At 72.9% G+C, this 55,008-nt stretch carries 52 protein-coding genes and 1 pseudogene (1 of these 53 only partly in view); 27 read left to right on the top strand and 26 right to left on the bottom strand.

The genetic code is table 11. The annotated features are described in order from the left end of the window. On the top strand, window positions 1–347 hold the 3' portion of the coding sequence (locus ACIQGQ_RS34770) for a histidine phosphatase family protein (RefSeq protein ID WP_402403904.1). 223 nt of this gene lie to the left of the window's left edge; 347 of the gene's 570 nt are visible here — the last part of the coding sequence; the start codon falls outside the window, past its left edge; the stop codon is at window positions 345–347. 86 nt (window positions 348–433) lie between these two features. Here ACIQGQ_RS34770 and tnpA read toward each other — a convergent pair whose 3' ends face one another. Next, window positions 434–862, bottom strand: a complete 429-nt coding sequence (tnpA, locus tag ACIQGQ_RS34765; RefSeq protein WP_402403901.1) for an IS200/IS605 family transposase — start codon at window positions 860–862, stop codon at window positions 434–436. A gap of 51 nt (window positions 863–913) precedes the next feature. Here tnpA and ACIQGQ_RS34760 point away from each other — a divergent pair, with 51 nt between their 5' ends. After that, window positions 914–2,128: an RNA-guided endonuclease InsQ/TnpB family protein gene (locus tag ACIQGQ_RS34760; RefSeq protein WP_402403898.1), complete on the top strand. Its 1,215-nt coding sequence runs from the start codon at window positions 914–916 to the stop codon at window positions 2,126–2,128. A gap of 303 nt (window positions 2,129–2,431) precedes the next feature. Here ACIQGQ_RS34760 and ACIQGQ_RS34755 read toward each other — a convergent pair whose 3' ends face one another. Continuing rightward, complete coding sequence (locus ACIQGQ_RS34755; RefSeq protein ID WP_402403895.1) at window positions 2,432–2,989, bottom strand: PadR family transcriptional regulator; 558 nt, start codon at window positions 2,987–2,989, stop codon at window positions 2,432–2,434. An 86-nt stretch (window positions 2,990–3,075) separates the two neighbouring features. Further along, window positions 3,076–5,091: an FAD-dependent oxidoreductase gene (locus ACIQGQ_RS34750; protein ID WP_402403892.1), complete on the bottom strand. Its 2,016-nt coding sequence runs from the start codon at window positions 5,089–5,091 to the stop codon at window positions 3,076–3,078. A 232-nt stretch (window positions 5,092–5,323) separates the two neighbouring features. Between ACIQGQ_RS34750 and ACIQGQ_RS34745 the strand changes: the two genes are divergently transcribed. Then, window positions 5,324–5,851, top strand: coding sequence for a DoxX family membrane protein (locus ACIQGQ_RS34745; protein ID WP_352274498.1), 528 nt, complete (start codon window positions 5,324–5,326; stop codon window positions 5,849–5,851). Between the two features lie 49 nt (window positions 5,852–5,900). Here ACIQGQ_RS34745 and ACIQGQ_RS34740 read toward each other — a convergent pair whose 3' ends face one another. The 3 genes from ACIQGQ_RS34740 to ACIQGQ_RS34730 form a co-directional block, all read right to left on the bottom strand. Continuing rightward, window positions 5,901–7,517, bottom strand: a complete 1,617-nt coding sequence (locus ACIQGQ_RS34740) for a chitobiase/beta-hexosaminidase C-terminal domain-containing protein (RefSeq protein ID WP_402403889.1) — start codon at window positions 7,515–7,517, stop codon at window positions 5,901–5,903. Between the two features lie 203 nt (window positions 7,518–7,720). After that, window positions 7,721–9,370 (bottom strand): FAD-dependent oxidoreductase, encoded by a 1,650-nt coding sequence (locus tag ACIQGQ_RS34735; RefSeq protein ID WP_402403886.1) that lies wholly within the window; start codon window positions 9,368–9,370, stop codon window positions 7,721–7,723. Window positions 9,371–9,422: 52 nt separating this feature from the next. Further along, window positions 9,423–10,337 carry a diiron oxygenase gene (locus tag ACIQGQ_RS34730; RefSeq protein ID WP_402403883.1) on the bottom strand — a complete coding sequence of 305 codons (915 nt, stop codon included), beginning with the start codon at window positions 10,335–10,337 and terminating at the stop codon, window positions 9,423–9,425. Between the two features lie 329 nt (window positions 10,338–10,666). Between ACIQGQ_RS34730 and ACIQGQ_RS34725 the strand changes: the two genes are divergently transcribed. The 3 genes from ACIQGQ_RS34725 (at window position 10,667) to ACIQGQ_RS34715 (ending at window position 13,909) form a co-directional block, all read left to right on the top strand. Further along, window positions 10,667–11,137, top strand: a complete 471-nt coding sequence (locus tag ACIQGQ_RS34725; protein ID WP_402403881.1) for a hypothetical protein — start codon at window positions 10,667–10,669, stop codon at window positions 11,135–11,137. 128 nt (window positions 11,138–11,265) lie between these two features. After that, window positions 11,266–13,077 (top strand): choice-of-anchor A family protein, encoded by a 1,812-nt coding sequence (locus tag ACIQGQ_RS34720; protein WP_402403879.1) that lies wholly within the window; start codon window positions 11,266–11,268, stop codon window positions 13,075–13,077. Window positions 13,078–13,210: 133 nt separating this feature from the next. Continuing rightward, window positions 13,211–13,909, top strand: coding sequence for a L,D-transpeptidase family protein (locus ACIQGQ_RS34715; RefSeq protein WP_402403876.1), 699 nt, complete (start codon window positions 13,211–13,213; stop codon window positions 13,907–13,909). Between the two features lie 60 nt (window positions 13,910–13,969). Here ACIQGQ_RS34715 and ACIQGQ_RS34710 read toward each other — a convergent pair whose 3' ends face one another. Beyond that, window positions 13,970–14,836: a methylenetetrahydrofolate reductase gene (locus ACIQGQ_RS34710; RefSeq protein WP_402403873.1), complete on the bottom strand. Its 867-nt coding sequence runs from the start codon at window positions 14,834–14,836 to the stop codon at window positions 13,970–13,972. Between the two features lie 504 nt (window positions 14,837–15,340). On the opposite strand from ACIQGQ_RS34710, the gene ACIQGQ_RS34705 reads away from it, so the two are divergent. From ACIQGQ_RS34705 to ACIQGQ_RS34685, 5 genes are all read left to right on the top strand, one after another. Continuing rightward, on the top strand, window positions 15,341–16,225 hold the full coding sequence (locus tag ACIQGQ_RS34705; protein WP_402403870.1) for a GH25 family lysozyme: 885 nt from the start codon (window positions 15,341–15,343) through the stop codon (window positions 16,223–16,225). A gap of 189 nt (window positions 16,226–16,414) precedes the next feature. Then, window positions 16,415–17,557, top strand: a complete 1,143-nt coding sequence (locus tag ACIQGQ_RS34700) for a glycoside hydrolase family 3 N-terminal domain-containing protein (protein ID WP_402403867.1) — start codon at window positions 16,415–16,417, stop codon at window positions 17,555–17,557. A gap of 274 nt (window positions 17,558–17,831) precedes the next feature. Beyond that, complete coding sequence (locus ACIQGQ_RS34695; RefSeq protein ID WP_402403919.1) at window positions 17,832–18,794, top strand: alpha/beta hydrolase; 963 nt, start codon at window positions 17,832–17,834, stop codon at window positions 18,792–18,794. Between the two features lie 40 nt (window positions 18,795–18,834). Then, the gene (locus ACIQGQ_RS34690; RefSeq protein ID WP_402403864.1) at window positions 18,835–19,476 is read left to right on the top strand and encodes an aspartate/glutamate racemase family protein; all 642 of its coding nucleotides are present in this window, start codon (window positions 18,835–18,837) and stop codon (window positions 19,474–19,476) included. Between the two features lie 101 nt (window positions 19,477–19,577). Then, window positions 19,578–19,754 (top strand): hypothetical protein, encoded by a 177-nt coding sequence (locus ACIQGQ_RS34685; RefSeq protein ID WP_402403862.1) that lies wholly within the window; start codon window positions 19,578–19,580, stop codon window positions 19,752–19,754. Between the two features lie 15 nt (window positions 19,755–19,769). Here ACIQGQ_RS34685 and ACIQGQ_RS34680 read toward each other — a convergent pair whose 3' ends face one another. After that, window positions 19,770–21,143, bottom strand: coding sequence for a tetratricopeptide repeat protein (locus ACIQGQ_RS34680; protein WP_402403859.1), 1,374 nt, complete (start codon window positions 21,141–21,143; stop codon window positions 19,770–19,772). 206 nt (window positions 21,144–21,349) lie between these two features. On the opposite strand from ACIQGQ_RS34680, the gene ACIQGQ_RS34675 reads away from it, so the two are divergent. Then, complete coding sequence (locus tag ACIQGQ_RS34675) at window positions 21,350–22,744, top strand: M64 family metallopeptidase (RefSeq protein WP_402403856.1); 1,395 nt, start codon at window positions 21,350–21,352, stop codon at window positions 22,742–22,744. Window positions 22,745–22,751: 7 nt separating this feature from the next. Here ACIQGQ_RS34675 and ACIQGQ_RS34670 read toward each other — a convergent pair whose 3' ends face one another. The 3 genes from ACIQGQ_RS34670 to gndA all read right to left on the bottom strand — a co-directional run bounded on the left by ACIQGQ_RS34670 (window position 22,752) and on the right by gndA (window position 26,194). Then, window positions 22,752–23,549: a family 1 encapsulin nanocompartment shell protein gene (locus tag ACIQGQ_RS34670; RefSeq protein WP_402403854.1), complete on the bottom strand. Its 798-nt coding sequence runs from the start codon at window positions 23,547–23,549 to the stop codon at window positions 22,752–22,754. Next, a complete protein-coding gene (locus ACIQGQ_RS34665) occupies window positions 23,549–24,613 on the bottom strand; it encodes a Dyp-type peroxidase (protein ID WP_402403852.1) in 1,065 nt (354 codons plus the stop codon). Before ACIQGQ_RS34665 ends, ACIQGQ_RS34670 begins: the two co-directional genes overlap by 1 nt. A 138-nt stretch (window positions 24,614–24,751) precedes the next feature. Then, the gene (gndA, locus tag ACIQGQ_RS34660; RefSeq protein ID WP_402403849.1) at window positions 24,752–26,194 is read right to left on the bottom strand and encodes an NADP-dependent phosphogluconate dehydrogenase; all 1,443 of its coding nucleotides are present in this window, start codon (window positions 26,192–26,194) and stop codon (window positions 24,752–24,754) included. 174 nt (window positions 26,195–26,368) lie between these two features. Between gndA and ACIQGQ_RS34655 the strand changes: the two genes are divergently transcribed. The 3 genes from ACIQGQ_RS34655 to ACIQGQ_RS34645 all read left to right on the top strand — a co-directional run bounded on the left by ACIQGQ_RS34655 (window position 26,369) and on the right by ACIQGQ_RS34645 (window position 29,883). Beyond that, window positions 26,369–26,965, top strand: a complete 597-nt coding sequence (locus ACIQGQ_RS34655; RefSeq protein ID WP_402403846.1) for a TetR/AcrR family transcriptional regulator — start codon at window positions 26,369–26,371, stop codon at window positions 26,963–26,965. 217 nt (window positions 26,966–27,182) lie between these two features. Continuing rightward, window positions 27,183–28,688 (top strand): FUSC family protein, encoded by a 1,506-nt coding sequence (locus ACIQGQ_RS34650; RefSeq protein ID WP_402403843.1) that lies wholly within the window; start codon window positions 27,183–27,185, stop codon window positions 28,686–28,688. A gap of 112 nt (window positions 28,689–28,800) precedes the next feature. Next, on the top strand, window positions 28,801–29,883 hold the full coding sequence (locus ACIQGQ_RS34645) for a lactonase family protein (protein WP_402403841.1): 1,083 nt from the start codon (window positions 28,801–28,803) through the stop codon (window positions 29,881–29,883). A gap of 95 nt (window positions 29,884–29,978) precedes the next feature. On the opposite strand, the gene ACIQGQ_RS34640 is transcribed toward ACIQGQ_RS34645, so the two are convergent. Then, window positions 29,979–30,902 carry a sirohydrochlorin chelatase gene (locus tag ACIQGQ_RS34640; protein WP_402403838.1) on the bottom strand — a complete coding sequence of 308 codons (924 nt, stop codon included), beginning with the start codon at window positions 30,900–30,902 and terminating at the stop codon, window positions 29,979–29,981. A 119-nt stretch (window positions 30,903–31,021) separates the two neighbouring features. Next, window positions 31,022–32,068 (bottom strand): N-acetylglucosamine kinase, encoded by a 1,047-nt coding sequence (locus ACIQGQ_RS34635; protein ID WP_402403835.1) that lies wholly within the window; start codon window positions 32,066–32,068, stop codon window positions 31,022–31,024. A 125-nt stretch (window positions 32,069–32,193) separates the two neighbouring features. Between ACIQGQ_RS34635 and ACIQGQ_RS34630 the strand changes: the two genes are divergently transcribed. Further along, entirely contained in the window at window positions 32,194–32,871 is a 678-nt protein-coding gene (locus tag ACIQGQ_RS34630; protein ID WP_366299491.1) for a uracil-DNA glycosylase, read from the top strand. Window positions 32,872–32,947: 76 nt separating this feature from the next. On the opposite strand, the gene ACIQGQ_RS34625 is transcribed toward ACIQGQ_RS34630, so the two are convergent. Together ACIQGQ_RS34625 and ACIQGQ_RS34620 are read right to left on the bottom strand one after the other, a co-directional pair. Beyond that, entirely contained in the window at window positions 32,948–34,036 is a 1,089-nt protein-coding gene (locus tag ACIQGQ_RS34625) for a WD40/YVTN/BNR-like repeat-containing protein (protein ID WP_402403832.1), read from the bottom strand. Window positions 34,037–34,139: 103 nt separating this feature from the next. Beyond that, the gene (locus ACIQGQ_RS34620) at window positions 34,140–34,661 is read right to left on the bottom strand and encodes a GNAT family N-acetyltransferase (protein WP_402403829.1); all 522 of its coding nucleotides are present in this window, start codon (window positions 34,659–34,661) and stop codon (window positions 34,140–34,142) included. Between the two features lie 147 nt (window positions 34,662–34,808). Between ACIQGQ_RS34620 and ACIQGQ_RS34615 the strand changes: the two genes are divergently transcribed. Beyond that, window positions 34,809–35,204 carry a hypothetical protein gene (locus tag ACIQGQ_RS34615; protein ID WP_402403826.1) on the top strand — a complete coding sequence of 132 codons (396 nt, stop codon included), beginning with the start codon at window positions 34,809–34,811 and terminating at the stop codon, window positions 35,202–35,204. A gap of 88 nt (window positions 35,205–35,292) precedes the next feature. Further along, entirely contained in the window at window positions 35,293–36,390 is a 1,098-nt protein-coding gene (locus ACIQGQ_RS34610; RefSeq protein WP_402403823.1) for an NADH:flavin oxidoreductase/NADH oxidase, read from the top strand. A 61-nt stretch (window positions 36,391–36,451) separates the two neighbouring features. On the opposite strand, the gene ACIQGQ_RS34605 is transcribed toward ACIQGQ_RS34610, so the two are convergent. Next, window positions 36,452–39,475, bottom strand: a complete 3,024-nt coding sequence (locus ACIQGQ_RS34605) for a carbohydrate binding domain-containing protein (protein WP_402403820.1) — start codon at window positions 39,473–39,475, stop codon at window positions 36,452–36,454. A 330-nt stretch (window positions 39,476–39,805) separates the two neighbouring features. Between ACIQGQ_RS34605 and ACIQGQ_RS34600 the strand changes: the two genes are divergently transcribed. Then, window positions 39,806–40,177, top strand: a complete 372-nt coding sequence (locus ACIQGQ_RS34600; RefSeq protein WP_402403818.1) for an ArsR/SmtB family transcription factor — start codon at window positions 39,806–39,808, stop codon at window positions 40,175–40,177. 13 nt (window positions 40,178–40,190) lie between these two features. Here ACIQGQ_RS34600 and ACIQGQ_RS34595 read toward each other — a convergent pair whose 3' ends face one another. The 7 genes from ACIQGQ_RS34595 to ACIQGQ_RS34565 form a co-directional block, all read right to left on the bottom strand. Next, the gene (locus ACIQGQ_RS34595) at window positions 40,191–40,370 is read right to left on the bottom strand and encodes a hypothetical protein (RefSeq protein ID WP_402403815.1); all 180 of its coding nucleotides are present in this window, start codon (window positions 40,368–40,370) and stop codon (window positions 40,191–40,193) included. Window positions 40,371–40,436: 66 nt separating this feature from the next. Further along, window positions 40,437–41,141: an HAD family hydrolase gene (locus tag ACIQGQ_RS34590; protein ID WP_402403813.1), complete on the bottom strand. Its 705-nt coding sequence runs from the start codon at window positions 41,139–41,141 to the stop codon at window positions 40,437–40,439. A gap of 66 nt (window positions 41,142–41,207) precedes the next feature. Then, the gene (locus ACIQGQ_RS34585) at window positions 41,208–41,897 is read right to left on the bottom strand and encodes a phosphatase PAP2 family protein (RefSeq protein ID WP_402403810.1); all 690 of its coding nucleotides are present in this window, start codon (window positions 41,895–41,897) and stop codon (window positions 41,208–41,210) included. An 89-nt stretch (window positions 41,898–41,986) separates the two neighbouring features. After that, window positions 41,987–42,922 (bottom strand): M56 family metallopeptidase, encoded by a 936-nt coding sequence (locus ACIQGQ_RS34580; RefSeq protein ID WP_402403807.1) that lies wholly within the window; start codon window positions 42,920–42,922, stop codon window positions 41,987–41,989. Between the two features lie 85 nt (window positions 42,923–43,007). Continuing rightward, window positions 43,008–43,580 (bottom strand): DUF5134 domain-containing protein, encoded by a 573-nt coding sequence (locus tag ACIQGQ_RS34575; protein ID WP_402403805.1) that lies wholly within the window; start codon window positions 43,578–43,580, stop codon window positions 43,008–43,010. 140 nt (window positions 43,581–43,720) lie between these two features. Then, a complete protein-coding gene (locus ACIQGQ_RS34570) occupies window positions 43,721–44,545 on the bottom strand; it encodes a phosphoenolpyruvate hydrolase family protein (protein WP_402403803.1) in 825 nt (274 codons plus the stop codon). Window positions 44,546–44,606: 61 nt separating this feature from the next. Further along, window positions 44,607–45,860: a Tm-1-like ATP-binding domain-containing protein gene (locus ACIQGQ_RS34565; protein ID WP_402403800.1), complete on the bottom strand. Its 1,254-nt coding sequence runs from the start codon at window positions 45,858–45,860 to the stop codon at window positions 44,607–44,609. A gap of 104 nt (window positions 45,861–45,964) precedes the next feature. Between ACIQGQ_RS34565 and ACIQGQ_RS34560 the strand changes: the two genes are divergently transcribed. Then, window positions 45,965–47,377 (top strand): PLP-dependent aminotransferase family protein, encoded by a 1,413-nt coding sequence (locus tag ACIQGQ_RS34560; protein WP_402403797.1) that lies wholly within the window; start codon window positions 45,965–45,967, stop codon window positions 47,375–47,377. 8 nt (window positions 47,378–47,385) lie between these two features. On the opposite strand, the gene ACIQGQ_RS34555 is transcribed toward ACIQGQ_RS34560, so the two are convergent. Continuing rightward, on the bottom strand, window positions 47,386–47,772 hold the full coding sequence (locus ACIQGQ_RS34555; RefSeq protein ID WP_402403795.1) for a VOC family protein: 387 nt from the start codon (window positions 47,770–47,772) through the stop codon (window positions 47,386–47,388). 80 nt (window positions 47,773–47,852) lie between these two features. Between ACIQGQ_RS34555 and ACIQGQ_RS34550 the strand changes: the two genes are divergently transcribed. Further along, on the top strand, window positions 47,853–48,416 hold the full coding sequence (locus ACIQGQ_RS34550) for a GNAT family N-acetyltransferase (protein WP_402403792.1): 564 nt from the start codon (window positions 47,853–47,855) through the stop codon (window positions 48,414–48,416). Between the two features lie 53 nt (window positions 48,417–48,469). On the opposite strand, the gene ACIQGQ_RS34545 is transcribed toward ACIQGQ_RS34550, so the two are convergent. Then, a complete protein-coding gene (locus tag ACIQGQ_RS34545; RefSeq protein ID WP_402403790.1) occupies window positions 48,470–49,153 on the bottom strand; it encodes a glycerophosphodiester phosphodiesterase in 684 nt (227 codons plus the stop codon). Between the two features lie 276 nt (window positions 49,154–49,429). Here ACIQGQ_RS34545 and ACIQGQ_RS34540 point away from each other — a divergent pair, with 276 nt between their 5' ends. From ACIQGQ_RS34540 to ACIQGQ_RS34530, 3 genes are read left to right on the top strand one after another with little or no spacing between them, the layout of a single operon-like run. Continuing rightward, window positions 49,430–50,827, top strand: a complete 1,398-nt coding sequence (locus tag ACIQGQ_RS34540; RefSeq protein WP_402403787.1) for a DUF6421 family protein — start codon at window positions 49,430–49,432, stop codon at window positions 50,825–50,827. Between the two features lie 26 nt (window positions 50,828–50,853). Continuing rightward, window positions 50,854–51,615: an SDR family NAD(P)-dependent oxidoreductase gene (locus ACIQGQ_RS34535; RefSeq protein WP_402403784.1), complete on the top strand. Its 762-nt coding sequence runs from the start codon at window positions 50,854–50,856 to the stop codon at window positions 51,613–51,615. Beyond that, on the top strand, window positions 51,594–52,676 hold the full coding sequence (locus ACIQGQ_RS34530; protein ID WP_402403781.1) for a threonine aldolase family protein: 1,083 nt from the start codon (window positions 51,594–51,596) through the stop codon (window positions 52,674–52,676). The genes ACIQGQ_RS34535 and ACIQGQ_RS34530 overlap by 22 nt, the downstream gene beginning before the upstream one ends. A gap of 75 nt (window positions 52,677–52,751) precedes the next feature. Here the strand turns inward: ACIQGQ_RS34530 and ACIQGQ_RS34525 are convergent, their stop codons facing one another. Next, on the bottom strand, window positions 52,752–53,474 hold the full coding sequence (locus tag ACIQGQ_RS34525) for a lysophospholipid acyltransferase family protein (protein WP_402403778.1): 723 nt from the start codon (window positions 53,472–53,474) through the stop codon (window positions 52,752–52,754). 218 nt (window positions 53,475–53,692) lie between these two features. On the opposite strand from ACIQGQ_RS34525, the gene ACIQGQ_RS34520 reads away from it, so the two are divergent. The 3 genes and pseudogenes from ACIQGQ_RS34520 to ACIQGQ_RS34510 all read left to right on the top strand — a co-directional run. After that, entirely contained in the window at window positions 53,693–54,019 is a 327-nt protein-coding gene (locus ACIQGQ_RS34520) for a TlpA family protein disulfide reductase (RefSeq protein ID WP_402403775.1), read from the top strand. A 196-nt stretch (window positions 54,020–54,215) separates the two neighbouring features. Next, window positions 54,216–54,722 carry a flavin reductase family protein gene (locus ACIQGQ_RS34515; RefSeq protein ID WP_402403773.1) on the top strand — a complete coding sequence of 169 codons (507 nt, stop codon included), beginning with the start codon at window positions 54,216–54,218 and terminating at the stop codon, window positions 54,720–54,722. Between the two features lie 205 nt (window positions 54,723–54,927). Next, window positions 54,928–55,008 (top strand): annotated as a pseudogene (locus ACIQGQ_RS34510) (electron transfer flavoprotein subunit beta); the annotation flags it as partial.

Here is a 55,008-nt window from a genome sequence, read left to right as displayed (position 1 = left end):
CGGACCTGGTCGAGTGGGACTACGGTCGCTACGAAGGGCTGACCGCCGAGCAGATCCAGGAACTCAAGCCCGGCTGGGAGCTGTGGCGTGACGGCGTCGACGCCGGCGAGGACCTCGCGCACGTGACGGTGCGGGCCGACGCGTTCCTCGGGCGGGTCCGACCGCTGCTGTACAAGGGCGACGTGGCCGTCGTTGCGCACGGCCATCTGTCACGCGTACTCACCGCGCGCTGGCTCGGGCTCGACGCGTCGGCCGCGCGGCAGTTCGGGCACCCGCGTCCGGGGACGATCAACACGTTGGGGTTCGAGCACCGGCTGCCAGTCGTGCTGGGGTGGAACGCGCTGTAATTGCGGCTTTCCATCCATGATCTTGCAGGGTATCCCCGCCTTCAGGCGGGGAGGGAATGCATCTCTGGACTGCTCTGACCCGCAGGTCACAGCGGACGCTTCTGCTCCTCGACGTACTGACGGATCGCGGTGAGCGGTGCGCCGCCGCACGACCCGGCGAAGTAGGAGCGGGACCAGAAGACGGAGCCCATGCCGATGCGGTTGATGCGGCCGGTGTACTCGGCCCGCAGGTATCGGGAGCTGACGCCCTTGAGGCTGTTGATCAGCTTGGACAGGGCGACCTTCGGCGGGTAGTGCACGAGCAGGTGGACGTGGTCGGCTTTGCCGTTGAACTCCCGCAGCTCCACCTCGAACTTGCCGCACACCTCCCGCATGATCTCTTCGCACCGCTTGAGCATGGCGTCATCGAAGACGCCGCGCCGGTACTTGGTGACGAACACCAAGTGTGCGTGCAGGTCGTAGGAGACATGGTGACCGGTGCGGATATTAAGGTCTGGTTCCCAGCGCGGTGACATACGCCAAGGGCAATATCGTCTTCGGAGCTGGCCAGGAAGGGGGTGGGTCGGATGATCCGTGCATACAAGTTCCTCATCAGGCCCACCTCGGGCCAGGCCGCCGCACTGACGGCGATGCTCGCCGACCACTGCAGCCTCTGCAACGGAGCGTTGCAGGAACGCCGTGACGCCTACCGGCACGTCTCCAAGACCTCGGTCACGTACGGGCAGCAGTCAGCTCAGCTCAAGGAAATCCGGGCGTTCGACCCGGAGCGTCAGGGCCGGTGGTCGTTCTCGTCGCAGCAGGCGACCTTGCGGCGGCTGGACAAGGCGTTCCAGGCGTTCTTCCACCGCATCAAGTCCGGGGACGCGCCGGGTTACCCGCGCTTCCGGGGCGTCAGTTGGTTCGGCACGGTGGAGTTCCCCAGGGACGGCGACGGCTGCCGCTGGGACTCCACCCCGCACGACCCTGTCACCCGCGTCCGTTTCCGGAGCGTTGGGCACATCAAGGTCAACCAGCATCGGCCCGTGGTCGGCAAAGTCAAGACCGTGTCCGTCAAGCGTGAGGGCAAACGCTGGTACGTCATCCTGACCACAGAGCAGCCCCAGCCTGAGCCGCTTCCGGAGACCGGCAGCGTGGTCGGTATCGATATGGGCATCGCTTCCTTCCTCACCACTTCCCATGGCGGGCATGTCGAGAATCCCCGACATGCCCGGAAGGTCGCCGCGAAGCTCGAAGCCGCACAGCGAAAGGTCAGCCGGTTTGGGCGCGTGCGCCGTGACAAGCGGTCGGCCAATCATCAGCGGGCTGTTCAGCGGGTTGCGGGCCTGTATCGGAAGGTGCGTCGTCAGCGCCTGGACCACGCGCACAAGACCGCACTCGACCTCGTACGCCGGCATGACTTCATCGCGCATGAAGACCTGAAGATCCGCAACATGATCAAGACCCCGGCCCCGAAGCCGGACCCCGAACAACCGGGCGGATTTCTGCCCAACGGGGCCGGTGCGAAGGCCGGACTCAACCGCTCGATCACTGACGCCGGTTGGGGGGTGTTCCTGACGATCCTCACCGCCAAGGCTGCAAGTGCCGGACGGGAAGTGATCGCCGTGGACCCCCGCAACACTTCCCTGCAGTGCCCCGAATGCGGGCACACCGCGAAGGGGAACCGGCCCACGCAGGAGAAGTTCCACTGCGTCAGCTGTGGCCACCAGGCGCACGCTGACCGTGTTGGGGCGCTCAATGTTCTACGGGCCGGGCTGGTCCGTCGCGACGCCAACCCGGCATAGCGAGAAGCCCGCTCATCCATGAGGGGGAGGAGTCACATCCCGTCCACGGCGCAGTTGCTGTCGTGCGGTCAGGCGATGCCGGCCCTGTCGACGACGGAGCGTGGGCGCCGGTCGTCGGCGTGGCGGTTTCGCCGGATGGCGCAGCGGCGGACCACTCTGCCCCGCTCCTTGCGGCCGTCTGCCTTCGCCATTGCCGGTCTCGCGTACACGTACTCGTTCTGCCACCCGGACTGGGCGACCGCCACGCGCCGTCCTGCACAGCGCCAGGACGGCGCGTCAGATCACAACAGGGCTGATGCGGAACTAGGAGATGTCCGGTCGACCGGGGCCTGGTACGTCGGATTCGTCCAGTGCCCGGGTCAGCCAGCCGATCCAGAAGTTCTCCAGGTCGATGCCGCCGCGCAGGACGAGATGGCGCAGCCGGTCCTCCTCGGAGTCCCGCTCGGGCGGGAAGTCCCGCTCCTCGATCTCCAGGTACTCCGCCAGTTGACGGCGGTGCAGCCCGAGATGGCGGCGGAGCTCCGCGTCCAGGCCGGGCGCGCCGACGACCGCCGCCGCCCGCATGCGCAGCAGCAGCGGGTCACGGACCGGCTTCGGGTCCTCCTGGCGCGCCACCCAGGCGGTGAGCGCAGCGCGGCCCGCCGGCAGCACCTCGTACTCCTTCTTCCGGCCCCGGGCGGGGCGCTGCGTTGGCAGTTCCCGGATCTGTCCGGCCTGCTCCAGCTTCCCCAGCTCCCGGTAGATCTGCTGATGCGTGGCGGACCAGAAGTAGCCGATCGAGCGGTCGAACCTGCGGGTCAGCTCCAGCCCCGACGACGGTTTCTCCAGGAGGGCGGTGAGAATCGCGTGGGGGAGTGACATGGGCGCATCCTAGGCACGGACCGGGGGCAGTGGTACGGGGAGGGCCGGTGGCGCGGGGGCCACTTCCGTACCACCGGCCCAGCGGCTCACAGGGCGGCCGCGAGTTCCGTGCCCTGGTGGATCGCCCGCTTGGCGTCCAGCTCGGCCGCCACGTCGGCGCCGCCGACGAGATGGGCGGTGCGGCCCGCGGCACGCAGCTCCTCGTACAGGTCGCGGCGCGGTTCCTGGCCCGTGCAGAGCACGATCGTGTCGACGGGCAGGACGTGCCGCTCGCCGTCGACGGTGAGGTGCAGGCCCTCGTCGTCGATCCGGTCGTAGACGGCCCCGGCGATCGTCGTGACGCCGCGGTGGCGCAGCTCGGTGCGGTGGATCCAGCCGGTCGTCTTCCCCAGGTCCGCCCCGACCTTGCCGGTCCGGCGCTGGATCAGATGGACGGTGCGCGGGCTCCTCGGGTGCTCGGGGGTGCCGAGTCCGCCCCGCTCGCGGTAGTCGGTGTCGACGCCCCACTGCCGGAAGAACGCCTCCGCGTCGCGGCTCGTCGCACCGTCCGGGCCGGTCAGGAACTCGGCGACGTCGAAGCCGATCCCGCCCGCCCCGATGATCGCCACCCGGTCGCCGACCGGTGCCCCGTCGCGCAGCACGTCGAGGTAGCCGACCACGCTGGGGTGGTCCTGGCCGGGGATGCCGGGGGAGCGCGGGGTGACTCCGGTGGCCAGGACCACCTCGTCGAAGCCGTCCAGCTCCCCGGCGGTGACCGGTGCGCCGAGGCGGAGCTCCACCTTCTCCTCGCGGAGCCGGGTGGTGAAGTAGCGCAGCGTCTCGTCGAACTCCTCCTTGCCGGGGACCCGGCGTGCCACGTTCAGCTGGCCGCCGATCTCCCCGGCCGCGTCGAACAGCGTCACCGTGTGCCCGCGTTCGGCCGCCGAGACCGCGCAGGCGAGGCCGGCGGGCCCGGCGCCCACGACAGCCACCCGCTTCACCGTGCGGGTCGGTGCGAGGACGAGCTCGGTCTCGTGGCAGGCGCGCGGATTGACCAGGCAGGAGGTGACCTTGCCGCTGAAGACGTGGTCCAGGCAGGCCTGGTTGCAGCCGATGCAGGTGTTGATCGCGTCGGCGCGGCCGGCGGCCGCCTTGGCGACGAAGTCGGGATCGGCCAGGAACGGCCGCGCCATCGACACCAGGTCCGCCCGGCCCGAGGCGAGGACCTCCTCGGCGACCTCCGGCGTGTTGATGCGGTTGCTGGTCACCACCGGCACCGAGACCGCGCCGCGCACCTTCTCGGTGACCCAGGTGTAGGCGCCGCGCGGCACCGAGGTGGCGATGGTGGGGATCCGGGCCTCGTGCCAGCCGATCCCGGTGTTGATGATCGTGGCGCCGGCCGCCTCGATCTCCCGGGCGAGGCGCACGACCTCCTCCAGGGAGGAGCCGCCCGGCACCAGGTCCAGCATCGACAGCCGGTAGATCAGGATGAAGTCCGCGCCGACCCGCTCCCGGACCCGCCGCACGATCTCGACCGGGAAGCGGATGCGGTTCTCGTACGAGCCGCCCCAGCGGTCGGTGCGGTGGTTGGTGGCGGCCGCGATGAACTCGTTGATCAGATAGCCCTCGGAGCCCATGATCTCGACCCCGTCGTACCCGGCCCGGCGGGCGAGCACGGCGGCCCTGACGAAGTCCTCGACGGTCTCCTCGACCTCGTCGTCGGTCAGGGCGTGCGGGGTGAAGGCGCTGATCGGGGCCTGGATCGCGCTGGGTGCCACCAGGCCGGGGTGGTGCGCGTACCGGCCGAAGTGCAGGATCTGCATCGCGATCCGGCCGCCCGCCGCGTGGACCGCCGAGGTCACCAGGGCGTGCCGCTCGGCCTCGGCCCCGGTGGTCATCATGGCCCCGCCGGGGAAGGAGCAGCCCCGCTCGTTGGGGGCGATGCCGCCGGTGACCATCAGGCCGACACCGCCCCGGGCGCGCTCCGCGTAGAAGGCGGCCATCCGCTCGAAGCCGTTCTCCGCCTCTTCGAGGCCGATGTGCATCGAGCCCATCAGGACCCGGTTGGGGAGTGTGGTGAACCCCAGGTCGAGCGGGCTCAGCAGATTCGGGTACGGGCTCATGCGGCGGCTCCTCGCGCGGTCGGTTCCGCCAGTTGTAATCCACCGGAACGCCGCTATGCAACAAGTTGCACAATGGCGTGGGTCTCACCGCCGGACACCCGTCCGTCGCCCGGACGGCCCAGCAGCACGGCCCGCCGGGGCCCCGCGCCACGGAGAGTGGAACCACGACCGTCCCGGCCGGTCGGCGCGCGGCCCGCCCGCGTCCTTCGGCCCGAAACCCCGTGGAGACCTCATGCCCTGCTTCGACCGACGTGACCTCGGCCTGCTCGTCCTGCGGGTGGGGACCGGCGCGGTGCTGGCCGCGCACGGCACCCAGAAGCTGGCCGGCTGGTTCGGCGGCGGGGGCATCGAGGGGACCACCGCCGCGATGGAGGCGATGGGATTCCACCCGCCGAAGCACAGCGCGGTCGCCGCGGGGCTCGGCGAGGCGGGCGGCGGCGCGCTGCTGGCCCTCGGCCTCGCCACCCCGGCCGCCGGGGCGGCGGCGGCCGGGGCGATGGCGGGCGCGGTGGCCGTCCACGCGCCCGCCGGGTTCTTCGCGCAGGGCGGCGGTTACGAGTACCCGGCGTTCCTCGGCTTCACCGCCGCCGCGATCGGCCTCATCGGGCCGGGCCGCTGCTCCCTCGACCACGTCACCGGGCATGTCCTCAACCGGCCGTGGACCGTCGCCCTGGCCTTCGCGGGCAGCGCGGTCGCCGCCGCGGCCGTGGTCGGCAGGCGTGCCAGGGGCCGGGCCGCGGTGGATCCCGACGCCACCTGACGGCCCGGCCCGCCCGCTCCCGGCTACTTCCGGAAGGCCGTCGCCCCGGTCATCCCCGGAAGGCCAGCGACGCGGCCGGGGAGGCGTTCCCGTACGCGTCGACGGCGACCACCCGGGCCACGTACCGGCCACCGGGCACGGCACCCGGCACCGGGATGTCGAGGGTGTTCGGGCGGGGCATGAAGGTGTAGTCCGAGAGGACCTTGGACGAGACGACCGGGGCGCCGGTCCTGGCGTCCGTGATGTCGACGGTGTAGTGGTGCACCATCTGGTCGTCCCGGGCCTGCGCGATCCGCAGGGCCGTGCCCCCCTTGGCGCCGTCCACCCGGGACAGCGGACGGCTCGTGGTGAACGCGGGCGCGACGGTGTTGCGCGTGGTGTCCGTGTAGCGGAAGTTCTTCTTGATCTCCTTGTTCGTCGAGCCCTTCAGCCGCACCGTCCAGGTGGATCCGGCGAGGGTGCCCGCGCTGGCGTAGGGCGGCTGCCAGTTGGCCGACCACTTTCCGCCGGTGTAGATGTCGTGCTTGTCCGCGGCCATGTTCACCCGCGCGATCTCCGTGCGGTCCCGGTAGACCTCGACGAAGAGCGCCTGCGCGGTGGGCGTCTCGAAGCGGTCGGCCAGACCGTTCTCGGTGACCGCCTGGTAGCCGTGGTCGACCTCGACGTACGACATCGAACCGTCGTTGACCGAGGTGAAGTCGCGCTGGTGGATCGAACGGTCGTCGTTGACGTTCAGATGCGAGTGGCCCGAGAAGAGGACGGTCTGCGGGAAGGCGCTCAGGTCCTCGGCGAGCCGCGGGTTGGCCGCCTGCTGGCCGTCCATCGTCGTACCCGTGGTGGGCCGGTGGCCCTGGACCAGGACCGGCTTGCCGGTGTAGGCCGGGTCCGAGGTGATCGCGGCGAGCCGCTTCCTGAGCCAGCCGCGCTGGGCGGTGTCGGAGTCGTACGTCTCGGTGTTGACGGTGAGGACGTGCAGGCCCTTCACCTCGGACTCGTAGTAGCCGCCGCCCGAGTCGGGGAACCAGTCGGCCGGGTAGCCGGCCCGGATCGCCGCGAGGCTCGCGTCGTGGTTGCCGTTGGAGATCAGCAGCCGGGTGCCGGTCATGCCCTTGCGGGCCAGGTTGGCCTGGAAGATCTCGGAGACGATCCTGTGGTCGGGGCCCTTGCCGTCGCCGTTGTCGTTGATCATGTCGCCGTTGGACAGGATCGCGTCGGGCCGGGGGAAGATCGACCCGATGGTGTCGAAGAAGCTCTCGTACTTCTTGTCGGCGTCCTTGTGGCTGCCGACGTGCACGTCGGACATGACGACGAGCCGGGCGAGCGGCTTCTCCCGCGTCTTGATCAGATAGCCGTACGAGACCGGGACGCTGCTCCGGTTGCCGTGGAAGGCGACCGCGGTGACGTTGGTGTCCTTGGTGATCCGCAGCGGGCGGCCGGGGGAGTAGACGCTGCTGTCGCGGGTCGGGGTGGTGCCGTCGAGCGTGTAGCGGACGGTGGTGCCGCGCTCGGCCTGGAACCTGACCTCGACCGCGTGCTCGTACCGTCCGCCCGGGACGGTGACGGCGGGGGCGGACGGGGTGCGCGTGCCGGGGGAGTCGGCCTGCGCGGCGGTCGGGGCGATCAGCGCGACGGACGTCGCGGCGACGGCGAGGGGGATGAATCTCACGGGGGGTCCCTGTTCCCCGGTCCGAAAGCCCGCTCCGGATTTCCGGACCGGTTGTGTAACGGGTGGATAACCGGTCTGAACCAGAGAAGTTAGGTGCCGTGGGCCAGCCACTGGTGCGGCCCGGTGGGCGCCCGGATGAAGCGATCATGAACGTCTGTGGGGCGGCGAGCCCGTTCGGCCCCGCCGCCCCACCCCGTGCCCGGTCAGCCCGATGTGCTCCGGCGGCCGCCCCGCGCCGCCGCGACCAGCTCCCGCACCGTGCCGAACTTGACCCGGGGGCGTCCCTCGGCGCGGCCCCGGGCCAGCTCGGCCCGGTCGATGGCGGCCAGCCCCCGGGCGTCGACCACCTGGCGGTTACGGCTCCTGGCCAGCTTCCGGAACTCCTTCGGTGCGGGCGCCGGTGCCGTCAGCCGGCCGGCCACCGCGTCGGCCAGCAATGTGCCCACGGTCTCGGCGGCGCAGGTGCGGTTGGCGCCGATCCCGCCCGAGGGCCCGCGCTTGATCCAGCCGACCACGTACGTCCCCGGCATGCCCGCCACCCGGCCGCGCTCGTGCGGGACGGTGCCGGTCCCCTCGTCGAACGGGAGGCCCGCGACCGGTACGCCGCGGTAGCCGACCGCCCGCAGCAGGACGCCCGCGGGGATCTCCGACTCCTCCCGCCCGTCGGTCACCCGCACCGCCCGCACGGCTTCGTCGCCCAGTGCCTCCACGGGGGCGGAGTGGAACCGCAGCACGATCCGCCGCCCCGGGCCGGGCGCGCCCGACCAGTCGACCGTCTCCCGGCGCACCCCGCGCAGCAGCGCCGCCCGGCCGTCCGCCGCCGCGCCGTCGATCGCGTCACCGGTCCGGGGATCGCGGTCGTCCACCACCAGCTCCACCCCCGGCAGCCGCTTGAGGGCCAGCAGCTCCGAGGCGCTGTACGCCGCGTGCTCCGGTCCGCGCCGTCCGAGGAGCACCACCTCGCGCACCTCCGAGGCCCGCAGCGCCGCGAGCGCGTGGTCCGCGATGTCCGTACCGGCCAGCGCGTCCGGGTCCGCGACCAGGATGCGGGCTACGTCGAGGGCGACGTTGCCGTTGCCCGCCACGACCGCCCGGGGCGTGTCCAGGGCGACCGGGTCCGGTGCGGCCTCCGGGTGCGCGTTGTACCAGGCGACGAACGAGGTGGCCGAGACGCTGCCCGGCAGGTCCTCGCCGGGGATGCCGAGCCGGCGGCCGGTGGAGGCGCCCACCGCGTAGACCACCGCGTCGTGGTGGGCGGCCAGCTCCGCGGCGGTGACGTCCTTGCCGATCTCGACTCCCAGAAGCATCCGCACCCGGGGGTGGGCGTGGAACCGGGCGAAGGTCTCGCCGACCTTCTTGGTGGACGGGTGGTCGGGCGCCACGCCGTACCGGACGAGCCCGCCGGCCACCGGCAGCCGGTCGACCAGGGTCACCTCGGCGTTGGTGTGCAGCAGCAGGTCCTCGGCCGCGTACATGCCGGCCGGCCCCGTGCCGACGACCGCGACCCGGATCGGCCCGAAGTCCGAGGGCAGGCTCCGCTCGAACGAAGGGGCTTCCCAGTGATGGAAGTTGGGCCCCTCGCCGACGGGTTCCGGCTCCCGGTCCGCGTAGTAGGCGGCGTTGATCGCGGCGTACTCCCGCTGCCCCTCGGGCAGGGAGTCCACCGGGAAGACCGCGTCGACCGGGCAGGCGTCGGCGCAGGCCCCGCAGTCGATGCAGGCCCTCGGGTCCACGTACAGCATCTCCGTGCTGCCGAAGGCCCGCTCCTGCGGGGTCGGGTGGATGCAGTTGACGGGGCACACGGCGACGCAGGTGGCGTCGTTGCAGCAGGTCTGGGTGATCGCGTAGGTCATCTCGTCGGCTCGGGTCGCTCGGCTCGGATCGGCTCTCTCGGGTCGGGACGGGTCAGATCAGGTGGGCGCGCCGGTAGAGGGCCAGCGCGGGCCGGGTGAGGAGCCGGGCCGAGGCCAGGAACTCCATCAGCCCCGAACAGCTCGACCTCATCAGGGACTTGTGGTGCTCATTGGCGGCGGCCTCGGCGAGGGCGCGCCGGGCGTCGAGCCCGGCGTTCGCGTAGACCTCGCGGTTCACCATGCTGGTGACGATGAAGTAGGACGCCACGGCGATCACGAACGCGTGGATCCGCCGCCGCACCGGACCCGCGTTCCGCAGCCGCCTGCGGGTCTCGTCTCGGGCGAACTTCATGTGCCGGGACTCCTCGACGACATGGATGTTGTTGATGGTGCGGACGAACGGCGCGACCCGCTCGTCCCGCATCCAGTCGCGCTGCATGACGTCGAGGACCTCCTCGGCGACCAGGATCGCCGCGTACGCCGCCTCGCCGAAGGCGAGCGTCTTGAACGCCCGCCCGAGTTCGACCACCGCGCGGCGCGGCCGGTACGCCGGAGCACCCAGCTTCGCCGCCCCGCGGGCGAACATGATGGAGTGCCGGCACTCGTCCGCTATCTCGGTGAGGGCCCACTGGAACCGGGGATCGGTGGCGTCCGTGGTGTAGATGTCGCGCAGCACCATCTGCTGGAGGATCATCTCGAACCAGATGCCGGTGCTGGCCACCGAGGCGGCCTCCTGCCGCGTCAGCTCCTTGCGCTGCTCCTCGGTCATCTCGGCCCAGTACGAGGTGCCGTAGAGCGTGCTCCACTCCGGGCTCGCGCCGTGGAACTCCTTGTCCAGCGGGGTGTTCCAGTCCACCTCGGTGGCCGGGTCGTACGAGAGCTTCGCCGACGATTCGAGCAGGCGCCGGGCGACGTCGTTCTCGTCGAACCGGTCCTGGTCCTGCGGCCGAACGGTGCTGCTTGCCATGGTGCGGCTCCTCGATTCGACTGATCGACTCGGCGCTCGCCGGGCGCCTCGCCCGCTTGTTAGACGTCACGTCTAGCAAGCTGTTAGACGGAACGTATAGCAAGAGTGCGGTGCGGGCCTACCCCCTGGACGGAATCCGGTCGCCCGGTCTCCGGTCCGGCGGGCGCGGAGGGCCGGGTTCCGGCGGCGGGGCCGGGGACGGCAACTCACCTTTCCCTCCAGCATGTTGAAGGATTCCCCGTCCGCCGGGCGGTACGCCGGGCCGGGGCTGTCGGTGGGCCGTGCTGTACTGGGCACCGCCCGCCCCACCTCTCACCGGAGGCCCGCCCATGGCCCGGCTCCACATCCGTACCGGCGTCGACCCCGACGAGCCCGCGACTCCCTTCGTGACCCTCCACGTCGACCCGGACGGGACGCCCGGCGAGCGCGTAGCCGCCCGGCTCGGCGACCACTGCTACGAGGGCGACGGCGTGTTCTACCTGGTGCGCACCGACGGCTGGGCCGAGCGCTCCCTCGACGGCCACCGCCTGACCGTCGGCCTCGCGGTGTACGCCTCCGTGCTGGTGCGCACGGGAGTGGACCCGGCGGAGTTCCCCGACCGCTCGGCGGCGGACCCCGAAGCGGTGGTGGTCCTGCGCGTGGAGACCGGAGTGGACCCGGAGCTGTACGCGCGGGCGGCGCCCGCCACCGTGCTCCTCGTCGAGGAGCACGGTGGCGCGCCGGACGCCGGGGAGGCGGAGGAGGACTGGCCGGTGATCCTGGCGCCCCCGCCCGGGAGCGAGCCGGAGCCCGGGGAGTGAGCCCGTCCCCGGTGGGCGCGACCCGCCACGCCCGGCGTACGCCGTTCGCCTGAGATAGATCGCGAGATCCGGTCAGCGCTCCGTGTCATACGGGCATCCCGCGCCGGTCGGAGATCGAACATGCCCTCATGAGACGTATCTCCCAGCGCTTCGGCGCGCTGCGTGCCCGAGTCGGAAGCACCGGTACGGCCATGGCCGTGGCCGTGGCGACCGTGCCGGTGCTCGCCCTCGGACTCGGTGCGGCGCCCGCCCAGGCGGCGCCGCTCCCCGGCGGCCTCGGCCCCTGCGTACCCGGTTCCTGTCCGAACCCGTTCCCCGGGGTCAACAACGGTCCGTTCGCCGGCCGCGACGACGCCGTCAACGTCTTCGTCGGCGACGACTTCCTGGTACGGGGCCGGGCCGCGGAGGCCGAGGGCCGCGTGGTCGTGCTCGACAACTTCGACCAGCAGAAGGAGGCCGGGGCCAGCAGCCTGTACAACCTCGGGATCGCCGGGGTCGGCTCCCGGGTCCCCCCGTCCCCCGGCGCGGACTTCCTGACCACCGGCGGGAACCTGACGGTGGCCCCGGGCCAGCGCCTCGACCTCACCGGCGGGGTCATCGAGGAACCCGGCGTCGCACGGTACGCCGGAACCGAGTCCGGAACGGTGGACGGACGGCTCGTCCACGACCCGGACGCCGCCGTGCCGTACGCCGGGCTGCGGGACGACCTGACCGCGGCCAGCCGCTGCTACGCCCGGGTCGACGGGCGGCCCAGGGAAGCCACCGGAACGGCGGTCAACGAGGGCGGGCAGACCGTCTTCCGCGGCGACGGCCGATCCGCGCTCCAGGTCTTCAACGTGGACTTCGACCTGACCGCGCCCGGCGGCGGCCCCCAGGGAATCGTCTTCGAGGACATCCCCGCCGACGCCACCGTCCTGGTCAACATCGTCGGCGCCAACCGCACCGTCAACACCTACAGCGGCGCCATCAACGACAGCGACGACCCGCTCAACGCGCTGCGCGAGCGGCTGCTGTGGAACATCCCCGACGCCACCACCGTCCACCTCCAGGGCATCGGCCAGATGCAGGGCAGTTTCCTCATCGGCGACCAGGCGTCCATGACGACGGTGACCATGGCCGGGGTCAACGGCCGCTTCTTCACCACCGGTTCGCTCACCCACACCAGCGTCGAGAACGGTGGCGGTGGCCAGGAGTTCCACGCCTACCCCTTCGACGGAGACCTGCCCGACTGCTCCGGCGTGCCCATGGTCACCGGCCAGGTCCGGGTCCTCAAGTCCGACGCCGACACCGGGGACCCGCTGCCGGGCGCCCACTTCGAGCTGTGGCGGGAGAGCAACGGCGTCCCCGGCCTCCAGACCGGCGGGACCACGCCCGACACCCGGGTGACCACCTGCGTCACGGCGGCCGACGGGCGCTGCTCCGTCACCGCGACGACCGGCACGTACTACTGGCGTGAGACCGCCGCCCCTCCCGGCTACGACCTGCCCGATCCCGATGTCTTCGGCCCGCTGGTCCTCACCGAGGAGAACGCGAGCGAGGGCGTGGAGGCCGAGGCCTGCGACGTGAGAACCGTCGAGCCGCACAACCACGGCTCGATCCACCTCACCAAGACCGACCGCAAGGACGGCAGGCCGCTGCCGGGCGCCGTGTTCGAGACCTGGAAGGAGACCAACGGCATCGCCGGCCTCCAGACCACGGGCGTGAACCCCGACACCCGCTTCGGCCCCGGCTGCGCCACCGACGGGAACGGGCGGTGCGACTTCACGGACCTGCCGCTCGGGGACTACTACCTGCTGGAGACCGCCGTGCCGGAGGGCTACGAGCGGCCCGAGAACCCGGTCTTCGGCCCCTACGCGGTGACCGAGGCCAACAGTGCCGAGGGTGTGGACGTCGAGCTCTCCAACGAGCGCGGTGAGCCCTGCAAGGGCAAGTCCTGCTGACACCGGTACGGCGTACGACCGCCCCGGGCGACCGGGGCGGTCACCGGTTCGGCCACCACAACAGGGCGGCCGGACCGGTGCGCTGTTTCACTGGCGGAAACGGTCCCCCCCCGTACGCCAGGAGGTTCGCCCCGTGCGTCCTGCCCCCATATCCGCCCTCGTGTCCGCCGCCGCCGCGGCGGTCCTCGTGTCCGTGCCGCTCGCGGCCCCCGCCACCGCGGCCCCCGCTCCCGCCGCCGGGTGCACCGCACCGACCGGCCCCTACCAGCGGGAGCTGGAGAAGTACCTCGGCCGCCCCGTCGACGGCATCCAGTCCGAGGCGGACTGCGAGGCCATCAGAACGTTCCAGGCCAAGCAGGAACTGCCCCGCACCGACGGATACGCGGACCTGTCCACGTACCGCTACATGCTCGCGGTCCAGGCGGCCGACGACCCGAACGCCGCCGGGCACTGCCCCGTCCGCACCTACCGGGTCACCTGCGTGGACATGGACCGGCAACTGCTGTGGGTGCAGACGAACAAGCGGATCGACTTCCGCCCGGTCCCGATACGCACCGGGCGCCAGTCCCAGGAGACCCGGCCCGGCTGGCACTCCATCTACTGGCGCGACAAGGACCACGTCTCCTCGCTGTACGACGACGCCCCCATGCCGTACTCCCAGTTCTTCGACGGCGGCCAGGCCCTGCACGGACATCCGGGCGACCTCTTCGACGGCGGCGGCTCCGCGGGCTGCGTCAACCTCACCGTCGAGGACGCCGCCAAGCTGTGGGACCTGCTCAAGCTCGACGACGCCGTCTACGTCTGGGGCGTCAAGCCGGGCACCGGCTCCTGAGCGGTCCGCCCCGCGGCGGGTCCGCCGACGTGCCCCGGGCCGGAGCGGTCCGGGGCACCGTCACATGCGGCCGGTGAATCCGGCGACCCACTCGGAGGTGGCCCGGAGCCCGCCGAAGGTATAAAAGTGGATCTTCACCTCGCCGTGCCGTGCCGGGTCGTACCCCTCGGCCAGGGTGTGCAGGAACCGGTCCGGGCCCGCGGTGCCCATCAGGTTGGTGAGGGAGAGGCCGTACTTCCTGGCGATGGAGGTGCTGGTGCCCACACCGAACCGCTTGGCGTAGTTCAGCAGTCGTCGTACCCCGGCCGGTCCCGGCACGCCGACCCGGACGGGCAGGGTGATGCCCTCGTCCCGGACGCGCTCGATCCAGGCCAGCACGGGATCCGCGTCGAAGCCGAACTGGGTGATGATGTCGGCGCCCAGCCCCTGGTCGGCGACGGCCGCGCTCTTCTTGCGCAGGGTGGCCCACAGCACGTCGGAGGCGATGGCCGGGTGTCCCTCCGGATATCCGGCGATCCCGATGTGCCGGACCCCGTACGCGGACGGCAGGCCGGACTCGATCAGGGAGAGGGCGTCCGGGTACGGCCCTTGTGGACGGGCGGGGTCGCCGCCCACGGCGAAGACGTCGGTGTGGGCGTCACCGGACCGCAGCCCGTCGAGGAACGCCTCGAACTCGGCCCGGGAGGCCAGCCGGCGGGCGGACATGTGCGGTACCGGGCGGAACCCGAGACGCTTCGCGGCCAGGGCCGCCCCGAGCCGGGCCTCCTGGTCCTCGTTGCCGAGGAAGGTCACGTTGATCCGGGTCCCGGGCGGGACGAGAGGTGCGGCCTCCTCCAGCCCCGGTACGTCCTTGCCGGTCATTTCGAGGGAGAAGTCGCCGAGCAGCGGCGGACGCGTTGCCGGGGCGGAAGGGCTGTGAGGGTTCATCGTGCTCCTGTCGGGGGCCGAGGGAGGATAACAAGAGCCCGGAGACGGCCGTACGGGCGGGCCGGGCCGCGCCTACGCCGCCACGGCGCGGCCGGCCCCGGGGCGCGACCCGTCGGCGGGCCACGGGCACCGGCCGGACGGGCGTCCCGGCCCCGGAGGATCCGTCGGGGCCGGACGCCAACGGCCCCTCCACCTCTGGCGGTTGAAAAATTTTCCGCCCGGCTCCGCGTGTTCCCGCAGCTCACCGGAGCGCGCATTGGTCTGGTCCACTAACAGGACGGAAAACTGTTTACCGGACCCGCCCTCCTGTGGCTCACTGTGTCATGTTCGCGTCATCGGACGCGCGTAGACCCTGCCGGGAACGCGTGTCCGACTCCTCCTGACCGGACGCACGCAGCTCCGCCGGCCGCGGCGCCGCCCGTACACCGGCGCCGCGGGATCCACCGCACGAAGGACCACGCGGCACCACTGCATCCCACCCCCCCCACCAAGCAGGAGGAAGCCTTGTTCTCCCGGAGCCTTTCCCGTAAATCCGTACAGCAAAGACTCACCTCGGCCGGCGTCGTCGGTGCGAGCCTCGCCCTGGCCGTCGGTCTGCTGTCGGGCACCGCCTCCGCCGCACCGCACCCGTCGGACAGCGCCGTACCGCAGGGCAAGGGGTACATGGGCGTGGGCTACGTCCAGGACGGCAGGGACTTCAAGCCGGACACCCGGCAGCTGCGCCTCGACGCGAAGCCGGACATGAACATCCAGGCCACCCCCCTGGGTGTAGACGTCTCCAGCTGGCAGGGCGGCATCAACTGGGGCTCGGTCCGCGGCGCCGGCATCGAGTTCGCCTGGATGAAGGCGACCGAGGGCACCACGTACAAGGACCCCACCTTCAGCGCCAACTACCTGGGCGCCTACAACGCGGGCGTGATCCGGGGCGCGTACCACTTCGCGCGGCCCGACGTGTCCGGAGGCGCGGCACAGGCGAACTTCTTCGCCAGCAACGGCGGCGCCTGGTCCCGCGACAACCTGACGCTTCCCGGCGTGCTCGACATCGAGGGCAGCTGCTACGGCCTGTCGGCCGCCGCGATGCAGTCGTGGATCCTCGACTTCTACAACACGTACAAGGCCCGCACCGGCCGCGACGTCGTGATCTACACCAGCCCGAGCTGGTGGAACTCCTGCACCGGCGGCTGGAGCGGCATGTCCGCGCGCAGCCCGCTGTGGGTGGCCCACTGGACCACCGCGAGCAACCCCTCCATCCCGGCGGGCTTCCCGTACTGGACCGTCTGGCAGTACAGCTCCACCGGCTCGGTGAGCGGTGTCTCCGGGAACGTCGACCGCGACCGCTTCGGCGGCGACCGCTCGCGTCTGCTGGCCCTGGCCAACAACACCCCGTGACGGCGGGTGTCGGTACCCGGTGACCGCCCCGGGTCTCTGTAACCCTGGGGACCACCGGCGACCCGGGCCGGAGCGGCGGTGCCTGCCGCTCCGGCCCGGAGCCCTGCCGCGGCCGGCCGGCGGACGGCCGGTCCGGCCCTCCGGCCCCTCTCCGGCCGGACGCAACGACAGTTCGCGAAGGAGCACGTCATGACCGCGACACCACGGTCCCTCAGCAGGCGCGGCGCCCTGCTCGCCACGACCGCGGCCCTGGTCGGCGGGGTGGGGGCGGCGGGCCGCGCGGGCGCGGCCCCGCGCCTGCCCGAGGGCGCCCGCCTGCGGCTGCCCGGGCTGACCCCGGCCCAGCGCGCCGGGCAGTGCGTCATCCACTCCTACCCGGGGCTCACGCCTCCCGCCGCCCTGCTGGACGCCATCAGGGAGGGGCGCACGGCCGGAGTGATCTTCTTCGGCGAGAACATCGAGAACCTGACCCAGATCGAGGGCGTCGTCCGGACGATGAACGAGGCGCACGCCTCCGCCCCCGTGGAGGCTCCGCTGCTCCTGATGACCGACCAGGAGGGCGGCCTGGTACGCCGCCTGCCCGGCGAGCCCGTGCTGTCCGCGAAGGCCGTCGGCGCCTCCGCGGACCCGGAGGCGCAGGCCCGGTTCACCGGCGAGGGTGCGGGCATGAACCTCGCGGGCGTCGGCATGAACGTCAACCTGGCGCCGGTGCTCGACGTGTACCGCAAGGCCGGTGACTTCACCGACCGGTACCAGCGGTCGTACGGCGACGACCCGGCGGCGGTGGCCGCCTGCGGCGCGGCCTTCGTCACCGCGCAGCAGAATGCCGGGGTGGCCGCCACCGCCAAGCACTTCCCCGGCCTCGGCCCCGCCACCACCAACCAGAACACCGACCTGGGCCCGGTCACCCTCACCACGTCCGCGGCCACCCTGCGCGCCACCGACGAGGCGCCGTACCGGGCGGCGATCGGGGCGGGGGTCGGGCTCGTCATGCTCTCCTGGGCCGTCTACCGGTCGCTCGACGCCGACAGGCCCGCCGGCCTGTCCCCGGCCGTGGTCGGTGAGCTGCGCGACCGGCTCGGATTCCCGGGCGTGACCATCACCGACGCCCTGGAGGCCGGGGCCCTGCGCGCCTTCGGCGGCACCGCGGAACGGGCCGTACTGGCCGCCGGGGCGGGCATGGACCTGCTGTTGTGCTCGGCCCGCGACGTCGCCCAGGGGAACGACGCGGTGACCGCCCTCGGCCGGGCACTGGCGGACGGCACGCTCGACGGCGCCGCCTTCGACGCGGCCGCCGCCCGCGTCAACGCCCTGCGCGCCGGGCTGGCCTGACCGCCGACCGCTTCGCCGCCGAGCCGCCCGTACCCCGCTCTCCGCGCGGCGGCGAAGTGGCCCGGTGCGCCCTCGGGCGGACCACCTTTTGGGCATGCACATGTCTTGACCGGTGGCTGCCGTCGCACGCACCGTTGCGGGGCCGATCTTCCGAAGGAGTCATGTGAACAGCAAGTTGCCCGGCGCGCACGGGGGTCCGGGCGCGCGCGCCGCCCGTCCGGCCGCTCCGCCGAGAGCCCGTCGGCCCCGCCTCCGGCTCCTCCTCGCCGCACTGATGCTCGCCCTCGCGTCGGCCGCGCCGACGCTCGCCACCGCGGCCGAGGCGTCACCGGCCGGGGCGGCGGCCCCCGCCCGGGGCGCCGAGGTCGTCGCGGTCACCCGGGTCGCCGACCGGCAGGTGGACCTGTCGGTCCGCTCACCGGCCCTCGGCGGCCGCACCGTCGACGTACGACTGCTCACCCCCGAGGGCTGGACCCCGGGCGATCGGAGCCGCCACTGGCCGACGCTCTGGCTGCTGCACGGCTGCTGCGGGGACTACACCTCGTGGACCGCCCGGACCGACGTCGCGCGGATCGACAGCCTGCGCGACGTCCTCGTGGTCATGCCGGAGGGCGGCTGGAACGGCTGGTACAGCGACTGGTGGAACTACGGGCGGGGCGGCGACCCGGCGTGGGAGACCTTCCACACCGGGGAACTGCGCCGGCTCCTGGAACGCGACTGGGGAGCGGGCAGCACCCGCGCCGTGGCGGGACTCTCCATGGGCGGTCAGGGAGCCCTGCTGTACGCGGCCCGGCACCCCGGGATGTTCAGGGCGGCCGCGTCGTACTCCGGGTCCGTGCACCCGCTGCTCGACGACGAGTCCACGCAGCGCATCCTCGGATTCTTCGCGGGCCAGGGCAACGACCCGCTGCGGGTCTGGGGCGACCCGGTCGCACAACGCGACGTCTGGGCGGCCCACGACCCGTTCCACCTGGCCAGGAACCTGGCCCGGACGCCCCTCTTCCTGTCGTCCGGCGACGGCACCACCGGCCCCCTGGACCCGCCCGGCAGCACCAGCGAGCTGGAGGCGGACTTCCACCGGCAGAACCAGGCGCTCGCGGCCCGGCTGAAGCGCGCGGGCGCCAAGCACGTCGTCACCGACTTCTACGGACCGGGCACCCACAGCTGGCCCTACTGGCAGCGCGAGCTGCACTCCTCGCTGCCGATGCTGCTCCGGGCCCTGCGGACCGAGGGCTGATCCGGCCGGCGCAGGGACCGGGGGCGGTAGCGTGCGGCCGGTGACCCTCGCACTGCTGCACACCTCACCGGTCCACGTACCGGTCTTCGACACCCTCCGGGACACCGACCACCCCGGGCTCGTCCTGCGCCACCTGGTACGGGAGGAACTCCTCGACCGGGCCCGGGAGGCCGGCCCCGAAGCGGTGGCGGAGGAGATCGGGGCGCTGCTCACCGGGGCCGTCGCGGACGGGGCCCGTGCCGTGCTCTGCACCTGCTCGACGATCGGCGCCGTCGCCGAGGCGTGGTCGCCCCTGCTCGGCGTCCCCGTGCTCCGGGTCGACCGTCCGATGGCGGCCGCCGCCGTGGCCCGGGACCGGGTGGTGGTGCTCGCGGCCGTGCACAGCACGCTGGCACCGACCCTCGCGCTGCTCGCCGAGGAGGCGGGGGACCGGCCCGTCGAGGTGCGCGCCGAGGTGGTGGACGGCGCCTGGGAGCGGTTCGGGGCCGGTGACCGCGAGGGCTACCTGGACCTGGTGGCGGGCGCGGTGGACGCGGTGGAGGACGCCGAGGTGATCGTGCTCGCCCAGGCGTCCATGGCCGGGGCGGCCGCCCGGACGGCCACCCGGGTGCCGGTGCTCGCCAGCCCCCGGCCGGGACTGGCCGCCGCGGCCGCCGCCGTGGCCCGGGGCCGGGCATCCTGAACCCGCACGGGCGGACCCACCGGGCGCGCCCGGCCGCCCCGGGGGACGGTGGAGGGAGACGGGACGTACGACGCGACCACGTGATCCCCTCGGAGGACCCGATGACCAACCCGTACCCCGACCCGGTGCCGCCCGCGCCCACCCCCGGGCCGATGCCCGGACCGCCGGCGCCGCTGCCCGAGCCGCCGCAGCCGCCCCCGGGTCCGGTGCCTCCGGGCCCCTCGCCCGACCCGATCCCGCAGCCCCCGGAGCCCCGTCCCGAGCCCGCCCCGCAGTAGGGCGGTCGTGCCGGATCAGGGCCGGGGGCGGACGGGGGCCGGGCCCAGGGTGGTGGTGCCGGGGGAGGAGCGGTGGCCGAGCCCGGTCCGGTAGGCGTCCATGGCCGCCTCCGTCCGGCCCGTACGGCGCAGCAGGTCGCCCAGGAGCCGGCAGATGTCCGCGAGGTCCCCGGCGGCCCCGGCCCGCTCCAGCAGGGCCAGCGCGGTGACGTAGTGCTCCTCGGCGGCCTCCGGGTCGCCCTGCTCCTCGTGGATCAGCCCGAGCAGCCGGTGAGCCCCGCCCGCGTGCACCGAGCCCCGCTCCGGGTGCAGCTCGCCCAGGAGCCGGAGGAGCAGCTCCCGGGCCTCCCCGGCCCTGCCCCGGCGGCGCAGCACATCGGCCAGCTCCACCTCGACCTGCGCCGTGTACAGCCGGGCCCGCTTGGACGCCAGCATGGCGCGGGCGGCGCGCAGCTCGCTCTCGGCGCCCGGCAGGTCCCCGTCCTGAGCGCGGACGTAGCCGCGCATCCAGTGGCAGTGCGCGAGCTCGGTGCGGATCTGGAGCTGCTGGTAGATCTCGGCGGCCCGGGCCAGTGAGGCGTCGGCCTCGGCGGTGCGGCCCGCCGCGATGAGGGTCCGGGCGACGCTGCGGTGCAGCCCGGCGACCAGCTCCGGATCGGCGACCCGCGGGGCGAGGGCCAGCGCCAGCTCGCCCGCCTGGGCGGCGCGGGCATGCGCGCCCATGTCCATGTACGGGGCGATCGCGGCCGTGTACAGCAGCAGGAGCGCGCCGGGATCCTGGAGCCCCGAGGCGTTCAGCTCGTCGATGGCGCTCTCCAGCAGATAGCAGGCGTAGCGCAGTTCGCCCGCCAGGAGATGGGCGACGGCCCGGCCCCGGACCGCCGGGGCGCGGCGGGGCAGCGGGGCGTCGGCGAGCAGCAGCTCCGCGGCCTCGAAGTGCTCACGGGCCACGGGCAGTTCGCCCGTCTCCAGCGCGCAGTGGCCGAGGCCGAGCAGGGCCGTGGCGCGCTCCTCGTCGAGTCCGTGCCGGGCGGCCTCGTCGAGCAGATCGGCGTAGTCGGCGGCGGCGTCCTCGGCGGCGCCGGTGGCCAGGGTCCGCTGGGCCTCGACCAGCCGCAGCCGCAGCGCGGTCGCCAGATGGGCCGGCCGCCCCGTCGCCAGCTCCTCGTACGTGACGCCGAGCCGGTCCGCGAGATGGCGCAGGGCCGTCTCGGAGGGGCGCACCCGGCCCGCCTCCACCGTGGACACATAGGCCGAGGTGTACGACGGCTCCGAGAGTTGACGCTGCGTCAATCCTCTTTCGTTGCGCAGACGTTGGACGCGTCGACCGAGAGGCTCGGGGTCCTCCTCCGGCGCCGCTCCCCGTCCCGCCGTGTTCTTCGCGCCCATCGCGCCGCCCCCTTCGCCCGCGTGTGCCGCGCCGGAACGCGGTCCACGCATCGTAAATGCCCGGATACGACCCCCGGGCGCCGGACACCGGGCCTTGTTCGAAGGTTCGTTCGCCTCTAGGTTAAGCGTCGCATCAACTCGACTTAACCCATGGGTTACACGTTGGCCGTGCCCTGGAAGTCGCTCCGGACCAGAAGGAGTTGTCCATGCGGATACGCCCCCACGCGCGTCGAACGGCAGGAGTGACGGCGGGGCTCGCCCTCGCCGCCCTCTTGGCGGCGACCGCCGTCACCGCCCCGGCCTCGGCCGCCCCCACCGGCACCGGCGACGGCCGCCGGGTGGCGGCCGAGTACTTCCCCGACCCCGGCGGAGCCGGCCGGACCACCGAGGTCCCGGCCACCGCCCCGGCCCGCGCCACCGCCGCCCCGCTGAGCGCCGCCGAGGCCGCCGCCGACGGCACGGTGGGCGAACAGGCGGTGACCGGCCCGACCGACGACCGTCTGGACGTCGTGATCATCGGCGACGGCTACACGGCCGGCCAGCAGGACGACTTCCACGCCGACGCCGCCGCCAAGTGGGCCGACATCACGGCCCTGGAGCCCTACCGGAGCTACCAGGACCTCTTCAACGTATGGACCGTCGACGCGGTCTCCGCCGAATCCGGGATCAGCGGCGACCCCGACCCCGGCACCGTCCGGAACACCGCCCTCGGCAGCGGTTTCTGGTGCTCCGACATCGAGCGGCTGATCTGCGCGGACATCGACAAGGTGGCCGCGTACGCCGCGAAGGCACCGGCCGCCGACCTCGTGGTCGTCATCGCCAACTCCGCCAAGTACGGCGGCGCCGGCTACTCCGGACTCCAGGCCGAGGGCTACCCCTTCAACGGGGTCTCCACCCTCTCCTCCGACCATCCCGCGTCCGGGATGATCGCCGCCCACGAGATCGGCCATTCGGTGGGCCTGCTCGACGACGAGTACACCTACGACGAGTACGGGACCTGGACCGGCGGCGAGCCCGGAGGCATCAACTCCACCACGTACACCGCCGGCCAACTCACGCAGAAGCAGGCGAAGTGGTACCGCTGGCTCGGCCAGGCGGACCCGGCGGGCGGCACCGTCGGCACGTACGAGGGCAGCGCCTACTACCCGTCCGGCCTCTACCGCCCCACCGCGTCCTCGATCATGCGCGAGCTCGGCAACACCGAGTTCAACCTGCCGGGCCGCGAGGCGATGATCGCCGGGTTCTACCGCGCGGGCAAGGCCCTGACCAGCACCGTCGACACCGGCACCGCCCTCGCCCCCGGCCACCGCATCACCGTGCGCACCACCGGCACCGCACCCCGCGCCCACCGTCCGGGCACCCCGGCCGGCCTCGCCCGCACCGAACTGCGCTGGTTCGTGGACGGCGTCGAGCGGACCGCCGCCCGAGGGCGCACCGCCGTCACCCCCGCCTCGCTCGGCGTCCGCCCGGACGGCCGCGGCCACCGGGTGACCGCACGGGCCGTCGACCGCACCGACGCCATCCGCGACCCCGCCGTCCGCGCCCTCGCCACCACCACCCTGACCTGGGACGTCAAGGCGTCCGGACACCGGAGGAAGTGACCGGCGCTCAGGCGACGATCGGGACCACGGCCTCCGGCGTCAGCATCCGGAAGGTGAACGCCTGATGGAAGTAGAGCCGGATGCTCGTCGCGTCGTGGTCCTGATAGCCGATGGACAGGTCCTGCCCGAGGCACAGTTCGAAGTCGCCGCCCCGGGTGGACAGCAGCACCCCGCCCGTGACGGAGGGCGCCCACAGGATCTGGTCGTCGAGGAGCCTGCCCAGATGGGTGGCGACCGGATACCCGTGGTCCGAGGTCTCGGTGGCCTCGGTGAAGGCGTCCGCCCCGAGCAGCAGCCGGTACGGTCCGTCGACCCCGGCCAGCCGCAGCCGGGTCAGCGCCTGGCTGACGGTGGCCGGGTAGTCGCGGGCGTCGGCGGGCAGTGTCAGCGGCGTGTGCGAGGACCCGTCCCGCAGCCCGGTGATCCCGGCCGCCGCGTACCCGTCGATGATCGCCATGTCCTCGGCGAACGCACAGGTCCGGGCGGCGTCCTTGACGGGCTGCCAGTCGCTGTCGTCCGAGCCGCGCTCGACGTCGTCCACCGCCGCCCTGGTCACCGTGAACGGCACCCGCCACTCGATGACCGGCACCGAGGTGCGGGCCCGCGCGATGACGTCCGGCGCGGGCGGGTCGATACCGCGCAGATGCCCGTCGCCGATGGCGGCCAGCCCTGGGCCCTCCGGGTCGGTGACGTCCACCACCCGGCGGCCGGCCACATGGCGGCTGAAGGTGCGCCGGGCCTCCTCCTCGATCTGGTCCCAGGTGGCATCGGTGACAGGGGCGAGTTCGCGGTGCAGATTGTTCATCACTGGGCGCTTTCGTGCAGGCTGCCGATGTGCAGCGAACCGTCGGCGGGCCGGTCCGGGGCCGTGACCGGCGCGGACGCGGGCTCCGGCAGGACGGCGGCGGCCGGGGCCGGTGACGGCGGGGGCGGCGGGGCGCCGAGGAAGCCGGCGCTGGGGACGTGGAAGAGCGTGCCGGTGACCGCGGTCGAGAAGTCGAGGATGCGGTCGTGGGTGGCGGGCGGGCTGCCGAGGAACATGTTGCGGAGCATCCGCTCGGTCACCCCCGGGTCGGCGGCGTACCCGATGAAGTACGTGCCGAACTCGCCCTGTTCGAAGCTGCCGAACGGCATGTTGGCGCGCAGGATGTCGCGTTCCGTACCGTCCGGGTCGGTGATGGTGTTCAGGGCGACGTGCGAGTCCGGGGGCTTGGCCTCGTCGGCGAACTCGACGTCGTCCAGCTTGGTGCGGCCGATGACCCGCTCCTGCTCCGTGGTGCTCAGCGCGTTCCAGGCGGTCAGATCGTGCAGGTACTTCTGGACGACGACATAGCTGCCGCCCGCGAACGCCGGGTCCTCGGCGCCGACCAGCGCCGCCGAACGGGCGTCGTCGCCCAGCGGGTTCTCCGTGCCGTCGACGAAACCGAGCAGGTCCCGGTGGTCGAAGTAGCGGAACCCCTGCGTCTCGTCGACGACCCGCACCGCGTCCCCGAGCCGCCCGAGCAGCCGGTTCGCCCAGGCGAAACAGACGTCCATCCGCTCGGCCCGGATGTGGAACAGCAGGTCCCCCGGGGTGGCCGGCGCGTGGTGCCGGGCGCCGCGCAGCTCCTCGAAGGGGTGGAGCAGGGCCGGACGCTCCCCGCTGAACAGCCGGTCCCAGGCGTCGGAGCCGAAACCGGTCACACAGACCAGCCCGGCCTCGGGGTAGCGGAAGTCGATGGAGCGGGCGAAGGCCGCCAGATCCGGCAGCGCCTCGCGCACGGCCGCCTCGCCGCCCGGCTCGATCGTGGCGACCAGGATCAGCGCGGCGCTGGTCAGCGGTGCGACGACGGGCTGGGCCGCGGCCGGCTCCGGGGCGGCGTCGGACATGCGGGACTCCCTGGGCGGCGAGGGCGGACGACGGCGGGAAAGGGACCTGCTGCTACTCGGGAAAGGGACCTGCTGCTACTTACGCACGGGCCCGGCGCCCCCGCACCCCGGGTCGCCCGCCCGGGCGACGCGCCCCGGTCAGCCCACGGCGACCTCGGAGCGGTCACCGCCCCAGAGCGTGTGGAAGGAGCCCGCGCGGTCGGTGCGCCGGTAGGTGTGCGCGCCGAAGAAGTCGCGCTGGGCCTGGGTGAGCGCGGCGGGCAGCCGGTCGGCGCGCAGCCCGTCGTAGTACGAGAGCGCGGCGGCGAACCCCGGCGTCGGCACCCCCTGCCGCACCGCCTCGGCGACCACCGCGCGCCAGTCGTCCTGCGCCGCGCCGATCTCCTCGGCGAACCGCGCGTCGGACAGCAGGCTCGGCAGGTCCGGCCGGGCGTCGTAGGCGGCCCGGATACGGTCCAGGAACGCGGCCCGGATGATGCATCCGGCCCGCCAGATCGACGCCACCGCCCCGAGGTCGATGTCCCAGCCGTACGCCTCGCTGCCCGCCCGGATCTGGTGGAACCCCTGCGTGTACGAGACGATCTTCGACGCGTACAGCGCCTGCTCCACCCGGGCGGCGAAGGCCGCGGCGGCCTCCTCACCGAGCGGGACCGCCGTCGGCCCCGCCAGATGGCGGGCGGCGGCGCGCAGATCCGCGTGCCCGGACAGCGACCGCGCGAAGACGGCCTCGGCGATGCCGGAGACCGGCACTCCGAGATCGAGCGCCGTCTGCACCGTCCAGCGGCCGGTGCCCTTCTGCTCCGCCCGGTCCTCCACGATGTCGACGAAGGGCTTCCCGGTGGCCGCGTCGGTGTGCGCCAGGACCTCGGCGGTGATCTCGATCAGGTACGAGTCGAGACGGCCGGAGTTCCAGCCCCGGAAGGTCTCGGCGATCTTCGCCGGGGAGTAGCCCGCCACGGAGCGCAGCAGGTCGTACGCCTCGGCGATCAGCTGCATGTCCGCGTACTCGATGCCGTTGTGGACCATCTTCACGAAGTGCCCGGCCCCGTCCGGACCGATGTGGGTGGTGCACGGCGTGCCGTCCTCGGCCTTGGCGGCGATCCGCTCCAGCAGCGGCCCCAGCGAGCGGTAGGACTCCTCCGAGCCGCCCGGCATGATGCTCGGCCCGTGCAGCGCGCCCTCCTCACCGCCCGAGATGCCGACCCCGACGAAGTGGATGCCGCGCCCGCGCAGCTCCCGCTCCCGGCGGCGGGTGTCCTCGAAATGCGCGTTGCCGCCGTCGATGATGACGTCGCCCTCCTCCAGCAGCGGGGCGAACTCCTCGATCACCGCGTCGGTCGGCCCACCCGCCTTCACCATGACGACGAGCCGGCGCGGACGCTCCAGCGCCGCGACGAACTCCTCCGCCGTGCGCGCGGGGACGAAGGAGCCCTCGCCGCCGAACTCCGCGACCAGCGACTCGGTCCTGGCCGTGGTCCGGTTGTGCACCGCGACGGTCAACCCGTGGCGGGCGAAGTTGCGCGCGAGGTTGCGGCCCATGACCGCCAGTCCTGTGACGCCGATCTGCGCGGTACCGCTCATGGTGGTGCTCCGCAATCCGTCTGGGGGAGTGCCTGGATCATCGACAGGCCGGAGTCTCCAGTATGGGCAGGGGACGGCCCGACGGCCTGTTCGGCCTCACCCGACCGGACCGGGCTCCCTGTGTATATTCGGCAGATTCCTAGAGGTATTCGGACTGCTCCGGCGGAGGTGGGGATGGCACGCGCGGGTCTCACGACCGAACGCGTCGTGGTGGCGGCGGCGGACCTGGCCGATTCCATCGGCTTCGAGAGGGTCACCCTCTCCGCGCTGGCCCGGGGCTTCGGCGTCAAGGACGCCAGCCTGTACTCGCACGTCAAGAACCTGGACGATCTGCGCACCCGGGTCGCGCTGCTGGCCGCCGGGGAGTTCGTCGACCGGATCACCGACGCCGTCGCCGGACGGGCCGGCAGGGACGCCCTGACCGGCTTCGCCGACGCCTACCGGTCCTTCGCCCTGGAGCACCCCGGGCGCTACGCGGCGACGCAGATGAAGGTCGCCCCCGAGATCGTCGCCGCGTCGTCCGCGTACCACCGCACCATCGAGATCACCGGCGGAATGCTGCGCGCCTACGGCCTGACCGAGCCCGACCTCACGGACGCGGTACGGCTGCTGCGCAGCGCCTTCCACGGCTACTGCGCCCTGGAGGCGAGCGGGGGCTTCGGCGCGCCCCGCGAGGTGAGGGCCTCCTGGGAGCGGTCCGTCGAGGCGCTGCACTTCCTCCTGGAGAACTGGCCGTCCGCGACGGACGGACGGGAGCACGAACACCACTGAGGCCCCTGCCGCGCGAAGCTGGTCCGTTGGTCCGGACATGGCCGGGCGGAGTGTCCTCTTTCTGGGCCATTGGCCCAGTGGATCGGACCTGGTTTGAACCACTAGCCCCCTGGATGCTGGGATAGATCCATCAATGGCGCTGCGGGTTCCCTCCCGGGATCCCCGCGGCGCCTTTTCCATGTCCGCGCCCGTACGGGCGTGAAAGGGGCGGGGCACGTTGTTGAAGAGGGCGTTCGTGGCACCGGACCCGGGGCGGGTACGGCTGCGCTTCGCGAGCCGGGGCGTGCTCGGGATCGGGCTCGCCGTCGCGCTGTGCGGGGCGGCCGGGCATTCACTGGTGGCGGCGATCACCGGTGGCCTGGCCGCGCTGCTCGCCCTGTTCACGGTGACCGACCCGACGGTGCGCGGGCAGGCGGGCACGACGGCGCTGCTGCCCGTCGCCGGACTTCCGGTGCTCGCGCTGGCCGCCGCGCTGCACGACGCACCCCTCGCCCGTGACCTCGCGTTCCTCGCCGTCGTGGGCGCGGGGGTGTACGCGCGGCGGTGGGGGCCGCGCGGGCACGCGCTCGGCGTGTTCGCCTTCATGATGTTCTTCTCCGCGCAGTTCCTGCACACCGTGCCCGGCCAGCTCCCCGAGCTGTACGCCGCCGTGCTGCTGTCGCTGGCCGCGGCCGCCGCCGTACGGTTCGGTGCCTGGTGCTACGAACGGGGACTTCCGGTCCCGGCCGCCGTCCCCTTGCCGACCGGCGGGGCGGGGCTGCGGCGGATCACGACCCGGCAGGCCGTCCAGGCGGCGGTGGGCGCCGGCCTCGCCCTCGCGGTCGGCCAGGCGCTCTCCGGAGAACGGTGGTACTGGGCCGTCGGCGCCACCTGGTGGGTCTTCGTCAACACCACCTCGCGCGGGGAGACGCTGGTCCGCGGGTTCCGGCGGTTCCTCGGCACCGCGCTCGGGATCGTCCTGGGATTCGCCGTCGCCGTACCGCTCCACCACGAGCCGGTGGTCGCCGCCGTGGTCGTCGCGGCCGGAGTCTTCGGGATCTTCTACACCGCCGCCGTCTCCTACACCTGGATGATGCTCGCCGTGACCGTGATGGCCAGCATGCTCTACGGCCTGCTGGGCGTCCTCGACACCGGGCTGCTCGCCCTGCGGGTCGCCGAGACGGCGGTCGGCGCGCTGGGCGCCGCGTTCGCGGTGCTGCTCGTGCTGCCGGTGACCACGCACGCGGTGACCGAGGCCTGGGTCGAGCGGGCGCTGCGCTGCGTGCGCGCGTGCACCGCCGAGACGGCCGCGCGGCTGGCGGGCGACCACACCGCCGACCCGGCGCCGCGCGTCGCCGAACTGGAGGCGATCCTCGGCCGGGTGCGGCTCTCGCTCGCACCCCTTGTGCATCCGCTCCACCCGATGAAGGCCCGCAAGGGCCGCGCCCGGCGGGTGCTCGCGCTGCTCGACGACTGCGCCCGCGAGGTGCGCGGGCTCGCCGTCGCCGCGGCCGACCCGGACGCCTCGCACGACGCGCGGCTGGCCGCCGCGTGCCGACGCGTCGAGGTCGCCGTCGAGGCGCTCACGGAGCAGCCGGTCGGCGCGGTGCGGCGCCCGTCCGCCGTCGTGGCGGAGCCGGTGGCCGGCGGGCCCGTGCTCGCCCATCTCCACGCGCTGGAGCAGGCCCTGCTCGAACTCGCCGTTCCGCTCCGCCGGGCCGCGGGGGTGCCGGTCGGCGCCTGAACCGCACCGGCCGAGGTGCTGGTCTGGACCTTTCCTCCGGCTGCTACCGTCGCCCCGAGAACCGCGGCGGCCGCGTACCGCCGCGACCGGTCGGCGGCAAAGGGGAGAAACGGTGACGGACACTGCGGTGAGCGGCGACGACGTCGTGGTGCGGGCATTCGTCGGGTCGTTCACCTCGGCGGGCGGGCGGGGGGTCACGGCCGTCGCGGTGGACCCGGAGAGCGGGGCGCTGACCGACCTCGGCGCCACGGACGCGGTTCCCGACCCCTCGTACCTCGCCCTGGGGCACGGGCCGGGGCCGGGCGGCCGCACGCTCTACGCGGTCAGCGAGACCGAACACGGCGCGGTGGCCGCCCTGGACATCAGCGCGGACGTCCCCCGGCCGCTCGGCGGGCTCCGCCCGGTGGACGGCGACGGCCCGACCCACCTCGCGCTCGCCGCCGGCCATCTGCTCACCGCCAACTACGGTTCCGGCAGCGTCAGCGTCCTGCCGGTGCGGGCGGACGGCACCCCCGGACCGGTGGCCTCGGTACTGCGGCACACGGGCAGCGGACCGGACCGCGACCGGCAGCTCGCCCCGCACGCCCACCAGGTGCTGCCCGACCCCTCGGGCAACTGGGTGCTCGGCGTGGACCTCGGCACCGACTCGGTACGGGTCTGCGCCCTCGACCCGGCGACCGGGGAGCTGCGCGTGCACGACGAGACCCGGCTGCGGCCGGGCACGGGCCCGCGCCACCTGGCCTTCCACCCCGGGGGCGGCCACGCCTACGTACTGAACGAACTCGTCCCGACCGTCACCGTGTGCCGGTGGAACGCCGCCGCGGGCGCCCTCGAACCGGTCGGGGAGACCTCCGTGCTGCCCGAGGGGGCGGGGGGCGGCGCCGCGCGGACCTACCCCTCGGAGGTGGTCGTCTCCCACGACGGACGGTTCCTCTGGACCGCCAACCGGGGCGACGACACCCTCTCGGTCCTCGCGCTCGACGCCACGGGGGAGCGGGCGACGCTGGTCACCACCGTGGACTGCGGGGGCCACTGGCCGCGCGACCTCGCCCTCGACCCCACCGGGCGCCGCCTGTACGCGGCCAACGAACGCTCCGGCGACGTCAGCTGGTTCGACATCGACCCGGGGACCGGCGTCCCGCGCCGGGCGGGCTCGCTGGCCGTTCCGGCCGCGTCCTGCGTGATCTTCGCCTGACACCCGCGCCGCGCGCACAGCGCGATCGCCGTACGGATCCGGAGAACCGGACCCGTACGGCGATCGCGGACGGACCGGGCCTGCCCGGCGCCGGGTCAGTGCGCCTGGGCACCCTGCGGCGCGGTCGGCGTGATGCCGAGCGTCGTCATGTACATCGAGAGCACGAGCTTGCCGATGGCCGGGTACGCGCCGAGCGGCTCGGCGACCGGGCAGCCGGCCTCCTTCGCTGCGGCGTCCAGCAGCCCCTCGGCCACCTCCGGGCCGACCAGGTACGGGGCCACCGCGAGCTGCACCGAGCCGGAGCCGGTGAGCTGCTCGGCGATCGAGGCGACGGAGCCCTCGACGTCGAGCGCCGCGGCCATCACCGGCACCGCCAGACGGGCGGCCAGCAGCATGCCGGTGATCCCGGCCGCCTGCACGGCCTCGTCGCCCCCGACCGTGGCCAGCACGATGCCGTCCGCGGCGGTCGCCACGGTGAAGAGCCGGGCCCGGTCGGCGCGGGCCAGACCGGCCTCCGAGAGCCGTACGTGCAGTGCTTCGGCGAGCAGCGGGTGCGGGCCGAGCACATCGGTCAGCTCGACCTGCGTACCGCTGTCCATGACGGCCTGTCGTATCCGCCGGATCAGGGAGCTGTCCGGCCCCGCGAGCAGCGGCACGACGACCGCCGACGGACCCTCGGGCTCGGGCATCTCGCGGCCCGCCGCCCGCGCCTGCTCGTAGCGCGCGACGCGCTCGGCGGCGCAGTGCGTGAGGACGGCGCCGAGCGCCGGGTACTCGTCGTCACCGCCGTCGAGGTAGCCGATCCGGGCGTTGAGGCCGGGCAGCTCGGAACGGGCGATGCTGATCACCTCTTCGGCCAGGCCGCGCGTGGCCGGAGAGGGGGTACCGGGAACAGCGAGGACGAGCGCTGCGGCGCCCTCGGGTGCGACCACGGGCTCCGGGCGGCGGTGCCGTCCGGACTGGCGAGGTCGCGGCATTCGTACAGGCAGGCCGGAAGCGGGCCCAGTGGGGGTGCTCATGGCGCCGCATGCTACTGGTTTTGGGTATGCCTCTGTTCGGGGAGGGCCCGGACAGGCGTTATCTGTCCACTTTTATCCGATGAGTGGCTTAACTGGCGACTGTCCCGCTCTGTCGCCGCCTATACGCTCCCCTGTCCAGGCTCTTCACCCGCCACCCGCAGCAGCGTCGGGTGGAGCGGCAGCCGCAGATTCCCGACCGCCAGCGCCCGCGCGATGGACAGAGCGCCGGTCAGCGGATCACCCGATCCGGGGACGGCCCTGGCCTGCGGAACCTGCCGGGACAACTCCTCGCGCAGCGGCACCAGGAGCGGATCGCCCATCCGGAACAGGCCGCCCGTCAGCGCCACTTCGCACGGCTCGCCGTCGGCCCCGGCCGCCGGACAGACCGCCGCGGCCGCCTCCGCGATGTGCGCCGCGGCCTCGCGCAGGATGCCCTCGGCGACCGGATCGTGCCCGGCGCACGCGGCGACCTCGGGCGCGAACGAGGCCAGTACGGCGGGCCGGTCGGTACGCGGATAGAGCAGCGCGGGCAGCCCCGGCGCGGGCCCGAACACCGCCTCCAGCCGGGACAGCAGCGCGGCGGACCCGCCGCGCCGCCCGTCGTGGGCGCGCAACGCCGCGTCCAGCCCGGCCCGGCCGATCCAGGCCCCGCCGCCGCAGTCGCCCAGCAGATGGCCCCAGCCGTCGGCCCGGCGCCAGTCCGTCAGATCCGTGCCCAGCGTGATCATGCCGGTTCCGGCGGCCACGACCGCCCCCGGGCGCTGGCCGACCGCGCCCGCGTACGCCGTCACCGCGTCGGCGGCCAGCGCCAGCCGCCGCACCCCGAGCGCCTGCTCCAGGGCGGCGGGGAGTTCGGTGCGCAGCCGCTCGCCCAGGGTGGCCATACCGGCCGCGCCGATCGCGACGGTGTCCAGCCCGGCGTCCTCCCCGGCGCCGCTCCGCGCCAGCAGGCTCCGGACCGCGGGCAGGAGCTGTTCCAGCAGATGGCCCGCGTCGATCCCGGCGGGCCCGGTGCGGACCGGGGCCCCGCACACCGCCGTCGCCACCGGGGCCGCCGCGTCGGCGGTGCCCAGCGCGATGCGCAGCCCCGAACCCCCCGAGTCCACGCCGAGCACCCGGCGCCCCGGTGCGGCGGTGGCTTCGGGCGACGGCCGCGATGCGCTCATGTCCGGCTCCAGGGAAGGGGGAAGACGAATGACGGCGGCAGCCTATCCCCAGGTCCCGGCGTGCGGACCGGGGGAGCGGCGTTCGCGGACGGAGCTGTCCGTGTACGCCGGTAGAGTGACGTTTCGTGGCACCACGACCGTTGAACGAAGTAGTCGAGCCCGGCTGGGCCGAAGCACTCGCCCCGGTGGCCGGACGCATCGCGGCGATGGGTGATTTCCTGCGCGCCGAAGTGGCGGCCGGGCGCACCTATCTGCCGTCCGGGGCGAACGTGCTGCGCGCGTTCCAGCAGCCCTTCGACGACGTACGCGTCCTGATCGTCGGTCAGGACCCCTATCCGACCCCGGGGATGGCGGTGGGGCTGAGCTTCTCCGTCGCCCCCGAGGTGACGCGGGTCCCGGGCAGCCTGGAGAACATCTTCCAGGAGATGCATACCGACCTCGGGCTCCCGCGTCCGTCGAACGGCGACCTGACGCCCTGGACGCGGCAGGGCGTCCTGCTGCTGAACAGGGCGCTCACCACCGCCCCCCGCAAGCCGGCCGCGCACCGGGGCAAGGGCTGGGAGGAGGTCACCGAGCAGGCGATCCGGGCCCTGGCCGCGCGCGGCAAGCCGCTGGTGTCCGTGCTGTGGGGGCGGGACGCCCGCAATCTCCGGCCGTTCCTCGGCGACTACCCGGCGATCGAGTCCGCCCACCCCTCGCCCATGTCCGCGGACCGGGGCTTCTTCGGCTCGCGCCCGTTCAGCCGCACCAACGAGCTGCTGCTCGGCCAGGGCGCCCAGCCGGTCGACTGGCGGCTGCCGTAGGCGGCGCCGTCCGTACCCGGCACGTCCACGGTGCGGGACCGGCCCGCACCGGCCCCGCCCCCGCGCGCCCGGCGCGTCAGACGTCGATCACCGCCGCCCGTACGCACAGCACGTCCGGCAGGTGGGCGGCGAGCTGCTGCCAGCTGTCGCCGTCGTCCGCGCTGGCGTACACCTCGCCGTTGCGGTTGCCGAAGTAGACACCGGCCGGATCGGCGTCGTCCGTGCACAGGGCGTCGCGCAGCACGGTGCCGTAGTGCGTCTCCTCGGGCAGGCCCGCCGACAGCGGCTCCCAGGTGGCGCCGGCGTCGCCGGTGCGGAACACCCGGCAGCGGTGCTCGGCGGGCACCCGGTCGGCGTCGGCGTTGATCGGGAAGATGTACACGGTGTCCGCGCGGTGCGGGTGGGCGGCGGCGGCGAAGCCGAAGTCGGAGGGGAGGCCCTGGCCGATGTCGGTCCAGTGGTCCCCCGCGTCGTCGCTGCGGAAGACGCCCCAGTGGTTCTGGAGGTAGAGCCGGTCGGGATCGACGGCGTCCCTCGTCACCTTGTGGACGCACTGGCCGAACTCCGGGTCGGGGTCGGGGAGGAAGACCGCGGACACCCCCTTGTTGGCCGGTGCCCAGCTGGCGCCGCCGTCCTTGGTGCGGAACACCCCGGCCGTGGAGACCGCCACGGTCACGGCGCGGGCGTCCCTGCGGTCCGTCAGGATCGTGTGCAGCCCCTCACCGCCGCCGCCCGGCACCCAGCGCGAGCGCGTCGGATGCTCCCACAGCGGGCGGACCAGCTCGAACGACTCCCCTCCGTCCTCGGACCGGAACAGCGCGGCCGGTTCGGTGCCCGCGTACACGACGCCGGGCGCCTCCGGCCCGGCCGGGTGCAGCTGCCAGACCCGCTCCAGGGACGCCCCGGTGAACGGGGGGAACCTCACGGCGGGCTTCTCCGGCTCGACCCAGCTGCGGCCCAGGTCGTCGGAGTGGAAGACCGACGGGCCCCAGTGCGCGCTGTCACCCCCGGCCAGGAGGCGTGGGACCTTTCCGCGGGTGTCGATGGCCACCGAGTAGACCGCCTGGGCATTGAAGTACGGGCCGTCGAACTCCCACGCACCACCGTGCCTGCGGCCGATGAAGAGTCCCTTGCGGGTGCCCACGGTGAGCAGTACGTCGGTCATGGCCGAACCTCCCGAAACGCCGTTGTGCCGGATACGGGCCAGTCTGCACCCGGCCACTGACAGCGGCCCGCAGGCCGCCGCCGACACCTGGTCCGGCCCGGTCCTACCCGGGGCGGCCGGCCTCTTCGGAGCAGGTCAGGACCAGGGTCGTGCCGCCGTCGTCCTCCGTGACGTCCCGGACGTGCCGGAAGCCGATCCGCTCCAGCAGCGCCAGCGAGACGGTGTTCCCGGCGGCCACCGTGGCGTGCACCTCGGACAGGCCGAGCGTGTCGAATCCGTACCGGGTCAGGGCCCGCGCGGTCTCGGTGCCGAAACCGTGCCCCCACGCCGACGCGGCGAGCGCGTACACGATCTCGTGGCCGTCCACGCTCGGGGACGGCTTGATCTCCGCGTGGCCGATGAAGCGGCCCTCGTGCCGGACCGCCCAGACGTCGAACAGCTCCCGCGCGTAGACCTTGCTGAAGATCCGCCCGAACAGGGCGCGGTCCTCGGTCTCGGACTGGAGTCCTTCCCCCATCCACCGGACGACCGAAGCGTCCTGGAACAGCCCGACGAAGTCCTCCTCGTCGGCGGGGGTGTACGGATCCAGGCGCAGGCGTGCGGTGTGCAGGGCAGGGGTCGTCATGGCCGCAGACGCTACGTACGGCCGTACGTGACCCGCAACGCAATACCGGGGGACCGGCGGGCGGAAGTGGCGCCGGGCGCCCCGTACACCGCAGGCTGGACCGGGCCGGCGGACCGCGTCGGCCCGGCGGGACGGAGGAGTGGAGCGATGGCGAGCGGTGTCGAGGACGTCGAGGGGCGCGGAGCGGTCCTGGAGGTGGACCCGGCCGGGGCGCGGGTCGGGATCAGGGCGGCGGGGCCCTCGGGCGGCGTCTCGCTGTTCTGCACCCCCGAGCGGGCCCGGGAGCTGGCGGCCGAGCTGCTCCATGCGGCGGACGAGGCCGACCGCGCCGACACCGTACGGCTCGTGACCGTTCAGGCGCACGAGCTTCGCCGCGGGGACGTCCGGGACGGCGAACGGACCATGACGGTGGAGGCCGTCCGGGTCGACGGCGCCACCGCCCAGGTCACCTGGCGATCGGGGGCCGGGCGCAGCTGGACCCAGGGCTATGACGCGGCGGCGGCCATCACGCTCCGGCGGCGCGGCGAAGGATCCCGACTTTAGTACGAGAGGCTTCGTACTTTGATGAATGTCGTAGTACGATGCTTGCCGTAGTAATGGTCCTTCCGCAGTCGTCGAAACGGAGTCCCACGTGAGTGCCCTCTTCGAGCCCTACACCCTGCGGTCGCTCGTTGTTCCCAACCGGGTCTGGATGGCACCCATGTGCCAGTACAGCGCCGCACCGGAGGGTCCGGAGACCGGTGTCGCGACCGACTGGCACTTCGCCCACCTCGCGGCGCGCGCCATCGGGGGAACGGGGCTCATCCTCACCGAGGCGACGGCCGTCAGCCCCGAGGGGCGGATCAGCCCCAGCGACCTCGGCATCTGGAACGACACCCAGGTAGCCGCGTTCCGCCGGATCACGGACTTCATCAAGAGCCAGGGCTCCGTCCCCGGGATCCAGCTCGCCCACGCCGGGCGGAAGGCGTCCACGGCGGCCCCCTGGCTGGGCGGCGCCCCGGTCGGACCGGAGGCGCACGGCTGGACGCCGGTCGCCCCGAGCCCGCTGCCGTTCGACGACGGCCACCCCGTGCCGCACGAGCTGACCACGGACGGGATCCGCGAGGTCGTCGACAGCTTCCGTGAGGCCGCCCGCCGCGCCCTCGACGCCGGGTTCCAGGTCGCCGAGGTGCACGGCGCCCACGGCTACCTCGTCGGACAGTTCCTCTCCCCGTACAGCAACCGGCGCACCGACGAGTACGGCGGCAGCTTCGAGAACCGCACCCGCCTCGCCCTGGAGATCGTGGACGCGGTCCGCGAGGTCTGGCCCCAGGAGCTGCCGGTGCTCTTCCGGATCTCCGCCACGGACTGGCTCACGGAGGACGAGGAGGACGACCGGGAGGGCTGGACGGTCGACGAGACCGTGCGCCTGGCCGGGCTGCTCCAGGCCCACGGCGTCGATCTGCTGGACGTCTCCAGCGGCGGGAACGCCCCGCGGGTCCGTATCGCCACCGGGCCCGGCTACCAGGTCCCCTTCGCCGAACGGGTCAGGAACGAGACCTCGCTCCCGGTGGCGGCCGTCGGGCTGATCACCGAACCGCAGCAGGCCGAGAAGATCATCACCGAGGGGCGGGCGGACGCCGTCCTGCTCGGCCGCGAACTGCTGCGCGACCCGTCGTGGGCCCAGCGGGCGGCCCGTGAGCTGGGTGGCGAGCTGCGCACCCCGGACCAGTACCTCCGCACGGTCTGACCGCCCCGCCCGGTCCGGGGGCGGACCCGCTCGTGCGGCGGGCCCGCCCCCGGACCCGTGCCTACTTCAGGTACGGACCGGCCGTGCCGATCTTTCCGGGGGCCGCGTTCCGGCCGCCCAGGTCGAGGACGTAGACGCGGAGATTTCCCTTGCCGGGCGCGGCGACCGAGAGCGTCCCGTCCGAGACCACCCGGGTGTCCCCGGTGACCGCGTCCCGGTAGGTGCCGTCGGGGATGCCGGTGTACGTGGCACCGCCGGTGACGGTCACCAGGGCAAAGCTGTCGACCCCGCTCGCGGCGTCGGTGTAGCGGCGCTTGTACGCCATGCCGCCGGTGATGCCCTCGGTGGAGTACTGGCCCATCTGGAGCGCGGGCACGGCGCGCCGGATCAGGTTGAGTCGCTGGAGGTGTCTGACCAGCGGCTGGTCGAGTGTCCGGGCCACCTCGCCGGTGGCCGAGGAGACCGTGCCGAAGCCGGACGCCGCCACGCTGCCGGCGAGGTGGTCGCCGTAGTAGGCGCGGCCGGTGGTCGCCAGCGGGCAGCTGGGGCCGCAGTCGATCCGCCTGCCCGCCTGGAACTCGATCTCGGAGGCGTAGTACAGGGTCGGGATGCCGCGGAAGGTCCACATCAGCGACATGTTCTCGGCCCAGGCGTCGGTACCGCCCGCGTAGCGTTCGCTGCCCTTGTTGGGGCCGTAGTCGTGGCTGTCCACGTACACGACGTTGTAGGTGGCGTCGTTGTAACTGTCGTCGGAGTCCTTGCCGTTGTTGTATGCGTTGGAGGCGTCACCGAAGTTCATGTGCATCCGCATGTCGATGACGTTCATGCCGGAGAAACGGCTGTGGTCGGGGGTGTGGTAGCTGTTCCCGTCCAGGAAGGCGTTGGTGGAGGTCGGCTGGGAGCCGGTGCCCTGTTGCTGCTCGTAGTCGTACATCTCCAGGGCGGCCTTCGCGTCGTCGGCGTCGTACTCCTTGCGCTCCTTCCAGGTGTAGAACTGCGCCGAGTGGTTGACCGAACCCCGGTTCCACTTGTCGTTGACGAAGGCGGCGACCTCGCCGAAGACGAAGAAGTTCCGCGCGGCCCCGTCGCCGAACCGGGAGGCCACCCGTTCCTGGATCGCGGGCAGGAAGCGGCGGTTCCAGGTGGTGCGCGGGATGTGCACGGCGGTGTCGAGGCGGAAGCCGTCCACGCCCATGTCGATGTACTTGTCGTAGGCGCCGATCAGATAGTTCTGGACGGGCGCGCTCTCCGTGTTGAAGTCGGCCAGGTCCTCGTGGAGCCAGCAGCTGCGGGCGTCCTCGCCCTCCCAGTTGCCGATCCAGCAGTTGTGGTAGTACTCCTTCGGGAACATGCCGGAAGTGGGGCTCGGCCACTGGCAGTTGTAGAGCCGGTACCCCTCGGGAGAGGTCTGGCCCGTGGGAGTCCCCCAGTTGAGGCAGGTGTTGCCGGAAGGCTCGGCGGTGGACCAGAGGTCGCCGTTGTAGTAGGACTTCCCCGACTTGGTCTCGACGCTCACGCCGTCGTACTCGAAACCCTCGTTCCGCTCGTCGTAGTACCAGCTCCACTGGGTGTCGCGGACCCCGTACACCGTGGGGGTGAAGAGGCCCTTGGCTCCCCAGCGCGAGGAGTGGTTGTAGACGACGTCCTGATAGATCTTCATGCCCTTGGCGTGCGCCGAGTCGATCAGGTCCTGGTACGAGGCGCCGGCGGACTCCAGTCTGGCGTCGACCCGGTAGAAGTCGTACCCGTGGTACCCGTGGTAGTCGTAGTCGGACCGGTTCAGCACGACCGGAGTGATCCAGACCGCGGAGAAGCCCAGGCCCTTGATGTAGTCGAGCTTCTCGATCAGACCCTTGAAGTCGCCCCGGAACATCGGGTCGTCGTTGGCGGCGTTGCCGGACCTCACGTGCTGGCTGCCACCCCGGTTGTTGGAGCTGTCGCCGTCGTTGAAGCGCGCGGTCAGCACGAAGTAGATCGGGTCCTTGCGCGGATCGGTGCCCAGCGGCTTCCCGGTGGCGGGGGTGGTCGGCTTCTGTGCGGTGGTGACGGTGGCGGGCTCGGACGGCGCGGAGACGTTCCCCGCCGCGTCCACGGCCCGCACCGTGTACGTGTAGGCGGTCCGCTCCTCCAGGCCCGACTGGGAGAGGACCGTGGAGGTTGTGTCGGTGACCGTCGTGCCCGTCGTGCCGCCGGTCCGGGTCACCTGGTATCCGGTGACGCCCCGGTTGTCCGTGGACGGCTCCCATGTCAGCACGGTCGAGACGCCGTCCGCGGTGGCCTTCGCCCCGGTGGGCGCGGTGGGGGGCTCGGTGTCGGCCGGTTCGGCGGCGCAGGGGTCGGCGGCCCCGGGGGTGACGGTCCGGTCCCGTACGGTGGAGACGCCCGCCGGGATCGTGTAGTCGCTGCCGTTGTTGTTGTCCCAGACGCCGTTGCCGTTGTTGAACGCGGCCCGCATGGAAGCGGCGCCGCCCAGGTCGACGGTGCGCTTCAGCCACCCCGTGCAGGCCGTTTCCATGCCCACGCCCGGCACGGTGGTCCACGAGCCGCCCGCAGGCTGGTAGTGGATGTTGGCGGTGGACCAGCCGACGGTGGCCGTGGCGTAGTAGACGGTGGCGGATCCCGGTTCCGTGGGGGACGGCGTGGGGTCCGGGCCGGTGTCGCCGCGCGGGTCGCCGTGGGTCACGGTGCCGTCCTTGACGACGAGGTCGCCGGTGCCCAGGTCGTAGTCGGCGCCGCCGTTGTTGTCCCAGGTGCCCGAGCCGTCGTTGAACGTCGCGGCCAGCCCGGACGCGTCGCCCAGATCGACGGTCGCCTTCACCCAGTCCGTGCAGGCGGCCGTCATCCGTACTCCGGGCACGGTCGTCCAGGAGCCGCCGTCGGGTGCGTAATGAAGGTAGTACGCGGGCCAGTCGCGGGTCTTCGTGGGGTAGAAGACCGTCGCGGTGTTCCCCGCCGTGGCGGAGGCGGACGCGGCGGTCGGACGGAGGGCCGAACCGGGGGCGGCGGCGAGGACGCCCAGAAGTCCGGCCGCGGCCACGACCGTCGCCAACAGGCGTCTCGGCGCGGAGCGCGAGGTGCGTTTCATGCGTGTCTCCAGGGGAGGCCACGGCCGTAGGCCGTGGCAGTCGGCGGCGCGGGTGCCCGATGGCCACCCGCGCGGTCCCGCCGGAGAACCCTGACGCGCCTCGGGGTTCGGGCGAGCGGTTCCTTCCGGGAAAAATCCGTCGGAATTTTGCTGCAATTCCTTGCGGCGGTGAACGTACCTGCGCATGACAAGAACGTAAAGAGGTGCGGCGTGGAACGGTACGGCGCCGGCGTGCGGCTCGGTATGCCTAGAACTACGACGTGTCTCGTATTATGGGAGGCCGTACGGGCCCGGGAGCGGGCCGGTGCACGTCCAGGAAGTGGAGTCGCCGTGACCTCTGCCAGCGCCCCCGCCGCCGGGACCGGCGGCCGTGTGCTCGACCATCCGGCACGGGACGAGATCCGCGTCGAGGCGGTGCTGCACGCGCTCTCCGACCCGATGCGTCTGCGCATCGTCCGCGAGCTGGCCGCCGCCGGGTCCGAGCTCAGCTGCTCCTGCTTCGAGCTCCCGGTGACCAAGTCGACGACCACGCACCACTTCCGGGTGCTCCGCGAGAGCGGCATCGTCCAGCAGGTCTACCGGGGCACGGCCAAGATGAACGGCCTGCGGCGGGACGATCTGGAGGAGCTGTTCCCCGGGCTGCTCGATCATGTGCTGGACGCCGCCGATCGCCAGGCGCGGCGCATCGGCGAGGAACGCTAGAAGTCTCCCAGGGTCAGGCGGCGGGCCGGGACGAGCCGCCCGTCGCCGCGGCCCACTCCACCAGCAGCCGCTGGTACTGCTCCTCGTCCTCCGGGGACAGGCAGCCGCCCGAGCGCTGCCACAGGTCACGGATTTCTTCGTTCACCGCGGCGGCGGTGCGCGTGGAATCGGGGGAGCACGAAGAACGGGACATGGTTACAGGCTAAGGCCACGATGTGACAATCGGACCCATTGCGCGTCAGGGACATCTCTCACATGCCTACCGGGGAACGCCCGGCACCAGTTCGAGCGTCCGCAGTCCATCGGGCCGCTCCGACACCGGAAGATGCCGCACGAACCGCACGTCACAGCCGACCGCGGCGGCTCCGCCGTCCGCCTCCCGGTCGTCCCCGACCATCACCACATCGGCCGGATCCAGTCCGAGAGATGTGCAGGCCGTGTGGAAGATTCGTGGGTCCGGCTTCTGGACGCCGTGCTCGTACGACAGGACATAGGCGTCGATCAGGCCGTCGAGGCCGTGCTCCCGGAAGATCGGGCGCAGGTCCCAGCCGATGTTGCTGACCACGCCGATCCGGACACCGTTCCCGCGCAGCTCCCCGAGGACCTCGGCCGCGTCCGGGTAGGGCTGCCAGGCGGCGGGCGTCCGGTGCCGCTCGTACAGCGCGTCGTACAGCCCCGGGTCCGGGAGCGCCACCTGGCGGGCCAGGGCGGTGTACGTCTCCCGGTGCGCCCGTGCGCTCTCGTCCCGGGTGGCCCACAGGGCGGCGAACGGGGCCGGGACGTGCCCGGGAGCGGGGCCGCCCGGCAGGGCCCCGGCGGCCTCCAGACCGGCCGCGTACCGCTCGAATGCGGATTCGTCCACCGCGATTCCGCGCTCGGTGAGGACCGCGCGGAGCCAGGAACGGACCGGCTCGATACGGAAGAGGGTCCCGGAGAAGTCGAACAGCGCGCCCTTGATCTGCATGATCGCGATACTCCCCGGTGCGGGCGACGCATCGCAAGGGAGCCCGGCCCGGTCCGGGCCGACGGATCAGGGCGTACGCGCCCCGCCGCGCCGCTCGTACCACGCGAACCCGGCGACCGAGAGACCCACCAGGGCCGCCCCCAGCAGCCAGCCGCCCAGCACGTCGCTCAGCCAGTGGACCCCCAGGTAGAGCCGGGTCGCCCCCACCCCGACGACGGAGACGCCCGCCACGGCCAGCGCACCGCGCCACAGCCGGGGCCCGGCCCCGTACCGGCGCAGCAGCCACAGCAGCAGCCCGCAGCCCACCACGGCCGTCAGCGCGTGACCCGAGGGGAACGCCGCGTAGTGCGCGGAGTCCACCGGGTCGGGCCAGTGCGGCCGTTCCCGGCCGACCGCGGACTTCAGCCCCTGCTGCGCCAGCGTGCCCAGCAGGCTCGTCGCCGCCACCCACCCCGCGAGCGGCCGGGCCCCCCGCCACCACAGCGCCACCACCGCCACGGCGATCAGGGCACGCATGGTCCACGGGTCCCAGACCCAGTCGGTCAGGATCCGGTTGACGTGCACCAGCCCCGGCTCGGTCACCGCTCTGCGGTGCAACGTGTCCGCGACGGCGCGGTCCAGATCCATCAGCGGTGACCACCGCACGGCCACCAGGGCCAGCAGGGCCAGGAAGAGCAGCCCGCAGGCCGTGCCCGCGCGCAGCGCGGTGAACCGGTGGGGGCGGAGGGGCGGCGGGGCGAGCGGGGTGGACGGCATGGGGTGATCCTCGCGGACGACCGGCGGTCCCGGCCACCACGGGGAGCGGGTCGGGGCGCGCCGCCGGCGTCGCGGGCTGTCGCGGTGCGCTAGCGCAGCGCGCTGAGCCCCGGGAGGAACGCGATCAGCAGCGGGACCACCGGAACCAGCGCGGCCGCGGCGGTCAGCCGGAGCCTGCGGCCGGCGGTGAGCCGGTCCGCCGGGGTCAGCAGCCGGTTCACCCGCATCGGCAGCTGCGCGCCCGGCGTCGGGCACGGGCCGAACACCCCGCGGTCCTCGTTCAGTTCCACCAGGGCCAGGGCGATCGTCAGCCGCCCGAAACGTTTCGACGCCACATCGTCCGCGGCCAGTTCGACCAGCCGGTGCATCTCGTCGCGGAACGCCGCGAAGACCGGGACCTGCGGGAACCCGGAGGCCAGAGCGCCGGAGCAGTGGAGCAGCCAGTCGTGGCGCGCCTTCGCGTGCCCCTGCTCATGGGCGAGTACCGCGTCGAGCTGACGGCCCTTCAGGCGCCGGAGCGCCGTGGTGGTGATGACCAGTTGAGGCGCGGCGCCCGGCAGCCACCAGGCATCCGGACGGTCCCCCTCCAGCACCACCAGACGGGCGCTGCCGGGCTCCTCGCCGGGCATCAGCGGGGAACGCACCAGCAGTTCGGCACGCCGCCTGCGCCGCCGCACCCGGGCCCGGCGGATCTCCCGGGTCAGCATCACCGCCGACCACACCCCGCCGAGCGCGAGCAGCACCGCCATCGCCGCCGACCAGGAGCCGTGCCCGCCGAGCGCGTACGCCTCCACCACCGCCCGCGGCGCCGGGGCGAACACGTGCCCGCGCACCGCCTGCCAGGCAGCGGCGGCGCTGAACGTCATGGAGAGCGCGAAGGAGACCAGCACCCCCGCCACCGCGCACTGCCACACCCAGAGGGCCACCACGGGCTCGCGCTCCGGCCACCGTGCCCTGTCCATCAGCCGCGGGGTCAGGACGGCGGCCAGGGCACCGAGCAGCAGCAGTGCGAGGGAGACCAACATGGAGCCAGCCTATGAGGGGCGCGGCGGCCACGGGTATGGCCGTGCACGGCAAGTGACGCACGCCACGGTTTGCGCGGCGGCCGTCTCACAGGCCGAGCAGCATCGCGAACATCGCCATCCCCATCGTCAGCCGGCAGGCGAGGGCCAGCTCGGGCCGCGCGCCCCAGCCTCCCGCGACGGCGCCGCCGCCGGACGCCGCGGCCACGGGTATCAGCCGCGCCCCCGACCGCAGCACGTACACCGCGAAGTAGGCCAGCAGCCCCCCGGTCAGCAGGGGGACGCCTCCCGCCACCGCGGCGGCGTGGCCCGCGTGGACGCCGTGCCCCGCACCCGCGCCGGGTGCCATCGTCAGCGCCATGTAGACCATCGCCACGGAACCGACCAGGTGATGCAGATGGTGCCGGTCGAGCCGGGCGAACCACAGGGCGCGCAGCGCGGCCCCGCCGAACAGCACCGCGTACACCGCCCAGCCCCAGGCGGGCGGCGGCACGACGGCCGCGGGCACCGCCATCGCCGCCATGCCGAAGCCCATCAGCGCCTCCGCGCGCGCCGCCCTGCGCCCCTCCCCGCTCTCACTGCGGGTGCGCAGCAGGCAGTAGGCCCCCGCCGTCGCGCACAAGGCCATCAACAACCAGCCCGGAACCACCGGTCCGTGCACGGCACACCCCCTGGACGTACGACGCGGTACCCCCCAGGTCGATGCCCGTACGGGAACTGCCGTACGCGGCGCACTGGGGTACAGGGGGAGCGCGCGGAGGGAGCGTCCCCTCCGCGCGCGGCGCGGATCCGGGCCCGGGGTCAGCCGAGCGTGAGGGACTTGAAGGCGCGCGCCTGCTCGGTGATGGCCCGCTCGGTGGGCAGCCGCTCCATGGACGAGGCGCCGAAGAACCCGGCGATCCCCGAGGTGTGCTCCAGGACGTAACGGGCGTCCTCGGGTTCGGCTATCGGCCCGCCGTGGCAGAGCACCACGATCTCCGGATTGACGGCCTTGGCCGCGTCGTGCATCTCCTGCACGGCGGTGGCGGCCTCGTCGAGCGTGAGTGCGGTCGCGGCGCCGATCGAGCCCTTGGTGGTCAGCCCGACGTGCGGAACGAGCACATCGGCACCCGCCCGCGCCATCGCGGCGGCCTGATCGGGGTCGAACACGTAGGGGGCGGTGAGCAGATCGCGCTCATGGGCCTGGCGGATCATGTCGACCTCCAGGCCGAAGCCCATCCCGGTCTCCTCCAGGTTCTCCCGGAACTTCCCGTCGTACAGACCGACGGTCGGGAAGTTCTGCACACCGGTGAAGCCCACGGCCTTCAGCTGGTCGAGGAAGTTGCCCATGATCCGGAACGGGTCGGTGCCGCACACCCCGGCAAGCACCGGGACGTCCCGCACCACCGGCAGGACCTCGCCCGCCATGTCGAGCACGATGGCGTTGGCGTCGCCGTAGGGCAGCAGGCCCGCCAGCGAGCCGCGGCCGGCCATCCGGTAGCGGCCGGAGTTGTAGATGATCAGCAGGTCGACGCCGCCGGCCTCCGCGCACTTGGCGGACAGACCGGTGCCCGCGCCCGCGCCGATGACGGCCCGGCCGGACCGGACCTGTTCGGTCAGTCGGGCCAGTGCTTGTGTGCGGTTCACGGATGGGCTCCTGTTCGGACGAGAGGTGTTCAGGGGTGGGGTGGTCGGTGGGCGCCGCTGGTCAGGGCCGCGGGCGGGCCGTGCCGTGCGCCGTGATCAGCTGGTGGAGGTGGTCGGCGGCGGCGACGGCGAACGACGGGTCGTTGAGGTGGGCGCCGATCTCCCGCAGGTCCACGGCGCTGCCGCGCACCGCCTCCCGCAGGGCGGCGAGCCCGGCCGCGTCGGCCTCCGGATCGTGGAACGGGCCGCCCGGGGCGTCCACGGCGGAGACACCGCCCAACGGCCACAGCACCGCTGTCGGGCCCTGGGCCGCGGCCAGCTTCCGTCCCATGGAGGCGCCCAGCTCGGCCATCTCGCCGGGCGTGGTGCGCATCAGGGTGACGGTGGGGTTGTGAACCAGGAGACGGCGGTCGGCGAACCGCTCCGGGACGGTGTCGGCGGGGCCGAAGTTCACCATGTCCAGCGCCCCGGGCGCGACCACCTGCGGCACACCGGCCAGGCCCGCCGCGGTCAGCCGGTCGGGACCCGCGCTCAGCACCCCGCCGACCAGGTCGTCCGCCAGCTCGGTGGTGGTCAGGTCCAGCACACCGGCGAGGAACCCGCCCGCCGTGAGCTTCTCCAGCGCCCGGCCGCCGGCCCCCGTGGCGTGGAAGACCAGGACCTCGTACCCCAGCTCGTCCAGCCGCTGCCGGGCGGCGTCGACCGCGGCGGTGGTGACGCCGAACTGGCTGGCACCGACCAGCGGACGCCCCTGGGGCCCCGGGTTGCGCAGGCTCCGTTCGTGGTGGACGGCCATGCCGGCCGCCGCCGCGGCCGCGTTGCCCAGGATCTGCGACGACACGGAGTTGATGCCCGCCACGTCGACGACGCTGTACATCATCGTGATGTCGCTGCTGCCCACGTACGGTGACACGTCCCCGCTCGCCATGGTGGACACCAGCACCTTGGGGACGCCGATCGGCAGCGCCTGCATGGCGCGCGCGGCGATGAACGAGCCCCCGCTCCCGGCGACGGCCAGCACCGCGTGCAGCTGCCCCTCCCGGTGCAGATCGCCCACGATCCGCTCCACGCCCTCGGCCATCGCGGTGACCGCCGCTCCCCGGTCCCCGGCGGCCCGCAGCGCGTCCAGACCGTGCCCGGCGCGGCGCGCGACGGCCGCCGCGTCGATGTCGCCCGCCGGGCCGTCGATGGGCGAGGGCATCACCCCGGCGTCGACGAGCACCACGTCGCAGCCGGCCTCACGAATCCGCTCGGACAGCCACGCGTACTCCGCCCCCTTGGTGTCCAGTGTCCCGACGAGCACCACGGTCGCCATGTCTCGCTCCTTTGCAACGGCGTTCTCCCGATCATGTGCGAGGCGCCCGGCGGCGGCAAAGACCACTTGACGGCAATTGGCCTGCGTCGGGCGATGATGGGGCCATGGAGCGGATTCCTCCCACCCGGCTCTCCCGCCTGCTGACCGGGTGGTCCAAGGACGGCACCGGCGCGCTGCCCGCGCTGCTCGCCGCGGCGCTGCGCGAACTCGCCGAGCGCGGGGACGTCGCGCCGGGCACGGTGCTGCCCTCCCAGCGGGCCCTCGCCGCGGCGCTGGGCGTCAGCCGTTCCACCGTGACGGCCGCGTACGGTCTGCTGGAGGCCGGCGGACGGCTGGAGAGCAGACGGGGCAGCGGCTCCCGGCTGCGGGGCTCGGGGGCGGTGGGCCAGCCCGTCACCGAGGGACGGCTGGCCAGCTTCGGGACCAGGGACGGCGGCATCGACCTGTCGAGCGGCGCCCTGGACGGGCTGCCCGCCGTCGCGGCGGCCGCCGACGCGCTCTCGGCCGCTGACCTCACCACCGCGCTGACCGGGGACGGATACCTCCCGTACGGGCTGCCCGAGCTCCGCGAGGCGATCGCCGGGTACCACCGGTCGGCGGGGCTGCCGACCAGCGCCGACCAGATCCTCATCACCTCCGGCTCCCAGCAGGCCGTCTGGCTGATCACCCAGGGCCTGGTCGAGCCCGGCGACACCGTGGTCGTCGAGGACCCGACCTACCGGGGCGCCCTCGAAGCACTGCGCGCCCGGGGCGCCCGGCTCGTCCCGCTGCCCGCCGACGGCCCGCACGGCGCCGGCGCACTGGCCCGGCTGACCGGCCACGTCCGCCCGCGCCTGGTCTACCTCCAGCCCTCGCTCCACAACCCCACCGGGCGCGCCGCCGACGAGCCCGCCCGCCGCGCCTGGGCCGCCGTCCTCACCGACCAGGGCCTGTACACGGTGGAGGACAACGCCTACGCCGAACTGGCCCTGCACCACGACGCCGCACCCGCCTCGCTGGCCGGGCTGCTGCCGCCCGCCGCCACGGCCACCATCGGCACCCTCTCCAAGCTCTTCTGGGGCGGCCTGCGGATCGGCTGGATCCGGGCCTCCACCCCGGTCGTCCGCCGCCTCGCCGACATCAAGAAGTCCATCGACCTGTCCTGCCCGGTGGTGGACCAGCTCCTCGCGGTGACGCTGCTCCGGCAGCTCCCCGAGGCCAGGGCGCGCCGCCGTGCCCGGCTGCGTGAACGCCTCGCGGAGACCGAACGCCTCCTGCGGGACCAGGGCACCGGCTGGCGGTGGCGGAGCCCCGACGGCGGCTCCGCCCTCTGGGTCGAGCTGCCCGGTGCCGACGCCGAGGCCACCGCCCAGCTGGCCCGCCGCGCGGGCGTACTGATCGTCCCCGGACCGGCCTTCTCCGCCGTGGACGGCTTCCGGCACCATGTGCGGCTCCCGTTCGCCGACCGGGACGGCGCCCTGGCCAGGGCCCTGCCGGTCCTCGTCGACTGCGCGGAACGCAGCCGCGCCGCGCACTGACGGCGGCGTCAGGGGCGGTAGCGCAGCGGATGGTCGGCCGGCACCTCCACCACGACGATCCGGTGCCCGTCCGGATCGGCGATCCACATCTCGACCAGCCCCCACGGCTCCCGCACCGGCTCCCGCAGCACCTCGACGCCCTGGCCGGCCAGCTCCACATGTGCCGCCCGTACGTCCGCGACCTGCATCCACAGTTCGAGACCGGGCACCGGTGGCTCGGCGGCCCGCCCGGACACCTCCAGGAAGCCCCCGCCGAGGAAGTAGACCGTGCCGCGCTCGGGGCCGGTGCCGAACTCCCGGTAGACGGGCAGCCCGAGCCGCTGGCCGTAGAACCGCCGTGACCGTTCGGGGTCGACCGGATGCAGCAGGACCCGGCTGCTCAGTACGTGCACCATGCCCGGACTCTACGGGCCTGTCCCCGGGGTTACGCTGCTCCGGCACGGCCGTAAGAGTGAAGAGACGGAGAACCACCACGATGGACACAGCTTCCGCCCGGGAACCCGGACAGCCGACCTTCCGCGACGCGGTCGACGCCGATGTGCCCGCGCTGGTGGCGCTGATCGAGTCGGCGTACCGGGGGGATGCCAGCCGGGCCGGATGGACCACCGAGGCGGACATCCTCCAGGGCCAGCGGACCGACCCCGACGGAGTGCGCCGGGTCGTCGAGTCTCCCGGCAGCCGGCTCCTGGTGGTGGAGCGGGACGGCGTGCTCGTCGCCTGCTGCCAGCTCGAACACCGCGACACCGCGGCCTACTTCGGCATGTTCGCGGTCCGTCCGGAACTCCAGGGCGAGGGGCTCGGCAAGGTGATCATCGCCGAGGCCGAGCGCACCGTCCGCGAGGGCTGGGGCGTGCGCGAGATGCACATGACCGTGATCTCGGTCCGGGACGAACTGATCGCCTGGTACGAGCGGCGCGGCTACCGCCGTACGGGCCGGCTCAGTCCGTTCCCGTACGGCGACGAGCGCTTCGGCATCCCGCAGCGCGACGACCTCGCCTTCGAACTGCTCGTCAAGGACCTCGCCACCGAAGCGGCGTAGCGGCCGGGGTTCCGGTGACCGGAACCCCGGCCGCAGTTGGTGGCCCGGGGCGGTCAGGCGGTGAAGCGGCCGGTGCGGCGGATCTCCGGGTGGTCGGTGGTCACACCGTCCAGCCGCAGCGCCCGGGCCAGCCGCAGATGGTCCTGGGTGTTCACCACCCAGCCGATGACCCTCAGCCCTTCGGCGTGGGCCTGCTCCGTCACCTCCAGGGTGAGGCGGCGGATGTTCAGCGCCAGCGTCGCCGCCCCCACCGCCTTCGCCCGGTCCACCACGTCGCCCTGCCAGCGGCTCGCGATGAGCACGGTCCGCACCCCGGGCACCAGGCGGGCGATCTCGGCCACCGCCGCGTCGTGGAACGAGGACACCTCGACCCGGTCGGCGAGGCCGCGCCGCAGCATCACCCCGGCCAGCGCGCGGGCCGCCGCCGCGTCCTTGATCTCGGCCTGCACGGGGGACCGCACGGCGTCGAGCACCTCCTCGAAGACCGGCACCCGCTCGCCCTGCCCCGCGTCGAGTTCGCGCAGCTCGGCCAGGGTCTTCTCGCTGATCGGCCCCGTACCGTCGGTCGTCCGGTCCACCTCGGCGTCGTGCATGACGGCCAGGGCGCCGTCCTTGCTCAGATGGAGATCCAGCTCGATCGCGTCCATCCCGGCCTGCTCGGCCCGGACGAACGAGCGCAGGGTGTTCTCCGGCTCGACACCCATCACCCCGCGATGTCCGATGGTGAGAAAAGACATGGCAAACCCGCTTCCGTCGAGACGTCTTCCCGCGTGCGGTTCCTACCCACCGGAGGCGTCGGCATGACGCCGACGGGGCAGTCGGAGCAAGCTCCCGCTCCCGCGGCACACGGCCCCGGGGAATCCGGGGGAAGTCGCCACGAGTCCCGCTTCGGACAGGAAAAATCGCGGTGACCATGGGGGGTCCGCAGGATAATTTACTGAGTCCCACTTGTCTCAAAGAACCGCACATGGATACGGTTGCTTAACGCGAGGTTCTCCTGTGGAGGAAGTGACATGACGGAAATTCTTGTGCACGGCGCCACCGACGGCGGCATAGCTACGGATCAGCGGGTGGTCGACCACTCCGCCTGGCCCCTGCTCAAGAATGCCGTGGAAGAGATCCGGCCCTGGCAGTCGAAGGACGGCTCCATCGACTTCGAGGCCGAGGGGGCACCGTCCCCCGGGGCCGCGCGCTCCGCCGTCGACCGGGTGATCGCCGCGGTCGAGGAGCTCTCCCCGCTGCTGCCGCACGACGCCACCTACCACCGCGCCCTGGTCACGGACCTGCGCCGCTGGGTCACCGACGGCTTCGGCGTGCCGGACTTCCTCGACTCGCTGCTCGCCTTCCAGCCGGCCAAGGACCGCGCCGACGGTCTCCAGCACCTGGTCGTCTTCGCGATGTACACGCAGAACGGCAACCCGGACCGCAACCTCGAAGCGGTCGTCCTGCGGATGGTCTGGCCCGAGTGGCTGGCCGAGCTGGAGGCGACCCGCTACGACAACCCGCTGTTCTGCGGCATCACCTTCGAGGACTTCACCTCGGGATACGACACCAACTCCGCCGTTCTCTTCCCGGAGACCATCGCCGTGCGCGAGGCCCCCGAGCGGTTCAGCTGGGGCGGCATCTTCTGCGACCGCGAGGCGGCCCGCTTCCGCCGGGTCACCGAGGCGTCCGTCGAGCTGCTCGGCCTCGAACTGCCCGAGGACATCCAGGAGATGGTCGGCGACCAGCAGCGCTGCGAGCAGGCGTTCGTGCTCTGGGACATGGTCCACGACCGGACGCACAGCCATGGCGACCTGCCGTTCGACCCCTTCATGATCAAGCAGCGCCAGCCGTTCTGGATGTACGGGCTGGAGGAGCTGCGCTGCGACCTCACCGCCTTCAAGGAGGCCGTGAAGCTGGAGGCCGACGGCTTCCCCCAGGGCCGTGACGTCCAGTACGCCGTGCTCTTCGACCGGATGTTCCGTTTCCCCGTCACCGGCGAGCGCGTCCGCAACTACGACGGCCTCGGCGGCCAGCTGCTCTTCGCGTACCTCCACAAGCACGACGTCGTCCGGTGGACCGACAACACGCTGAAGATCGACTGGGACCGCGCCCCGCAGATCACCAACCAGCTCTGCGCCGAGATCGAGAAGCTCTACCGCGACGGCATCGACCGCCCCAAGCTGGTCCACTGGTTCGCCGCCTACGAGCTGGTCTCGGCCTACCTCGCCCCGCACCCCGGCTCCCGCTGGGCCAAGGGTCCGGACGCGCTGGACCTGTCGCAGCCGCCGCGCAAGCTCGTCGACGACGTGCTTCCGGACGAGTTTCCCCTGAGCATGTTCTATGAGGCGCTCTCCAAGAAGCTGAAGAACGTGATCGCCTCCACCAAGGGGATCACGGCCGCGGATGCCGAGCGGGCAGCCGCGTGAGCGCCGGGTCTGAGGAGGCGGTGGCCATGAACGCAAACGGCAAGGGCAGCGGGACTCTCGAAGGTGCCGTGATCGCGGTCGCCGGAGCCGCCGGCCCGGCCGGCCGGGCCGCGCTGCTGCGGCTCGCCGAGGCCGGTGCGACCGTCGTCGCGTCCGACGCCGACGCCGCGAGGCTGGCCGAGGCGGTCGACGCCGCGCGCTACGCCCACGGCGGCGCCACCGTCACCGGCGACACGGTCGATCTGCTGGACCTCGGCGCCACCCGGGAGTGGGCGGCCCGGACCGAGAAGGAGTTCGGCCGGATCGACGGCCTGGTCCACCTGGTCGGCGGCTGGCGCGGCAGCAAGAGCTTCGCCGAGACCGACCTCGCCGACTGGAACCTGCTGGAGAAACTGCTGATCCGCACGGTCCAGCACACCTCACTGGCCTTCCAGGAGGGGCTGCAGCGCAGCGACCGGGGCCGTTACGTGCTGATCAGCGCGGCCGGGGCCTCCAAGCCCACCGCGGGAAACGCGGCCTACTCCGCCTCGAAGGCCGCCGCCGAGGCCTGGACCCTCGCGCTCGCGGACGCCTTCCGCAAGGCGGGGGGCGAGGAGGGGCCGAGGACCGCGGCTGCCATTCTGGTCATCAAGGCACTGGTGCACGACGCCATGCGCGCCGAGCGCCCGAATGCGAAATTCGCGGGCTTCACCGACGTCGAGGAGCTGGCCGAGGCCATCACCGGCGTCTGGGACCGGCCCGCCCCGGAAGTGAACGGAAAGCGCCTGTGGCTGACCCCACAACCGTAAGAACCGACGCGCGGCGCCACCACGACCCGCAGGTTCGCGGCTTCGCCAGTGACAACTACGCGGGCACCCACCCGGAGATCCTCGCCGCGCTCGCCCTCGCCAACGGCGGCCACCAGATCGCCTACGGCGAGGACGAGTACACCGGGCACCTCCAGCGCGTCATGCACAGCCACTTCGGCCCCACCGCCGAAGCCTTTCCGGTGTTCAACGGAACCGGCGCCAACGTCGTCGCCCTCCAGGCGATGACCGACCGCTGGGGCGCGGTGATCTGCGCCGAGTCCGCCCACATCCACGTGGACGAGGGCGGCGCCCCCGAGCGGGTGGGCGGCCTCAAGCTGCTCACCGTGCCCACGCCGGACGGCAAGCTCACCCCCGAGCTGATCGACCGGCAGGCGTACGGCTGGGACGACGAGCACCGCGCCATGCCGCAGGTCGTCTCGATCGCGCAGAACACCGAGCTCGGCACGGTCTACACGCCCGACGAGATCCGCGCCATCTGCGACCACGCCCACGGACTCGGCATGAAGGTCCACCTGGACGGGGCCCGGATAGCCAACGCCTCGGCGTCGCTGGACGTACCGATGCGCACGTTCACCAACACCGTCGGTGTGGACGTGCTGTCCTTCGGCGGCACCAAGAACGGGGCGCTCTTCGGCGAGGCCGTGGTCGTGCTCAACCCGGACGCGGTCCGCGCGATGAAGCATCTGCGCAAGCTGTCGATGCAGCTCGCCTCCAAGATGCGCTTCGTCTCCGTGCAGCTGGAGGCGCTGCTGGCCGGGGACCTCTGGCTGCGCAACGCCCGGCACGCCAACGAGATGGCCCAGCGGCTCGCCGAGGGCGTGCGCGCGGTGGGCGGCGTGGAGATCCTCCACCCCGTCCAGGCCAACGCGGTCTTCGCCCGGCTGCCGCACGCGGTGAGCGAACGGCTGCAGAAGCGCTTCCGCTTCTACTTCTGGGACGAGGCGGCCGGGGACGTCCGCTGGATGTGCGCCTTCGACACCACGGAGGAAGACGTCGACGCCTTCGTCCTCGCCCTCAAGGAGGAGATGGCGAGGCGGTAGCCGCGTACGTACGGCCTGTGGCCCGTACTCCCCGGATCTCCGGGGAGTACGGGCCACAGTGACGTTTCGGCCGGGTCAGCCCCGGCCCTTCACCTCGGCCGGGGTCGGTGCCGTACCGCCGAGGTGCGCGGGCACCCACCAGGTGTCGCCCGCGTCCTTCGGCCGCACCGGATAGGCCCGCTGGGCCGCCTCCAGCAGCTCCTGGACCCGCTCCCGCAGCCGCCGGGTGATCGCACCCGCGTACTGGTCGGCGGGGGCCTCCACCGGCTCGCCGACCCGGATGGTCACCGGCACGTGCTGGCGCTTGAAATTACGCGGCCGCCCCTTGGTCCACAGCCGCTGCGTGCCCCACAGCGCCACCGGGATCAGCGGCACACCGGCCTCCTGGGCCAGCCGGGCGGCGCCCGACTTGAAGCTCTTCAGCGTGAACGACTCCGAGATGGTCGCCTCGGGGAACACTCCGATGACCTCGCCGGAGCGCAGCGAGTCCAGCGCGTGCGCGTACGCGGCCTCGCCCTGCTTGCGGTCGACGGGGATGTGCTTCATCCCGCGCATCAGCGGTCCCGAGACCTTGTGCCTGAAGACCGATTCCTTCGCCATGAACCGGACGAGCCGCTTCTGGGGCAGGGCCGCGAGGCCGGTGAAGATGAAGTCGAGATAGCTGATGTGATTGCTTACCAGTACCGCGCCGCCGGTCTTCGGGATGTATTCGGAACCCTGGCTGTCGATCTTCAGGTCAAGCGCCTTGAAAAACGTGCGAGCGGCGCCGATGACCGGTCGATAGACGAGTTCTGCCATCTGGGGAAGACCCTTCTTCAGCGCCTGAGGAGGATTCTCCCGGCGGAAGTTACGCAGCCGTAGGTTTGCGGCATGGCGCCGATCGTGCCCCATGCGCGACGCGGTGGCCAGTCTCAAGGGGCTCGGGAGGCGAGATTCTCGTCACGTGCGACCTCCGGGAATGCCCCGGCGGCCGGCGGTGCTGAGCCCTTGTGACGAACTCTGACGGGAGGCCGAGGGTGGACAGGCAGTCGCAGGCAGGACCGCTGGACGCGGCCGGGCTCGGAGCCGAACTGGGGGAGCGGGCCACGCTCGTGCAGTTCTCCAGCGCGTTCTGCCAGCCCTGCCGGGCGACCCGCCGCACGCTCACCGAGGTGGCGCGCATGGTGGCGGGCGTCGCCCACGTCGAGATCGACGCCGAGGCCCACCTCGGACTCGTACGGGAGCTGGGGATCAGCCGGACGCCGACCGTGCTGGTCCTCGACGCCGAGGGCCGGATCGTCCGCCGTGCCGTCGGCCAGCCGCGCACCGTCGACGTGGTCGCCGCGCTGGGGCGGGTGATGTGACGGGCCGTGACGCATCTCCCACATCGCGGGACGCCCTTGACGGCACCGGCCGCGAATCGTCAGTCTGACGCTATGCCGCCGGAAACCCTTCTCTACGGCCGGGCCCACGTCGATCTCGCCCGCAACGCGAGCGCGCGCTGTCCGGGTGCCTGAGCAACCACGGCCCCGTACGCCTCCACCGCAGAAGGACATCTCCATGACGGCTTCGCCCGAAATCGGCACTCCGGTCCAGGCCTCCTCCGAACTCCTCCGCTCGGTCTTCCGCCAGCACGCCGCCGGGGTGGCCGTGATCACCGCGGCAGGTGACCGGCCGGTCGGCTTCACCGCCACTTCCCTCAACTCCGTCGCCGCCGACCCGCCGCTGATCTCCTTCGGGGCCGGAACCGGGTCCTCCAGCTGGCCGGTCCTGGCCGAGGCCGAGTACGTCGGCGTCCACATACTCGGTGAGCACCAGCGGGAGCTGGCCGCCACGTTCGCCCGCAGCGGCGCCGACCGGTTCGGCCCGTCCACCTTCTGGCGCAGCGGCCCCGAGGGGGTGCCCCTGCTCGACGGCGTACTGGCATGGCTGGTCTGCCGTGTGGTCGCCCGGGTCCCGGCGGGCGACCACCGGATCGTGATCGCCCGGGCCGTGGTCGGCGACCCGGCCGGGAGCGGCCGTCCGCTCCTGTACCACCAGGGTCGCTTCAACGCTCTGCGGGACTGATTCCTCCCCGACGGCACGAGTCCGTCGTACGTTGGGCATGTCACAGGTACGCGCGCTTGCCGATGTGCCGTCCGCTGGGTGTACTGACTAGTAATATTTCCGGTCGGGGCGTCGGTCGCCCCGACCGGAATCCGCCCCTTCAGGCGCCTATGCTGCGAGCAACAAGGCAGCCCCCCGGAAAAGACGATGCAGTAGGAGAGCCGGCGTGAGCTTGAGGATCGTTGTCTGTGTGAAGTATGTGCCGGATGCGACGGGTGACCGGCGTTTCGCTGATGATCTGACGGTG

It is taken from the genome of Streptomyces sp. NPDC092952 (genome assembly GCF_044754785.1).
Taxonomy (GTDB): domain Bacteria; phylum Actinomycetota; class Actinomycetes; order Streptomycetales; family Streptomycetaceae; genus Streptomyces.
The sequence above is the reverse complement of the archived record's forward strand: the minus strand, read 5'-3'. Positions and strand labels throughout refer to the sequence as shown.

Bases quoted from the DNA above. Each gene is read 5' to 3' on its own strand.
- ACIQGQ_RS34760 (WP_402403898.1), top strand. From the start codon at position 914: ATGATCCGTGCATACAAGTTCCTCATCAGGCCCACCTCGGGCCAGGCC.
- ACIQGQ_RS34565 (WP_402403800.1), bottom strand. From the start codon at position 45,860: ATGGCGACCGTGGTGCTCGTCGGGACACTGGACACCAAGGGGGCGGAG.
- ACIQGQ_RS34640 (WP_402403838.1), bottom strand. From the start codon at position 30,902: ATGAGCACCCCCACTGGGCCCGCTTCCGGCCTGCCTGTACGAATGCCG.
- ACIQGQ_RS34615 (WP_402403826.1), top strand. From the start codon at position 34,809: ATGGCGAGCGGTGTCGAGGACGTCGAGGGGCGCGGAGCGGTCCTGGAG.
- ACIQGQ_RS34620 (WP_402403829.1), bottom strand. From the start codon at position 34,661: ATGACGACCCCTGCCCTGCACACCGCACGCCTGCGCCTGGATCCGTAC.
- ACIQGQ_RS34525 (WP_402403778.1), bottom strand. From the start codon at position 53,474: ATGGCAGAACTCGTCTATCGACCGGTCATCGGCGCCGCTCGCACGTTT.
- ACIQGQ_RS34585 (WP_402403810.1), bottom strand. From the start codon at position 41,897: ATGCCGTCCACCCCGCTCGCCCCGCCGCCCCTCCGCCCCCACCGGTTC.
- ACIQGQ_RS34555 (WP_402403795.1), bottom strand. From the start codon at position 47,772: ATGGTGCACGTACTGAGCAGCCGGGTCCTGCTGCATCCGGTCGACCCC.
- ACIQGQ_RS34580 (WP_402403807.1), bottom strand. From the start codon at position 42,922: ATGTTGGTCTCCCTCGCACTGCTGCTGCTCGGTGCCCTGGCCGCCGTC.
- ACIQGQ_RS34550 (WP_402403792.1), top strand. From the start codon at position 47,853: ATGGACACAGCTTCCGCCCGGGAACCCGGACAGCCGACCTTCCGCGAC.
- ACIQGQ_RS34515 (WP_402403773.1), top strand. From the start codon at position 54,216: ATGACGGCTTCGCCCGAAATCGGCACTCCGGTCCAGGCCTCCTCCGAA.
- ACIQGQ_RS34670 (WP_402403854.1), bottom strand. From the start codon at position 23,549: ATGAACAATCTGCACCGCGAACTCGCCCCTGTCACCGATGCCACCTGG.
- gndA (WP_402403849.1), bottom strand. From the start codon at position 26,194: ATGAGCGGTACCGCGCAGATCGGCGTCACAGGACTGGCGGTCATGGGC.
- ACIQGQ_RS34730 (WP_402403883.1), bottom strand. From the start codon at position 10,337: ATGGCAAGCAGCACCGTTCGGCCGCAGGACCAGGACCGGTTCGACGAG.
- ACIQGQ_RS34735 (WP_402403886.1), bottom strand. From the start codon at position 9,370: ATGACCTACGCGATCACCCAGACCTGCTGCAACGACGCCACCTGCGTC.
- ACIQGQ_RS34675 (WP_402403856.1), top strand. From the start codon at position 21,350: ATGCGGATACGCCCCCACGCGCGTCGAACGGCAGGAGTGACGGCGGGG.
- ACIQGQ_RS34545 (WP_402403790.1), bottom strand. From the start codon at position 49,153: ATGTCTTTTCTCACCATCGGACATCGCGGGGTGATGGGTGTCGAGCCG.
- ACIQGQ_RS34710 (WP_402403873.1), bottom strand. From the start codon at position 14,836: ATGAACCCTCACAGCCCTTCCGCCCCGGCAACGCGTCCGCCGCTGCTC.
- ACIQGQ_RS34625 (WP_402403832.1), bottom strand. From the start codon at position 34,036: ATGACCGACGTACTGCTCACCGTGGGCACCCGCAAGGGACTCTTCATC.
- ACIQGQ_RS34635 (WP_402403835.1), bottom strand. From the start codon at position 32,068: ATGAGCGCATCGCGGCCGTCGCCCGAAGCCACCGCCGCACCGGGGCGC.
- ACIQGQ_RS34680 (WP_402403859.1), bottom strand. From the start codon at position 21,143: ATGGGCGCGAAGAACACGGCGGGACGGGGAGCGGCGCCGGAGGAGGAC.
- ACIQGQ_RS34595 (WP_402403815.1), bottom strand. From the start codon at position 40,370: ATGTCCCGTTCTTCGTGCTCCCCCGATTCCACGCGCACCGCCGCCGCG.
- ACIQGQ_RS34720 (WP_402403879.1), top strand. From the start codon at position 11,266: ATGAGACGTATCTCCCAGCGCTTCGGCGCGCTGCGTGCCCGAGTCGGA.
- ACIQGQ_RS34665 (WP_402403852.1), bottom strand. From the start codon at position 24,613: ATGTCCGACGCCGCCCCGGAGCCGGCCGCGGCCCAGCCCGTCGTCGCA.
- ACIQGQ_RS34605 (WP_402403820.1), bottom strand. From the start codon at position 39,475: ATGAAACGCACCTCGCGCTCCGCGCCGAGACGCCTGTTGGCGACGGTC.
- ACIQGQ_RS34655 (WP_402403846.1), top strand. From the start codon at position 26,369: ATGGCACGCGCGGGTCTCACGACCGAACGCGTCGTGGTGGCGGCGGCG.
- ACIQGQ_RS34755 (WP_402403895.1), bottom strand. From the start codon at position 2,989: ATGTCACTCCCCCACGCGATTCTCACCGCCCTCCTGGAGAAACCGTCG.
- ACIQGQ_RS34560 (WP_402403797.1), top strand. From the start codon at position 45,965: ATGGAGCGGATTCCTCCCACCCGGCTCTCCCGCCTGCTGACCGGGTGG.
- ACIQGQ_RS34535 (WP_402403784.1), top strand. From the start codon at position 50,854: ATGAACGCAAACGGCAAGGGCAGCGGGACTCTCGAAGGTGCCGTGATC.
- ACIQGQ_RS34685 (WP_402403862.1), top strand. From the start codon at position 19,578: ATGACCAACCCGTACCCCGACCCGGTGCCGCCCGCGCCCACCCCCGGG.
- ACIQGQ_RS34695 (WP_402403919.1), top strand. From the start codon at position 17,832: ATGCTCGCCCTCGCGTCGGCCGCGCCGACGCTCGCCACCGCGGCCGAG.
- ACIQGQ_RS34590 (WP_402403813.1), bottom strand. From the start codon at position 41,141: ATGCAGATCAAGGGCGCGCTGTTCGACTTCTCCGGGACCCTCTTCCGT.
- ACIQGQ_RS34745 (WP_352274498.1), top strand. From the start codon at position 5,324: ATGCCCTGCTTCGACCGACGTGACCTCGGCCTGCTCGTCCTGCGGGTG.
- ACIQGQ_RS34750 (WP_402403892.1), bottom strand. From the start codon at position 5,091: ATGAGCCCGTACCCGAATCTGCTGAGCCCGCTCGACCTGGGGTTCACC.
- tnpA (WP_402403901.1), bottom strand. From the start codon at position 862: ATGTCACCGCGCTGGGAACCAGACCTTAATATCCGCACCGGTCACCAT.
- ACIQGQ_RS34725 (WP_402403881.1), top strand. From the start codon at position 10,667: ATGGCCCGGCTCCACATCCGTACCGGCGTCGACCCCGACGAGCCCGCG.
- ACIQGQ_RS34700 (WP_402403867.1), top strand. From the start codon at position 16,415: ATGACCGCGACACCACGGTCCCTCAGCAGGCGCGGCGCCCTGCTCGCC.
- ACIQGQ_RS34540 (WP_402403787.1), top strand. From the start codon at position 49,430: ATGACGGAAATTCTTGTGCACGGCGCCACCGACGGCGGCATAGCTACG.